Source organism: Thermanaeromonas sp. DSM 22490, from assembly GCF_056378755.1.
In genome coordinates, this window is record NZ_JBJHHE010000004.1 from 1 (window position 1) to 57061 (window position 57061).

At 51.5% G+C, this 57061-nt stretch carries 57 protein-coding genes (1 of these 57 cut by a window edge); 44 read left to right on the plus strand and 13 right to left on the minus strand.

Annotation, left to right across the window (positions count from 1 at the left end):
- The first annotated feature begins 198 nt into the window (after positions 1 to 198).
- From AC1BI1_RS04070 to hisG, 22 genes are all read left to right on the plus strand, one after another.
- Positions 199 to 1041 carry a fumarate hydratase gene (locus AC1BI1_RS04070; protein WP_476716161.1) on the plus strand — a complete coding sequence of 281 codons (843 nt, stop codon included), beginning with the start codon at positions 199 to 201 and terminating at the stop codon, positions 1039 to 1041.
- 18 nt (positions 1042 to 1059) lie between these two features.
- On the plus strand, positions 1060 to 1611 hold the full coding sequence (locus AC1BI1_RS04075) for a Fe-S-containing hydro-lyase (RefSeq protein ID WP_476715999.1): 552 nt from the start codon (positions 1060 to 1062) through the stop codon (positions 1609 to 1611).
- Between the two features lie 16 nt (positions 1612 to 1627).
- A complete protein-coding gene (locus AC1BI1_RS04080) occupies positions 1628 to 2860 on the plus strand; it encodes an NAD(P)-dependent malic enzyme (RefSeq protein ID WP_476716000.1) in 1233 nt (410 codons plus the stop codon).
- A gap of 170 nt (positions 2861 to 3030) precedes the next feature.
- Positions 3031 to 3216: a histidine kinase gene (locus AC1BI1_RS04085; protein WP_476716001.1), complete on the plus strand. Its 186-nt coding sequence runs from the start codon at positions 3031 to 3033 to the stop codon at positions 3214 to 3216.
- Positions 3206 to 4240: an arsenic resistance protein gene (locus AC1BI1_RS04090; RefSeq protein ID WP_476716002.1), complete on the plus strand. Its 1035-nt coding sequence runs from the start codon at positions 3206 to 3208 to the stop codon at positions 4238 to 4240. Before AC1BI1_RS04085 ends, AC1BI1_RS04090 begins: the two co-directional genes overlap by 11 nt.
- Positions 4241 to 4565: 325 nt before the next feature.
- Complete coding sequence (purE, locus tag AC1BI1_RS04095) at positions 4566 to 5096, plus strand: 5-(carboxyamino)imidazole ribonucleotide mutase (protein ID WP_476716003.1); 531 nt, start codon at positions 4566 to 4568, stop codon at positions 5094 to 5096.
- Positions 5089 to 6384, plus strand: a complete 1296-nt coding sequence (gene purB, locus AC1BI1_RS04100) for an adenylosuccinate lyase (protein WP_476716004.1) — start codon at positions 5089 to 5091, stop codon at positions 6382 to 6384. The genes purE and purB overlap by 8 nt, the downstream gene beginning before the upstream one ends.
- Positions 6385 to 6422: 38 nt before the next feature.
- Positions 6423 to 7136, plus strand: a complete 714-nt coding sequence (purC, locus tag AC1BI1_RS04105; RefSeq protein WP_476716162.1) for a phosphoribosylaminoimidazolesuccinocarboxamide synthase — start codon at positions 6423 to 6425, stop codon at positions 7134 to 7136.
- A gap of 2 nt (positions 7137 to 7138) precedes the next feature.
- Complete coding sequence (purS, locus tag AC1BI1_RS04110) at positions 7139 to 7396, plus strand: phosphoribosylformylglycinamidine synthase subunit PurS (RefSeq protein ID WP_476716005.1); 258 nt, start codon at positions 7139 to 7141, stop codon at positions 7394 to 7396.
- A complete protein-coding gene (gene purQ, locus AC1BI1_RS04115) occupies positions 7393 to 8097 on the plus strand; it encodes a phosphoribosylformylglycinamidine synthase subunit PurQ (RefSeq protein WP_476716006.1) in 705 nt (234 codons plus the stop codon). The genes purS and purQ overlap by 4 nt, the downstream gene beginning before the upstream one ends.
- Positions 8094 to 10295, plus strand: a complete 2202-nt coding sequence (gene purL, locus AC1BI1_RS04120; protein WP_476716007.1) for a phosphoribosylformylglycinamidine synthase subunit PurL — start codon at positions 8094 to 8096, stop codon at positions 10293 to 10295. Before purQ ends, purL begins: the two co-directional genes overlap by 4 nt.
- Positions 10259 to 11650: an amidophosphoribosyltransferase gene (gene purF / locus AC1BI1_RS04125; protein ID WP_476716008.1), complete on the plus strand. Its 1392-nt coding sequence runs from the start codon at positions 10259 to 10261 to the stop codon at positions 11648 to 11650. The genes purL and purF overlap by 37 nt, the downstream gene beginning before the upstream one ends.
- 22 nt (positions 11651 to 11672) lie before the next feature.
- The gene (purM, locus tag AC1BI1_RS04130) at positions 11673 to 12719 is read left to right on the plus strand and encodes a phosphoribosylformylglycinamidine cyclo-ligase (RefSeq protein ID WP_476716009.1); all 1047 of its coding nucleotides are present in this window, start codon (positions 11673 to 11675) and stop codon (positions 12717 to 12719) included.
- Between the two features lie 15 nt (positions 12720 to 12734).
- Entirely contained in the window at positions 12735 to 13349 is a 615-nt protein-coding gene (gene purN / locus AC1BI1_RS04135; protein WP_476716010.1) for a phosphoribosylglycinamide formyltransferase, read from the plus strand.
- Positions 13350 to 13385: 36 nt separating this feature from the next.
- Entirely contained in the window at positions 13386 to 14933 is a 1548-nt protein-coding gene (gene purH, locus AC1BI1_RS04140; protein ID WP_476716011.1) for a bifunctional phosphoribosylaminoimidazolecarboxamide formyltransferase/IMP cyclohydrolase, read from the plus strand.
- A 44-nt stretch (positions 14934 to 14977) separates the two neighbouring features.
- Positions 14978 to 16261 carry a phosphoribosylamine--glycine ligase gene (purD, locus tag AC1BI1_RS04145; protein WP_476716012.1) on the plus strand — a complete coding sequence of 428 codons (1284 nt, stop codon included), beginning with the start codon at positions 14978 to 14980 and terminating at the stop codon, positions 16259 to 16261.
- Positions 16262 to 16422: 161 nt separating this feature from the next.
- Positions 16423 to 17943, plus strand: a complete 1521-nt coding sequence (locus AC1BI1_RS04150) for a spore germination protein (protein ID WP_476716163.1) — start codon at positions 16423 to 16425, stop codon at positions 17941 to 17943.
- A gap of 2 nt (positions 17944 to 17945) precedes the next feature.
- Complete coding sequence (locus AC1BI1_RS04155) at positions 17946 to 19052, plus strand: GerAB/ArcD/ProY family transporter (RefSeq protein ID WP_476716013.1); 1107 nt, start codon at positions 17946 to 17948, stop codon at positions 19050 to 19052.
- Entirely contained in the window at positions 19049 to 20359 is a 1311-nt protein-coding gene (locus AC1BI1_RS04160) for a Ger(x)C family spore germination protein (RefSeq protein WP_476716014.1), read from the plus strand. Before AC1BI1_RS04155 ends, AC1BI1_RS04160 begins: the two co-directional genes overlap by 4 nt.
- A complete protein-coding gene (locus AC1BI1_RS04165; RefSeq protein ID WP_476716015.1) occupies positions 20360 to 20593 on the plus strand; it encodes a hypothetical protein in 234 nt (77 codons plus the stop codon). It begins immediately after the preceding gene.
- 91 nt (positions 20594 to 20684) lie between these two features.
- Positions 20685 to 21872, plus strand: coding sequence for an ATP phosphoribosyltransferase regulatory subunit (gene hisZ, locus AC1BI1_RS04170; protein ID WP_476716016.1), 1188 nt, complete (start codon positions 20685 to 20687; stop codon positions 21870 to 21872).
- The gene (hisG, locus tag AC1BI1_RS04175) at positions 21869 to 22540 is read left to right on the plus strand and encodes an ATP phosphoribosyltransferase (RefSeq protein ID WP_476716017.1); all 672 of its coding nucleotides are present in this window, start codon (positions 21869 to 21871) and stop codon (positions 22538 to 22540) included. Before hisZ ends, hisG begins: the two co-directional genes overlap by 4 nt.
- A gap of 224 nt (positions 22541 to 22764) precedes the next feature.
- Here the strand turns inward: hisG and AC1BI1_RS04180 are convergent, their stop codons facing one another.
- From AC1BI1_RS04180 to AC1BI1_RS04225, 10 genes are all read right to left on the minus strand, one after another.
- On the minus strand, positions 22765 to 22908 hold the full coding sequence (locus tag AC1BI1_RS04180) for a hypothetical protein (protein ID WP_476716018.1): 144 nt from the start codon (positions 22906 to 22908) through the stop codon (positions 22765 to 22767).
- Positions 22909 to 23124: 216 nt separating this feature from the next.
- The gene (locus tag AC1BI1_RS04185; protein WP_476716019.1) at positions 23125 to 24642 is read right to left on the minus strand and encodes a tripartite tricarboxylate transporter permease; all 1518 of its coding nucleotides are present in this window, start codon (positions 24640 to 24642) and stop codon (positions 23125 to 23127) included.
- Between the two features lie 12 nt (positions 24643 to 24654).
- The gene (locus tag AC1BI1_RS04190) at positions 24655 to 25104 is read right to left on the minus strand and encodes a tripartite tricarboxylate transporter TctB family protein (protein ID WP_476716020.1); all 450 of its coding nucleotides are present in this window, start codon (positions 25102 to 25104) and stop codon (positions 24655 to 24657) included.
- Positions 25105 to 25168: 64 nt separating this feature from the next.
- The gene (locus AC1BI1_RS04195; RefSeq protein WP_476716021.1) at positions 25169 to 26215 is read right to left on the minus strand and encodes a Bug family tripartite tricarboxylate transporter substrate binding protein; all 1047 of its coding nucleotides are present in this window, start codon (positions 26213 to 26215) and stop codon (positions 25169 to 25171) included.
- Between the two features lie 37 nt (positions 26216 to 26252).
- Positions 26253 to 27149, minus strand: a complete 897-nt coding sequence (dapA, locus tag AC1BI1_RS04200; RefSeq protein ID WP_476716022.1) for a 4-hydroxy-tetrahydrodipicolinate synthase — start codon at positions 27147 to 27149, stop codon at positions 26253 to 26255.
- Between the two features lie 76 nt (positions 27150 to 27225).
- Positions 27226 to 28389, minus strand: coding sequence for a UxaA family hydrolase (locus AC1BI1_RS04205; RefSeq protein WP_476716023.1), 1164 nt, complete (start codon positions 28387 to 28389; stop codon positions 27226 to 27228).
- Positions 28389 to 28697, minus strand: a complete 309-nt coding sequence (locus AC1BI1_RS04210; RefSeq protein WP_476716024.1) for a UxaA family hydrolase — start codon at positions 28695 to 28697, stop codon at positions 28389 to 28391. The genes AC1BI1_RS04205 and AC1BI1_RS04210 overlap by 1 nt, the downstream gene beginning before the upstream one ends.
- On the minus strand, positions 28697 to 29959 hold the full coding sequence (locus tag AC1BI1_RS04215; protein ID WP_476716025.1) for a nickel pincer cofactor-dependent isomerase, group 22: 1263 nt from the start codon (positions 29957 to 29959) through the stop codon (positions 28697 to 28699). The genes AC1BI1_RS04210 and AC1BI1_RS04215 overlap by 1 nt, the downstream gene beginning before the upstream one ends.
- A 32-nt stretch (positions 29960 to 29991) precedes the next feature.
- Complete coding sequence (ilvD, locus tag AC1BI1_RS04220) at positions 29992 to 31635, minus strand: dihydroxy-acid dehydratase (protein WP_476716164.1); 1644 nt, start codon at positions 31633 to 31635, stop codon at positions 29992 to 29994.
- 4 nt (positions 31636 to 31639) lie between these two features.
- Complete coding sequence (locus AC1BI1_RS04225; RefSeq protein ID WP_476716026.1) at positions 31640 to 32401, minus strand: FadR/GntR family transcriptional regulator; 762 nt, start codon at positions 32399 to 32401, stop codon at positions 31640 to 31642.
- Positions 32402 to 32635: 234 nt separating this feature from the next.
- On the opposite strand from AC1BI1_RS04225, the gene AC1BI1_RS04230 reads away from it, so the two are divergent.
- The 12 genes from AC1BI1_RS04230 to AC1BI1_RS04285 all read left to right on the plus strand — a co-directional run bounded on the left by AC1BI1_RS04230 (position 32636) and on the right by AC1BI1_RS04285 (position 42364).
- Entirely contained in the window at positions 32636 to 33019 is a 384-nt protein-coding gene (locus tag AC1BI1_RS04230) for a hypothetical protein (RefSeq protein ID WP_476716027.1), read from the plus strand.
- Positions 33009 to 33515 carry a type II toxin-antitoxin system VapC family toxin gene (locus AC1BI1_RS04235; RefSeq protein ID WP_476716028.1) on the plus strand — a complete coding sequence of 169 codons (507 nt, stop codon included), beginning with the start codon at positions 33009 to 33011 and terminating at the stop codon, positions 33513 to 33515. Before AC1BI1_RS04230 ends, AC1BI1_RS04235 begins: the two co-directional genes overlap by 11 nt.
- A 394-nt stretch (positions 33516 to 33909) precedes the next feature.
- On the plus strand, positions 33910 to 35223 hold the full coding sequence (hisD, locus tag AC1BI1_RS04240; protein WP_476716029.1) for a histidinol dehydrogenase: 1314 nt from the start codon (positions 33910 to 33912) through the stop codon (positions 35221 to 35223).
- On the plus strand, positions 35213 to 35818 hold the full coding sequence (gene hisB, locus AC1BI1_RS04245) for an imidazoleglycerol-phosphate dehydratase HisB (RefSeq protein WP_476716030.1): 606 nt from the start codon (positions 35213 to 35215) through the stop codon (positions 35816 to 35818). The genes hisD and hisB overlap by 11 nt, the downstream gene beginning before the upstream one ends.
- A gap of 41 nt (positions 35819 to 35859) precedes the next feature.
- On the plus strand, positions 35860 to 36492 hold the full coding sequence (hisH, locus tag AC1BI1_RS04250) for an imidazole glycerol phosphate synthase subunit HisH (RefSeq protein WP_476716031.1): 633 nt from the start codon (positions 35860 to 35862) through the stop codon (positions 36490 to 36492).
- A complete protein-coding gene (hisA, locus tag AC1BI1_RS04255) occupies positions 36470 to 37249 on the plus strand; it encodes a 1-(5-phosphoribosyl)-5-[(5-phosphoribosylamino)methylideneamino]imidazole-4-carboxamide isomerase (RefSeq protein WP_476716032.1) in 780 nt (259 codons plus the stop codon). Before hisH ends, hisA begins: the two co-directional genes overlap by 23 nt.
- Entirely contained in the window at positions 37239 to 38015 is a 777-nt protein-coding gene (gene hisF, locus AC1BI1_RS04260) for an imidazole glycerol phosphate synthase subunit HisF (RefSeq protein WP_476716033.1), read from the plus strand. Before hisA ends, hisF begins: the two co-directional genes overlap by 11 nt.
- A 14-nt stretch (positions 38016 to 38029) precedes the next feature.
- Positions 38030 to 38737 (plus strand): bifunctional phosphoribosyl-AMP cyclohydrolase/phosphoribosyl-ATP diphosphatase HisIE, encoded by a 708-nt coding sequence (gene hisIE, locus AC1BI1_RS04265; protein ID WP_476716034.1) that lies wholly within the window; start codon positions 38030 to 38032, stop codon positions 38735 to 38737.
- A 171-nt stretch (positions 38738 to 38908) separates the two neighbouring features.
- Positions 38909 to 39928: an ABC transporter substrate-binding protein gene (locus tag AC1BI1_RS04270; RefSeq protein ID WP_476716035.1), complete on the plus strand. Its 1020-nt coding sequence runs from the start codon at positions 38909 to 38911 to the stop codon at positions 39926 to 39928.
- A gap of 10 nt (positions 39929 to 39938) precedes the next feature.
- Positions 39939 to 40883, plus strand: coding sequence for an ABC transporter permease (locus AC1BI1_RS04275; protein WP_476716036.1), 945 nt, complete (start codon positions 39939 to 39941; stop codon positions 40881 to 40883).
- Positions 40834 to 41634: an ABC transporter ATP-binding protein gene (locus AC1BI1_RS04280; RefSeq protein WP_476716037.1), complete on the plus strand. Its 801-nt coding sequence runs from the start codon at positions 40834 to 40836 to the stop codon at positions 41632 to 41634. The genes AC1BI1_RS04275 and AC1BI1_RS04280 overlap by 50 nt, the downstream gene beginning before the upstream one ends.
- Positions 41635 to 42022: 388 nt before the next feature.
- Complete coding sequence (locus AC1BI1_RS04285) at positions 42023 to 42364, plus strand: nucleotidyltransferase domain-containing protein (RefSeq protein ID WP_476716038.1); 342 nt, start codon at positions 42023 to 42025, stop codon at positions 42362 to 42364.
- Between the two features lie 954 nt (positions 42365 to 43318).
- Here the strand turns inward: AC1BI1_RS04285 and AC1BI1_RS04290 are convergent.
- Both AC1BI1_RS04290 and AC1BI1_RS04295 read right to left on the minus strand, forming a co-directional pair.
- Complete coding sequence (locus AC1BI1_RS04290) at positions 43319 to 43732, minus strand: type II toxin-antitoxin system VapC family toxin (RefSeq protein WP_476716039.1); 414 nt, start codon at positions 43730 to 43732, stop codon at positions 43319 to 43321.
- Positions 43733 to 44008: a YlcI/YnfO family protein gene (locus tag AC1BI1_RS04295; RefSeq protein WP_476716040.1), complete on the minus strand. Its 276-nt coding sequence runs from the start codon at positions 44006 to 44008 to the stop codon at positions 43733 to 43735.
- A gap of 234 nt (positions 44009 to 44242) precedes the next feature.
- On the opposite strand from AC1BI1_RS04295, the gene AC1BI1_RS04300 reads away from it, so the two are divergent.
- The 3 genes from AC1BI1_RS04300 (at position 44243) to AC1BI1_RS04310 (ending at position 47925) form a co-directional block, all read left to right on the plus strand.
- Positions 44243 to 45913 carry a methyl-accepting chemotaxis protein gene (locus AC1BI1_RS04300; protein WP_476716041.1) on the plus strand — a complete coding sequence of 557 codons (1671 nt, stop codon included), beginning with the start codon at positions 44243 to 44245 and terminating at the stop codon, positions 45911 to 45913.
- Positions 45914 to 46048: 135 nt separating this feature from the next.
- Entirely contained in the window at positions 46049 to 46375 is a 327-nt protein-coding gene (locus AC1BI1_RS04305; RefSeq protein ID WP_476716042.1) for a hypothetical protein, read from the plus strand.
- 401 nt (positions 46376 to 46776) lie between these two features.
- Complete coding sequence (locus AC1BI1_RS04310) at positions 46777 to 47925, plus strand: S8 family peptidase (protein WP_476716043.1); 1149 nt, start codon at positions 46777 to 46779, stop codon at positions 47923 to 47925.
- Positions 47926 to 47943: 18 nt separating this feature from the next.
- Here AC1BI1_RS04310 and AC1BI1_RS04315 read toward each other — a convergent pair whose 3' ends face one another.
- Entirely contained in the window at positions 47944 to 48465 is a 522-nt protein-coding gene (locus AC1BI1_RS04315) for a hypothetical protein (protein WP_476716044.1), read from the minus strand.
- 170 nt (positions 48466 to 48635) lie between these two features.
- Between AC1BI1_RS04315 and pcrA the strand changes: the two genes are divergently transcribed.
- The 7 genes from pcrA to arcC form a co-directional block, all read left to right on the plus strand.
- The gene (gene pcrA, locus AC1BI1_RS04320; protein ID WP_476716165.1) at positions 48636 to 50831 is read left to right on the plus strand and encodes a DNA helicase PcrA; all 2196 of its coding nucleotides are present in this window, start codon (positions 48636 to 48638) and stop codon (positions 50829 to 50831) included.
- A gap of 10 nt (positions 50832 to 50841) precedes the next feature.
- The gene (gene ligA / locus AC1BI1_RS04325) at positions 50842 to 52863 is read left to right on the plus strand and encodes an NAD-dependent DNA ligase LigA (protein ID WP_476716045.1); all 2022 of its coding nucleotides are present in this window, start codon (positions 50842 to 50844) and stop codon (positions 52861 to 52863) included.
- A gap of 97 nt (positions 52864 to 52960) precedes the next feature.
- Positions 52961 to 53740: a DUF169 domain-containing protein gene (locus AC1BI1_RS04330; RefSeq protein ID WP_476716046.1), complete on the plus strand. Its 780-nt coding sequence runs from the start codon at positions 52961 to 52963 to the stop codon at positions 53738 to 53740.
- Positions 53741 to 53743: 3 nt separating this feature from the next.
- Positions 53744 to 54202, plus strand: a complete 459-nt coding sequence (locus tag AC1BI1_RS04335) for a DUF134 domain-containing protein (RefSeq protein ID WP_476716047.1) — start codon at positions 53744 to 53746, stop codon at positions 54200 to 54202.
- Positions 54189 to 54656: an HAD family hydrolase gene (locus AC1BI1_RS04340; protein WP_476716048.1), complete on the plus strand. Its 468-nt coding sequence runs from the start codon at positions 54189 to 54191 to the stop codon at positions 54654 to 54656. Before AC1BI1_RS04335 ends, AC1BI1_RS04340 begins: the two co-directional genes overlap by 14 nt.
- A gap of 35 nt (positions 54657 to 54691) precedes the next feature.
- Positions 54692 to 56386: a PucR family transcriptional regulator gene (locus AC1BI1_RS04345; protein ID WP_476716049.1), complete on the plus strand. Its 1695-nt coding sequence runs from the start codon at positions 54692 to 54694 to the stop codon at positions 56384 to 56386.
- A gap of 216 nt (positions 56387 to 56602) precedes the next feature.
- Positions 56603 to 57061, plus strand: the 5' portion of a protein-coding gene (arcC, locus tag AC1BI1_RS04350) for a carbamate kinase (protein WP_476716050.1). It continues 492 nt past the right edge of the window; the window shows 459 of its 951 coding nt (coding positions 1–459); its start codon is at positions 56603 to 56605; the stop codon falls past the right edge of the window.

A 57061-nucleotide genomic window follows, 5' to 3' on the forward strand; every position in this document is an offset into this window, starting at 1 on the left:
GCAAAGTAGATGTCATTACTATTTTCGATGTCGATATGCTAATACCTGCTAATTAAAATGAGTTTTTCACAACGCTTCTAATAGTGTAACAAACAAGATTAAATAGATCCCAGTTTTATCTAAATATTGTATAATGGCTTCAATGAAAGCTAACACGTATTTAGATACGGCATGCGGTGAGGGAGGTATGGATTGATCTTGCGTGATATTCACGTAGACCTAATAACCCGGGCTGTAGAGGAACTCTGCCTTAAAGCCTGCACCGTACTGGGTGACGACTGGTGGCGGGCCATGGACCAGGCCATAGCCCGAGAAGAATCGCCCTGGGGCAAAGATATCCTAAAACTGTTAAAAGAAAACGCTAGCTTGGCTTCTTCCACCGGTGAAGCTATATGCCAGGATACCGGCCTGGCCGTAGTTTTTCTGGAAATAGGGCAAGACGTGCATATCACCGGAGGCAATCTTTACGACGCCATAAATGAAGGAGTGCGCAGAGGCTACACTAACGGTTACCTTAGAAAATCGGTGGTAAACGATCCTCTCATCCGCAAGAACACTGGAGACAATACGCCGGCCATTGTCCATACAGAAATCGTGCCCGGTAACAACCTAAAGATAACCGTAGCACCTAAAGGTATAGGATCGGAAAACGCCTCCGGCCTTAAAATGTTAAAACCCGCCGATGGTAAAGAAGGTATTATTCAGTATGTATTAGAAGTAGTGGAAGCTGCTGGACCCAATCCCTGCCCACCTATAGTAGTGGGAGTAGGGCTGGGTGGTAACTTTGAAAAAGTAGCTTTTCTCGCTAAAAAAGCCCTCCTGCGTCCCTTAGGCCAGAGACACCCCCGGCCTTATATAGCAGAACTGGAAGAAGAACTCCTGGAGCGCATAAATGCTACCGGCATAGGGCCTCAGGGTCTGGGTGGTCGCACAACCGCTTTAGATGTCCACATAGAAACCTATCCTACACATATAGGGGGTTTACCTGTTGCCGTAAACATACAGTGTCACGCAGCTCGCCATGCTGAAGCAGTGCTTTGAGGAGAGGAGGGTTCCCCCATGATTAAAATCACTACACCCCTAACTCCAGAGACTATACAAAACCTCAAAGCCGGTGACCAGGTAAGCTTAAGCGGCATAATCTTCACCGCCCGAGACGCCGCCCATAAAAGGATGGTAGAAACCTACCTGGCAGGAGAAAAACTCCCGGTAGACCTGAAGGACCAAATTATTTACTACGTGGGACCCTGTCCGGCGAAACCGGGGAAAGTAATAGGTTCGGCCGGTCCCACCACTAGCGGCCGCATGGATCCTTATACCCCTTTGCTCATTCGAGAGTTTGGTCTTAAAGGTATGATCGGCAAAGGTAGCCGCAGCCAGGAAGTCATCGAAGCCATAAAAGAATGCGGAGCAGTATACTTCCTGGCCATAGGAGGCGCCGGAGCGCTACTTGCCCAGCGAATAAAGAAAGCGCAAGTAGTGGCCTACGAAGACCTGGGACCGGAAGCTATCTACCAACTGGAAGTTGAAGATTTTCCTTTGATAGTAGGTATTGACTGTCTTGGCCGCAACCTCTATCTGGAAGGGAGAGACAAATATAGAAAAATTTAAAGGGGGTAAAAACTTAATGGATCTTAAGGAGAAAGCCCTGGCCCTGCACCGGGAAAACAAAGGAAAAATAGCTATCAAGAGCAAAGTCCGGGTTAATAACCGGGAAGAGTTAAGCCTGGCCTACACACCAGGAGTAGCCGAGCCTTGCAAAGAAATCCATCGCGATACAGAATTGGTATGGGAATACACAGCTCGGGGGAATCTGGTGGCCGTGGTTACCGACGGCAGCGCAGTACTGGGCCTAGGCGACATCGGGCCTGAGGCCGCCTTGCCGGTAATGGAAGGCAAATGCGTACTCTTCAAAACCTTTGCCGGAGTAGACGCTTTTCCCTTATGCCTGGCCACCAAAGAAGTAGACCAAATTGTGGAGACCGCAAAACTCATCTCCCCCACCATAGGCGGAGTAAACTTAGAAGACATAGCTGCGCCGCGCTGCTTTGCCATAGAAGAGCGGCTCAAAAAAGAGACCGACATACCCATCTTCCACGATGACCAGCACGGGACGGCCATAGTGGTAGCAGCCGCCCTTATTAACGCCCTGAAAGTAGTAAACAAAGCAATGAAGGATATTAAAATTGTCATCAACGGAGCCGGAGCAGCTGGTATAGCTGTGACCAAGCTGCTTTTAAATATGGGAGCAGGAGAAGTAATTCTCTGTGACAGCAGGGGAGCCATCTATGCAGGTCGGGACAATGGTATGAATCCTTATAAGGAAGAGGTAGCGGCTAAGACCAACAAAGAAAAAGCCAAGACCTTGGCGGAAGCTATGAGAGGCGCAGATGTTTTTATAGGACTTTCCATTGGCGGAGCAGTGAGCCAGGATATGGTGAAAAGCATGGGCCAAGACGCCGTGGTACTGGCCATGGCCAACCCCGTGCCGGAGATATATCCGGAGGAAGCCAAGGCAGCCGGGGCCAAAGTGGTGGGCACTGGCCGGTCGGACTTTCCCAACCAGATCAACAATGTGCTGGCCTTTCCGGGGGTTTTGCGGGGGGCGCTGGATGTGAGAGCGCGGGACATAAACGAAGAGATGAAAATAGCTGCGGCCTATGCCATAGCTGGGCTGGTAGAGGAAAAAAGCTTAAGTCCCGACTTTATCATTACCGATGCATTTGACGAGCGGGTAGCTCCTGCCGTAGCTGCTGCTGTGGCTCGGGCTGCCATGGAAAGTGGGGTAGCTCGGCTACGGAGGGACCCGGCCGAAGTGGCCGAGAATACTAAAAGGCTGGTGAAAGGTGGTTTGGGTTAAGAAAACATCAATCCTCGGTTAAACCGAGGATTTTTTCTTATTCGGAGAACTTTTAACCTGTAATATGCAGGGGTTCAGAACAGGCCTATCTTCCGGTTTTTCCTGTTTATATTGACAGCGAAATTGGAGCAAAGTATAATAATAAAAAACAATATCTTGGGGGTAGCCCTATGGATGAGGATGTGTTAAGAAGTGAAATCAAACGCCTGGAGGAAGAGATTGCTGATTTAAAAAAGCGATGGCCGGCCCATTCTGTTAAAGTATCTATGGTTCAGGAATTAGAAGAATTAGAAGAAAAGTTGGCTCAGTTGTATAAAATGGAAAAAGAAAAGGAGGGTAATCCTGGTGCAGGATAGCAAGGGGGTAACAACGCAAGAAAAAGAAAAGAAGAATTTGCTAAAAAGAATCTTTTTGTATCCTTCACAAAATATTTCCCTGATTGTTCCCCTGATTTTAGTGTTGGGATTTGTTACCGGTTTGCTGGTGGATACTTCTGTTCTCAAAAAATATATCCTTGCGGTAACAGTACTCATGATTTACCCCACCATGATCGGGTTTAGACTGCGTGAGGTCTTTAATCTGTCCCAGGGCCGGCTTGTATTAACGGCTTTGCTCCTCAATTTCCTGCTGGTTCCTTTTGTGGCTTATTTCCTGGGTGTAGGATTTTTGTTGCGGGACCCGGAGCTTTTTGCCGGCCTGGCTATTACTTCCTTACTTCCTACCAGCAATATGACTATTGCTTTTACCATGCTGGCTAAAGGAAATGTCCCCGGAGCTATTAAACTGACTACCACAGGATTGCTGCTGGGGTCCATGCTGGCCCCTTGGTATCTCTTATTAATGGTAGGAAAGTATGTACCGGTCGATGTCTGGCTAACCTTAAAAACCATTGCGCTGGTTATTTTGTTGCCCTTGTTCTTGGGGGTGCTGACCTATTCGGCTCTGCTAAAGAAGTATTCACCAGAGGATTTTCATAAAAAAATCAAGCCCTATCTACCGGCGGCCAGTGCTTGGGGTATGTTGTTTATAATTTTTACCAGTATCAGCATGAATGCTCCGCGTATAGCTTCTCGTTTGGACATCTTTGGAATAGCTCTGTTAGTTCAGGTGGTTTTTTATAGCATTAATTATGCACTCGCAATATTTATCGGTAGAAGTCTTTTTGAAGAAAAAGATGCTCTGGCCCTGGTGTTTGCCACTGTTTTGCGCAACCTTTCCATCTCAATCGGCCTGGCTGCTACGGCTTTTGGCCCTAATGCTGCGCTCATGGTTTCCTTAGCTTTTCTTATCCAGCAACAAGCAGCAGCCTGGTTTATTAGGCTAAATGAAAAATATAGTTTATTGAACCGCAATAAAAAAGAGGTTTGGACACACGTTTAATTAAACCTTTGACCCACCTCCTCACTTAATTTTCTTGACACTTACTGCTCTATTTTGTATGATCAAAATGTCAAAAAAGAATATAGGGTCTGTTAAGCAAAGGAATAGGCCCGTTATCGGGCGGGCTAGGGAAATGGCCTTGGCTGACAGGCTGAAAGTGTACCTGAGGGTTCCGCGCAAAGGGAAAAACACTTTGCGGGCTGGTCCGAGTGGTACAGGCACCCTTTGGTGCCACACCGGAGGGACTAAAAACCCAGGCGGGTAGGTTTCAGCATTGGTTAGAACCTATCCGGCCTGGGTTAATTAATTTTAAAGAGGTGGTAGGATGAAAGAAGCTTTAGTTGGTATCATCATGGGTAGTGATTCCGACCTGCCGATAATGCAGGCGGCTGCCGAGGTACTGGAGGAGTTTGAAGTACCCTACGAGATGCGCATCCTTTCAGCCCACCGCACACCAGAGGCCACCCTGGCCTATGCTCGCGAGGCAGCGGCGCGGGGGCTGGAAGTGCTTATTGCCGGTGCGGGAGGCGCTGCCCACTTGCCAGGGGTGCTGGCTGCGGTGACCCCTTTGCCGGTAATAGGCGTGCCCATCCGGACCAAGGCACTGGGAGGGCAGGATTCCCTGTATTCCATCGTCCAGATGCCGCGCGGCGTCCCGGTAGCCACGGTGGCCATAGACGGGGCGGCCAACGCGGCTTTTCTGGCCGTACAGATTCTAGGCATAAAAGATCGTTCTTTGCGGGCGAAATTTATAGCTTATAAAGACAAGCTGGCCCGGGAGGTAGAGGCCAAAGATCAAAGGCTACAAGCTTCTGGGGAAAATAACCCTAGAGGAGGGTCACCGGAAAATGATTGAGCGCTATACCTTGCCGGAGATGGGCCGCATTTGGGACGAAGAGAATAAATTGCGCAAATGGCTGGAGATTGAGATTTATGCCTGTGAAGCCTGGGCCGAGCTGGGGAAAATACCGCCCGAGGCCCTGGCGGAAATTAAGGAAAAGGCCGCTTTCGATATTAACCGGGTTAAAGAGATCGAAGCGACTGTACGGCATGATGTTATTGCTTTTCTCACGGCTGTAGCCGAGCGGGTGGGAGAAGCTTCCAAATATATTCATCTGGGCATGACTTCTTCTGACATCCTGGACACTGCTCTGGCCCTGCAGATGCGGGAGGCAGCCGATCAGCTCCTGCGACGCCTGCAAGATTTGCGCGAGGTCTTGGTAGCTAAAGCTCGGGAACATAAATTCACCCTAATGATGGGCCGCACCCATGGCATCCACGCCGAACCTACTACCTTTGGTTTAAAGATGGCCCTTTGGGTCATGGAAGTAGATCGCAACCGGGAAAGATTGCTGCAGGCGCGGGAAATGATCAGCGTAGGGAAGATTTCCGGTGCGGTGGGCACTTTTGCCAACGTGGATCCCTTCGTGGAAGAATATGTATGCCAGAAGCTGGGTCTCAAACCGGCTCCGGTTTCTACCCAGATAATCCAGCGGGACCGGCATGCCCAGTATTTAACCACTTTAGCGGTCATAGCCAGCTCCCTGGAAAAAATGGCTACGGAGATCCGCAACCTGCAGCGGACGGATATCCTGGAAGTAGAAGAACCCTTTGCCCAGGGGCAAAAGGGTTCCTCGGCCATGCCCCACAAGCGCAACCCCATTATGTGCGAACGGGTGGCCGGTCTGGCCCGAGTCGTTCGCGGCCATGCCCTGGCTGCCTTAGAAAATATAGCCCTCTGGCACGAGCGAGATCTCACCCATTCTTCAGTAGAACGGGTAATTATTCCCGACAGTACCATCCTCCTGGATTACATGCTGACCAAATTTACGGAGATAATGGCCGGCCTTAACGTCTACCCGGAAAACATGAGGCGAAATTTAGAGAAGACCCATGGACTGATCTTTTCCCAGCGGGTGCTCCTGGCCCTGGTGGACAAAGGGCTTTTAAGGGAAAAAGCCTATGTTCTGGTTCAGCGCCATGCCATGGAAGCCTGGCGGGAAGGAGTGTCTTTTAAAGAATTGCTCCTCCAGGATCCCGAGATTAGGGCCTGTTTAAGCCCCCCGGAAATCGAAAAACTTTTCGACTATAAATATCACCTCAAACATGTGGATTACATTTTCCGGCGCGCTGGACTGGAATAAAGTCAAGTTTATTTAACGAAAGGAGAGTTACTTAAATGGTGCAAAAAAAGGAATTGCTTTACGAGGGAAAAGCCAAGCGGGTCTACCTTACCGGGGACCCCAACTTATATCTCATAGAATTTAAAGACGAGGCCACCGCCTTTGACGGGCTCAAGAAAGGTACTATAGCCGGCAAAGGTGAAATTAACGCGCGGCTTTCGGCCCTCCTCTTCCGGGCTTTAGAGCGGGAGGAGATTGCCACCCATTTTGTAGAGCTGGTCAGCCCCAGGGAAATGCTGGTAAAGGCCCTTAAGATCCTTCCCGTAGAAGTGGTGGTGCGCAATGTGGCTGCCGGCAGCCTGGCCCAACGTTTAGGGTTGGCCGAGGGCACTGATTTAAAGAGGCCGGTACTGGAATTTTATTTTAAATCCGATGAGCTCCATGATCCTATGATCAACGAATATCACATTGCAGCCCTGGAACTGGCTACTCCAGAACAGGTGGAGACTCTCAAGGAACGGGCATTAAAGATTAACGAGATCCTCTGCCGCCTTTTGCAGCCCGCAGATCTTATCCTGGTAGATTTTAAGCTGGAGTTCGGCCTTTATCAGGGAGAAATACTGCTGGGAGATGAAATTTCTCCGGACACCTGCCGCTTCTGGGATAAGGAAACCAGGGAAAAGCTGGACAAGGACCGCTTCCGCCGGGATCTGGGGGGTGTCGAGGAGGCCTATGCTTTAGTTTACGAACGGATCAGCAAGGTGGTGGGTTGAACATGGGTAACTTGTACTTGGCCAAGGTTCATGTTACCCTGAAGGCAGGTGTATTGGATCCCCAGGGAGAAGCTGTCAAACAGGGCCTGGTGGCCTTAGGATATAAAGGAGTAAAAGAGGTACGGATGGGCAAATACCTGGAGGTGCGCCTGGAGGCTCCTGATGAGGTACAGGCCGGGCAGCAGGTAGAAGAGATGTGCCGCCGGCTTCTGGCCAACCCGGTCATCGAAGATTACACCTTCGAGGTGACGGGGATATGAAGTTTGGCGTAATTATCTTTCCTGGCTCCAATTGCGACCAGGACGTCCATTACGCCTTGGGTACTGTCTTAAAACAGCCGGTGGATTATATCTGGCATGCTGAGACAAAATTGACAGGCTATGACTGTGTAGTATTGCCCGGCGGCTTTTCCTATGGGGATTACCTGCGAGCAGGGGCTATAGCCCGCTTTGCCCCTATAATGTCGGCGGTTATAGATTTTGCCCGCCAGGGTGGGCTGGTGCTGGGTATCTGCAACGGCTTTCAGATTCTTTTGGAAGCGGGGCTGTTGCCGGGCGCCATGCTGCGCAATAATTGCCTACAGTTTCGCTGCCAGGACACCTATCTCCGGGTAGAAAACGAGGCCACTCCCTTCACCAACCGCTTTAAAAAGGGACAGGTAGTGAGCATGCCCATCGCCCATAATGAAGGCAATTATTATGCCGATCCCGAAACCTTGCGCCGCCTAAATGAAAATAATCAGATCGTCTTCCGGTACTGTACTTCCCGAGGAGAGATAACGCCAGAGGCCAATCCCAACGGTTCCGTGGAAAACATTGCGGGCCTTATTAATGAGGGGGGCAATGTCTTGGGACTCATGCCCCACCCGGAGCGCTGTGCGGAGGAGATCTTGGGCGGGACGGACGGGCGGGAATTCTTCGCTTCTATAGTAGACTGGTGGACGAAGGAGAGAAGGTCATGAGGGAGAAGATTTGGCGGGAGATGGGCCTCACCGATGAAGAATACGAGCGCATCAAAAATCTCCTCGGGCGCGAGCCCAACTATGTGGAGCTGGGAATGTTTGCCGTCATGTGGTCCGAACACTGCGGCTATAAACATTCGCGGCCAGTTTTGAAAATGTTTCCTACCCGTGCTCCCTGGGTCTTACAGGGGCCGGGGGAAAACGCTGGGATTATAGATATCGGCGACGGCCAGGCTGTAGTGTTTAAAATTGAAAGCCATAATCATCCTTCGGCCATCGAACCCTTTCAGGGCGCTGCCACCGGTGTAGGAGGTATTGTGCGGGACATTTTTGCCATGGGCGCCCGGCCCGTTGCGCTGCTGGACTCTTTGCGCTTCGGGCCTCTGAACAACCCCCGCAACCGGTACCTCTTGGGCGGGGTGGTAAGCGGGATTTCTTTTTACGGAAATTGCCTTGGGCTTCCTACTGTGGGAGGCGAGGTGGCCTTTGCTCCCTGCTACACGGGCAACCCCCTGGTTAATGTGATGTGCGTAGGTATTATCGAGCGCGACAAGATTCAGCGTGGCAGGGCCAGCGGCGTGGGACATGCGGTTATGGTAGTAGGAGCGCGTACCGGCCGCGATGGCATACATGGGGCTACCTTTGCTTCCGAAGAGCTGAGCGAGGCTTCCGAGGAGCGCCGCCCTTCCGTGCAGGTGGGCGACCCCTTCCGGGAAAAGCTTTTGATTGAGGCCTGCCAGGAGGTGGTAAAGGAGGACCTCCTGGTGGGAATGCAGGACATGGGAGCGGCCGGGCTGACCAGCTCCTCCGCCGAGATGGCTTCGCGGGCCGGCACCGGCATGGAGATTGATGTTGACCTGGTGCCCAGGCGGGAAGAGGGCATGACTCCTTACGAAGTAATGCTTTCGGAATCCCAGGAGCGGATGCTGCTGGTTCCTAAAAAGGGTTGTGAAGATCGTGTTAAATCCATTTTTGCCCGCTGGGGCCTGGAAGCAGTAGTAATAGGCCGGGTAACGGGTGACGGCGTCTTACGAGTTAAAGAAAGGGATCAGGTGGTAGCCGAGGTACCGGTGCGTTATCTAACCGAAGAGTGCCCGGTTTATGTGCGGGAGAAAAGACGGCCCGCCTATCTGGACGAGCTACAAGCATATGATTGGTCGGCCCTTCCTGAGCCTGAAGACTATGCTCAGACTTTGCTTAAGCTCCTTTCTTCGCCGAACATCGCCAGCAAGGAATGGGTTTTTCGCCAGTATGACTATATGGTGCGTACGGATACGGTTATAAGGCCGGGAGCTGATGCGGCTGTCCTGCGTATCAAAGGGACGAAAAAGGGCCTGGCCCTAACCACCGACGGCAACGGCCGTTATTGTTACCTGGACCCGGAAATTGGGGGAGCCATTGCCGTGGCCGAGGCTGCTCGCAACCTATCCTGCGTAGGTGCTAGGCCCTTGGGGGTAACTGATTGCTTAAATTTTGGAAACCCCGAAAAGCCGGAAATAGCCTGGCAGTTTTACCATTGCGTTTTGGGCATGAGCCGTGCCTGTGCCAGGCTTAATACTCCGGTAGTAGGGGGGAACGTCAGCTTTTATAACGAAACGAACGGTGAGGCCATTTACCCTACCCCGGTGGTGGGCATGGTGGGCCTGTTGGAAGATATTCAACAGCGCTGTACCTCCGGTTTTAAGGAAGAAGGCGATGTAGTGTTCCTCCTAGGAGAAACGCGGGACGAGCTGGGCGGCAGCGAATATTTGGCCTTCATCCATGGCCTGGTGGCCGGCCGGCCGCCGGTGCTTGACCTGGAGCTGGAGGCAGCTGTCCAGGAAATGGTGCGGCAGGGGATTGGCCGGGGACTTGTCCGGGCAGCGCACGACTGCTCTGAGGGAGGTCTGGCTGTAGCCCTGGCGGAGATGGCTATCTTAGGGCGCATGGGTGCCGAAATTAAACTGGAAGAAAGTTTGCGCGCTGATAGCCTCCTTTTCTCCGAAAGCCAGTCGCGGGTAATTGTCAGCGCGCGGCCGGAAAAGGTAGCCGAGATAAAAAAACTGGCTCGCGAGCTTAAGGTACCGGTAAAAATCTTAGGTACTTGCGGCGGCGAAACCTTAGAGATTAGTGTGGGTGAAAAGCGGCTTGTAAATCTTGACTTAGAGGAGATGGAGGCGGTATGGCGGGGAAGCCTGGAGGCCCGGCTGAGGGCCTAGATAAATTCCGGGAGGAATGCGGGATCTTCGGCCTTTACGGGCCCGGGCTGGACGTAGCTCGTTTAACCTATTATGGCCTGTTTGCCTTACAACACCGCGGCCAGGAGAGCGCCGGTATTGCTGTAGGGAATGGGACCGGGATTGAAATTCATAAAGGTATGGGCCTGGTGGCCGAGGTTTTTGACCAAAACAGTCTTAAAAATTTAAAAGGTGAGGTGGCCATCGGACATGTCCGCTACTCCACCACCGGGGCCAGCTCCCTAGTTAACGCCCAGCCTCTAGTAGCTAGAATCCGCCAGGGCATGGTGGCCGTAGCCCACAACGGCAACCTGGTCAATGCAGCCTTCTTGCGCCAGAAGCTGGGAGCCGAAGGTTCGGTGTTCCAAACTACTACCGATAGCGAAGTTATTGTAAATCTACTGGCCCGTTATCAGAAAAGCCCCCTGCCCGAAGCCATTATACAGTGCATGGAGGAGTTAAAAGGAGCTTATAGCCTGGTTATCATGACAGAACAGCAGCTTTTCGGGGTGCGCGACCCCTATGGAGTGCGGCCTCTATGCCTAGGAAAGCTGGGACAGGCCTTTGTTCTGGCTTCTGAGTCCTGCGCCCTGGATGCTATCGGCGCTGAATTTGTGCGGGATGTGAGGCCAGGAGAAATACTAATAATTGATGGCCGTGGAATTTCTTCGCTCCAGGGACCGCGGGCACCCCGGCCGGCCCACTGCATCTTTGAATTTATTTACTTTGCTAGGCCTGACAGCACCCTCGACGGAGAGAATGTATACCTGGTCAGGCGAGAGCTGGGGCGCCGCCTGGCCGGGGAATGCAGGATAGAGGCCGATCTGGTGATACCGGTGCCCGATTCTGGCATCGCGGCGGCCAGCGGCTATGCCGAGGCTACTGGTTTACCCCTGGTGGAAGGTTTGATAAAAAATCGCTATGCGGGCCGGACCTTTATCCAGCCCACCCAGGAACTGCGGGACCTGGGGGTGAGGCTGAAATTAAACCCTATCCGGCCTATTCTCCAGGGCAAGCGGGTAATTATTATTGATGATTCTCTAGTCAGGGGTACTACCAGCCGCCGCATTATACACATGCTCCGGGAGGCAGGGGTAAAAGAAGTGCACCTTCTGATAGCTTCTCCCCCGGTTTTTCACCCCTGCTATTACGGCATAGATACCAGCGCCTATGGAGAGCTTATTGCCGCCCGCTGTCCCGTGGAAAAGATAAGGCGCCTGGTAGGAGCCGACACCCTCTATTATTTGAGTCTGGAGGGGCTCTTTAGCTCCGTCAGGCAGGGTTCCGAAAAATACTGCGCAGCTTGTTTTACCGGTTATTATCCTATTCCTCTTTAGTTTTGGTGAGGAGGTGAAAGCAGTGGGCGGGCGGATCTGGACTTACGCAGACGCAGGGGTAGATATTGGCGCCGGTAACCGGGCCGTACAATTAATGCGGGAACATGTGAGGAGTACCTGGCGGCCGGGGGTTTTAAGCGACATCGGGGGCTTCGGCGGTTTTTTTGCCCTTAGTGGGCAGTACCAGGAGCCCGTGCTGGTAGCCGGCGCCGATGGGGTAGGTACCAAGTTAAAAATAGCTTTTCTTATAGACCGCCACGATACAGTGGGCCAGGACGTAGTAGCCATGTGTGTAAACGATATCCTGGTCCATGGAGCCGAACCCCTCTTTTTCCTGGATTACCTGGCGGTAGGCAAGCTTTACCCCGAAAAGGTAGCTGCCATTGTGGCAGGTGTGGCAGCGGGTTGCCGCCTGGCCGGCTGCGCTCTCCTGGGCGGGGAGACGGCGGAAATGCCCGGCTTTTATCCACCTGGAGAATATGATCTGGCTGGCTTTGCCGTGGGTATAGTAGAGAGAAGGGGGCTTTTAGACGGCAGTAAGGTCCGGCCGGGGCAAGCTATCATCGGGCTGGCTTCCAGCGGCCTCCATTCCAACGGCTTTTCCCTGATCCGCCGGGTGCTCCTGGAGGAGGCCGGCCTGGACCTCACGGAGAAAATATCTTCTCTGGGGTGTACCCTGGCAGAAGAGTTGTTAAAACCCACCCGCATTTATGTAAAATCTCTTTTACCGCTGATTAGAGAGGGCCTGATTCAGGGTCTGGCCCACATCACCGGCGGGGGCCTTATAGAAAACCCGCCCCGCATGTTGCCCCAGGGGACGGGTTTACGCCTGTACCGGGACAGGTGGCCGGTACCACCCATCTTCCATTTAATTCGGGAAGCAGGCCGCGTACCCTGGCCGGAGATGTATCGCACCTTCAACATGGGCCTGGGGATGCTGGCCGCGGTAGAAAAAGCCGACGTAGCGACGGTTTTAAACCGCCTGCAGACAGCCGGGGAACAGGCTTACCTGGTAGGCGAAGTGGTAGAGGGAGAGGGAGAAATAGAGTTTGAACCGCCACTAGCTTAAAGGGGGAGTAAGGATATGTCCTTGCCCATAGGCGTACTGGTCTCGGGCCGGGGAAGCAACCTGGAGGCCATCATCCAGGCCATAGAAACAGGGAAGCTTCCGGCCCAGGTCAAGGTGGTGATCAGCAACAAAAAGGAGGCTCGAGCCTTAAAGATAGCTAGTGAGCACGGTATTCCAGCAGAATTTATGGATCCCGGGGCTTATCCGGACCGGGTGGCCTATGACCTGGCCCTGGCCAATAGGCTTAAAAAAGCAGGGGTGGAGCTGGTGGTGCTGGCCGGTTTTATGCGCATTTTAAGTCAGGCCTTTTTGGACCAGTTCCCCCTGCGGGTGATCAATATTCATCCCGCCCTCCTCCCGGCCTTTCCAGGAGTAGATGCCCAGCGGCAAGCCTGGGAATACGGCGTGAAGATTGCGGGCTGCACTGTACACTTTGTCGATGCCGGAGTGGATACCGGGCCCATTATTGCCCAGGCCGCCGTTAAGGTAGAGGATGACGACACGCCGGAAACCCTGGCCCAGCGCATATTGGTGGAAGAGCACCGCCTTTTGCCGGAGGTCATCCGTTGGATAGCGGAAGGTCGGGTGGTGGTACAGGGCCGCCGGGTATATGTCCGCAAGGAAGTATAACAAATAGGTCGCGAACAAACTTTATTCCCGGAAAGGATGATTAGAGTGGCACGACGAGCTTTGCTGAGCGTTTGGGACAAGACAGGCTTGATCGAGTTCGCTCGGGGGCTGGTGGAGCTGGGGTGGGAGATACTCTCCACCGGGGGTACGGCGCGGGCACTGGCAGAAGCCGGTTTACCGGTAACGCCTGCACAGGAGGTAACCGGGTTTCCGGCCATTTTAGACGGTAGAGTAAAAACCCTTCATCCCCGTATACATGGGGGCATCTTAGCCCGCAGGACACCCGAGCATTTAGCCCAGCTGGCCGAGTGGGGCATTAAACCCATTGACCTGGTAGCGGTCAACCTCTACCCCTTTCAAGAAACCATTGCCCGGCCGGGGGTTACCGTGGAGGAGGCTATTGAAAATATCGATATAGGAGGGCCGACCATGGTCCGGGCGGCTGCCAAGAATCATGAATATGTAATTGTAGTAGTTAATCCGGCGCGCTATGAAGAAGTGCTAAACCTTTTACGCCAGCACGGGGAAGTGGACTTGCCCACCCGCCGGAAACTGGCGGCCGAAGCCTTTGCCCACACGGCAGCTTATGACGCGGCTATAGCCTGGTACTGGCAGAGGGAAGTTTATGGCGAGGCCAGTTACGCGCCGACTTTTTTCCTGGTAGGAGAAAAGCTACAGGACTTGCGCTATGGCGAGAATCCTCACCAGCGAGCTGCCTTTTACCGCCTGCCCCGGGTACCTGCCGGCAGCCTGGCCGGAAGCCGCCAGCTCCAGGGGAAAGAGCTTTCCTATAATAATATTATGGACCTGGATGCCGCCTGGAATCTAGTGCGGGAATTTCAGGAACCCGCTGTTACCATAATCAAACATACCAATCCTTGTGGGACTGCTAAAGGGAAAACCGCAGCCGAAGCCTACCGCCGGGCTTACGAAGCTGATCCCGTTTCGGCCTTCGGCGGCATTGTAGGCTGCAATCGTCCTGTAGATAAGGAGATGGCCGAGGAACTGGTAAAAATCTTTCTTGAAGCCATTATAGCTCCTCTTTTTACCCCAGAAGCGCTGGAGATACTAAAAAGTAAGCCTAATTTGCGCCTGCTCGTTGCCGGAGAAGGGCGGGATGCGGGACTGGGCCGGCAAGTCCGGCCGGTGAGCGGAGGCTTTTTGGTGCAGGACCCGGATAATTATGAAGTTAAAGTCCAAGATCTTAAAGTAGTAACTAAACGCCAGCCTACCCAGGAAGAACTAGAAGATTTGCTTTTTGCCTGGAAGGTAGTAAAGCATGTTAAATCCAATGCCATTGTGGTGGCCAGGAGCGGTGTAACCCTGGGAGTGGGTGCCGGCCAGATGAACCGGGTGGGTGCGGCCCGCATAGCCCTGGAACAGGCAGGGGAAAGAGCCCGCGGAGCCGTACTGGCCTCTGACGCCTTCTTCCCCTTTGCCGATACCGTGGAAGCAGCAGCCCGAGCGGGGGTGACAGCCATTATTCAGCCCGGGGGTTCCTTGAGGGATGCTGAATCCATAGAGTGTGCCGATAAACACGGCCTGGCCATGGTCTTTACGGGTATACGGCATTTCCGGCACTGAACCTAGGTAGCTAACGTACACTATCAAGAAAGGACGGTGAAGCCGTGAAAGTCCTGGTGGTCGGCAGCGGTGGGCGGGAACATGCCCTGGTGTGGAAAATAGCCCAGAGCCCTATGGTAACCGAGGTCTTCTGTGCCCCCGGCAATGCCGGCATTGCCACCCAGGCTTCTTGTATTCCCATAGCTGCCGATGATATCCAAGGCCTGGTGGATTTTGTCCGGAAGGCGGATATCGACCTCACTGTAGTAGGTCCGGAAGTTCCCCTGGTGGCCGGTATCGTAGATGCCTTTGAGGCGGCAGGTTTGAGGATTTTTGGCCCCAGGCGGCAAGCGGCCGCTATCGAGGGCAGCAAAGCCTGGGCTAAAGATTTTATGTTTAAAAACAATATCCCTACTGCCCGGTACACCGTGGTGGATAACCTGGGAGATGCCCGGCGCTACATAGAAAAGCATGGGGCCCCCGTGGTGGTTAAAGCGGACGGCCTGGCTGCCGGCAAGGGTGTGGTGATAGCTGAAGAAGAAACTACGGCTTTGAAGGCAGTGGAGGAAATGCTGGGTGGCCGCTTTGGCCCGGCCGGGCAGCGGGTGGTGCTGGAAGAGAGGTTAACAGGGGAAGAAGTAAGCGTTCTGGCCTTTTGCGACGGAGAACATGTACTTCCCCTGCTAGCTTCCCAGGATCACAAGCGCGTCTTTGACGGCGACCGGGGACCCAATACCGGCGGTATGGGGGCCTATGCTCCGGTACCATTTTATGATGACCAGATGGCAGATCAAGTGATGGAGACCATCCTTAAGCCAACTGTCCAGGCCATGGCCAAAGCCGGCCGGCCCTATTGCGGTGTCCTATATGCAGGATTAATGATTACACCCCAAGGTCCTAAGGTGCTGGAGTTTAACTGCCGCTTTGGCGATCCCGAAGCCCAGCCTTTGCTCATGCTCTTAAGAAGCGATCTGGTCAGTATTATGTTGGCTGCTCTGGAAGGAAAGTTGGACCAGATACAACTGGAGTGGTATCCGGGAGCAGCAGTTTGCGTAGTCCTGGCTGCACCTGGGTACCCTGGAGATTATCCTAAGGGAGAAGTTATTACAGGATTAGAAAAGGTTCAGCCAGGAGTAGAAGTTTTCCACGCGGGTACAGCCTGGAAAGATGGTCAGGTAGTTACCGCCGGCGGCCGGGTCCTGGGGGTGACGGCGCGCGGTGCCACCCTGGCGGAGGCTTTAAACTTGGCTTATGCGGCAGCAGAAGTAATTGACTTTCCTGGTAAGCACTACCGCCGAGATATTGGCCGGCGAACGCATAAACTTTCCCCCACAGGCCAATCTAAATAAAAAGAATTCCGTTGTGAGAAGGGGGAAAGCCGGTGCTTGGCCCCTTTCGTAAACCCTTGCGGGCGGCTCTTTGGCGCCGTTTAAAGGCCAACTCTGCCAGAGGAAATTCTCCTGGGGGGCAGGGGAAAAAATTCCCTTACCCCCCTCTTGATCAATATTCTTTGACCTCTGAGATAAGCCTTAACTTGCAACAGTTGGAAGAAATATTTGAAAACAGTAGTGATGTTGTGAAGAGGGATTTCTTTATCGGCGGCCAGGTCAAAGCTGCCATTGTCTACATCGACGGGCTGGCCGACAAAAACCTCATAGAAGATACCCTGCTAAGAACTCTGCAACATGTGCCCCCGGATTTGAGCCGGGCGCTGGCAGACAAAACGGCGCCTTGGGAACGCCTTTTGGAGATTATTGTACCTATGGCTGACGTGGCTCCCGTAGACAGTATTTCAGACATAGTTAACCATATTCTTACCGGTGATGCTGTTCTTTTATTTGAAGGTTATAATAAGGCCCTGGCTACCAGTACCCGTTCCTGGGAACACCGTTCTATCTCCGAACCCTTGGCCGAAGGGTCTGTCCGTGGTTCCCGGGAAGGTTTTGTAGAGAATTTAAGGATCAATACCGCTCTTGTACGTCGACGCTTAAAGACACCGGCCCTCAAGGTAGAAAACGTTTTACTGGGTAGGTATAGCCAGACTAACGTAGCTTTAGTGTATCTTAATACTTTAGCGGATCCAGCCCTCCTTAAGGAGGTGCGCCGGCGCCTAGAACGCATTAATGTGGATGGCATTTTAGAAAGCGCCTATATTGAAGAACTTATTGAGGATAATCCCCTTTCACCCTTCCCTCAGATTGACCATACGGAACGGCCGGACAAGGTAGCCGCTGCGCTACTGGAAGGAAGAGTAGCTCTGCTTGTTGATAATACTCCCTTTGCCCTAATAGTCCCTACTGTATTTGTCCAGTTCTTGCAGGCCAGCGAGGACTACTATGAGCGTTATTGGCTGGCCAGTTTCTTAAGATTAGCCAGATTTGTGATCTTAAACATTGCCCTTCTCCTGCCCAGCGCTTATGTAGCTGTGAGCACCTTTCACCAAGAGATGTTGCCGACCAACCTGCTGGTACGCCTGGCTGCCCAGAGGGAAGGGATACCCTTTCCAGCTCTGGCGGAAGCTTTGCTGATAGAGCTGACCTTTGAAGTTTTGCGGGAGGCAGGGCTACGCCTGCCGCGGCTGGTGGGGCAGGCTGTAAGCATTGTCGGCGCCCTGGTTATAGGAGAAGCAGCTGTGAGCGCTGGCCTTTTTTCCCCGGCCATGGTTATTGTGGTAGCTTTGACCGGTATCAGTTCTTTTGCCCTTCCTAAATATTCCATGGCCATTACGATCAGGTTGCTCCGTTTTGTTATGTTAATCCTGGCGGGTGTATTGGGCTTTTACGGCATTATGTTGGGTCTGCTGGCTATCTTAATCCATCTTACTGCCCTCCGCTCCTTTGGTGTACCTTATCTGGCGCCGATTGCGCCCTACCATACCCACGACTTTAAAGATGTTTTTGTACGGGCACCGCGTTGGGCCCAGGATACCAGGCCCGAACAGATTGGGTATCGAGATCCCTTGCGGCAGAAGAAAGGGCTGAAACCGGCTCCTCCCGATAGCTCCAACCGTGAACCGCGGGGAGGCCAGTAGCCATGCACGGGGTACGGGAAGAAGGTTTTATTAACGCCCGGCAGGGGGCCATCTTGCTCTGGTTTAGCGTTTTACCGACAGCCATTATCTTCTTACCGGCTCTTCTGGCCCGAAGGGCCCAGCAGGATGCCTGGCTGGCGGTAATCGTAGCCGCTTTGTTAACATTACCGTTGGCCATGATTATTTACTGTTTAACTCTCCGTTTTCCCCATCAGACTATCTTCCAGTATAGCGAAACCATTTTGGGGAAAGTATTGGGCAAATCTTTGAGTCTGTTCTACGTTCTGGCCCTTATTCAGTTGAACGCTGTTATTTTGCGGGAGTTCAGCGAATTTCTAGTGACAGCTGTGATGCCGGAGACCCCTATTATTGTTTTTACGGTGACCATTGTGGCCGTAGCCGTTTATGCGGCGCGCAACGGAGTGGAAGTTATCGCTAGGGCTGCCGAATTTATCATGCCTCTTCTGGTAGTTTTCTTCGGCATTGTCCTGGCCCTAGTGACACCGCAGATGTCTTTGCGCAATCTTTTTCCCCTTTTGGAAGGGGGAATCAAGCCCATTTTGGCTGGAGTCATGATCACCTGGGGGTTTACGGGTGAAATTGTGGTTATGACAGCTATCAGTGGCTTTATCAATCCACCTCAAGGGGTTAAGGTGAGCCTGGCGGTCGGCCTGGCCGGAATACTTTTCTTTTTAACCTTAACGGTTTTAAGCGGTGTCATGGTTTTCGGTGCTGCTGAGGCGGGTCGCCTCACCTTTATGGCCTTCTCCCTGGCTCGCTTGATCAGCATTGCCAACTTTTTGGAACGGATTGAAGTACTCTTTATGGCTATTTGGGTGGCAGGCGTCTTTATCAAGGTTACAGTTAACATTTATATTGCTGCCCTAGGCCTGGCCACTGCGACCGATCTAACCGAATATCGTCCCCTTTGTGCTCCGCTGGCTGCTTTGATGGTGGTTTTATCTGTTTTACTCTTTAATAATATCAGCCAGGTGCTTTTCTTCCTGGAGCGGGTTGCCCCCGTCTGGGCCCTGGTGTGGGAATTCCTGGTCCCGGCCGGCTTAAGTCTGGTAGCGGCCGTCAGAAAAGTTAAGGGGGAAGAAGTATGAGACTATACTTTCGTCCCTTGCTTCTTTTCCTTTCCCTGGCGTTCATAGGCTTAGTGTTGGCCGGGTGCTGGAGCCGGCGGGAAATAGAAGAGCTGGCCCTGATTATGGCTGCTGCCTTAGATGCAGAGGGAGAGAAAGATGTCCGTTTAACTGTTTTTATAATTAATCCCCGGGAAATTGGTGGCGGTCAGCCCACAGGGGGTGGTGGGGGTGGTGCCAACAGGGTCCCCGGAGAAATTATCACGGCAGTGGGAAACGATTTTGCCGAAGCGACACGCCGTATTGAAGAACAGATTCCTCGCCGCGTCTTCTGGGCTCATAATAGGGTCATCATTATAGGGGAGAAGCTCGCCCGTAAGGGCCTTAACTGGCTGGATTGGTTTAGCCGTGACCGGCAGATGCGCCTGGATACCGTAGTTATTATAACTTCGGGCGAAGCGCGTCAAATTTTGGACCTGCCGCCAGGGATAGAACTGAACCCCGGGAAAATTATCACCGGGATTTTAAACAGCCATGTCACTTTGAAAGTAGAATTAAAGGATATGCTCGCCATGTGGCAGGCCAAAGGAGATAACGTTGTTCTTCCCCGGGTAGTCCTGGTTTCCCACCAGGAACATAGCGGCAGTAAGACCCAGCGTAGAGGTGGTCGGGAGGACCAGGCTGGTGGAGATAAGGAAGCAGGCGGGGAAGGAAAAGGCCGGACCCAGCAGGAGGACGGACCGGCAGGAATAAAGTTTGACGGTGCAGGGGTTTTTAAAGGCGGGAAGCTCGCGGGGTATTTAAATCATTTGGAGACTCTGGGCACCATGTGGCTGCGCGGAGAAGTAAAAGAGGGGGTTATTACCTTTAATTGTCCTAACCATCCTCAACAACAAATATCGGTTCGCTTCCACCGCTCCCAAACCAAGGTTAAGTCCCAGGTGGTGGATAATAAGATTACCTTTCTGGTCAAGATCCGCGGCGAGGGCGATCTCACCGAGCATACCTGCCAGGAATCCTTTCTGAAGCCGGACGAAATAAAAATTTTGGAAGATGCTTTGCGCCAGGAATTAGATAAGAGGGTACAGGCTGCCCTTAAGAAGGCGCAAAAGGAGTTGAAAGTGGATATTTTCGGTTTCGGGGAGGTTCTCCACCGCGACGAGCCTAAAGTTTGGCGGCAGGTACAGGATAACTGGAACGAAGTTTTCGCCGGAGTGGAAGTGAAGGTGGAAAGCCAGATACAGATCAGGCGGACAGGTATGACCTATGGCCCTGTAGGCGGTGAAGGAAATACGGGAGGCAAAATGGTTTCGCCAGGAGGCAGGTAAATGTTTATCCTGTTAATTGTGCTGGCTTTTGCTTTTATGGCTTTGGGGGAGGCTGTCCCTTTATACCGGCAGAAGCGCTATAGAGAACTGGTGGTTATGGGTATTGTGTGGTCTTTAGGATTGGCCTTAAGCCTGGCCATGGTTTTAAATCTGCCGCTGCCCAATCCTACCAACTGGATGGAGCGTTTATTTGTACCTCTAACTCGTTTATTGGAGAAGCCTTTGAGTTTCTAAAAGGAAAATGGATCTTGCCCGTTTTTAAAGCGAGGTGATATTATTACGGTAGCACTGGACTAGAATTTAGTTATTTAGAGGTGAGGCCGCTTTGAATAATAACCGGCAATGGCAGCTGCCGGAGGGAGTGGAGGATTTTCTTCCGGAGGCAGCGGCGGCCAAACGGGATCTGGAGAACAAGCTGCTGGCGCTTTTTCAAAGCTGGGGTTACCAGGAGGTGGTAACCCCAACCTTTGAATTTGTAGAAATCTTCCAGGCAGGTCAGACTGCCGGTAATGGGGATGTGCTGTATAAATTTATCGATCGGCAAGGCCGCGTCCTGGCCCTGCGGCCAGAGATGACTGCTCCCATAGCCCGCCTGGTAGCTACTCGTCTCAAGAAGGAAAGGCTGCCCTTACGCCTATGCTATAGCGCTGCTGTCTTTCGCTACGAGGACCCGGCCCCGGGCCGGCGCCGGGAATTTCACCAAGCTGGGGTGGAGCTCCTGGGAGCTAAAGGGGTAGGAGCCGATGCGGAAGTGGTGGCCCTGGCGGTGGAGGCTTTGCTCACAGCGGGTCTGAAAGATTTCCGGGTAGGGCTGGGCCAGGTGGCGGTTACTAAGGGAGTGCTGGCAGATCTGGGCTTAGTCCCGGAGGCCTTGGCCAGAGTTAAAGAAGCTCTGGTAGGCAAGGATTGGGTTCGGTTGAGCTATCTTTGCGACGAGTATGGACTTAAAGGTGAAGCTCGGCACTGTTTGGAGCTGCTCTTTACTCTACACGGGGGCCGGGAGGCCCTCAGAGCAGCAGGGCCCATTTTAAAGATGGAGGCAGCCCGGGAGCCCCTGGCCGAGATGGAAGAAGTACTAGCGGTAATGGAGCGTTACGGCCTGGGATCCTATCTTTTCATCGACCTCGGAATTTTAAGGGATTTTGATTATTATACCGGTCTTGTTTTTGAAGGTTATGCTCCTGGGCTGGGGTTTCCGGTGCTGGGCGGAGGGCGCTATGACGGGTTGTTACAGGAGTTTGGGTATCCCTGCCCGGCTACTGGTTTTGCTCTAGGACTGGAAAGAGTGCTGGCGGCCAGGGGAGGAAAGGGAACTTGCTTAATTACCAACCCCCTCGGATATCTGGTGGCCGGGGAGGACCTGGCTGCTGTACTTATGAGGGCGAGAAAGCTGCGGCAGACGGGAGCGCAGGTGGAGCTGGGCTGGAATCTCTCCAGCCAGGAGGAGGCTGCCAGGGAGGCTGCCGACCGGAAGCTAACCCTGGTCTGGGTTACCAGGGGTGAAGAAGAATGAAGGATGTCCTGGTAACTATGGCTTTGCCCAAAGGGAAATTGGGCCAGGATGCCCTAAAACTTTTAGCGGCAGCCGGCTTACCTGTGGAAGGGGTGTCCACCGAAGCCAGACAGCTTGTTTTTACTTTCCTCGAAGCTTCTTTGCGCTATATTATCTGCCGGCCCACTGATGTGCCCACCTATGTAGAGTATGGAGCTGCGGACCTGGGTATTGTGGGCAAAGATACCTTGGTAGAGAGCGGTGCCGATGTATTTGAGCTGGCAGACCTCGGGTTTGGCTACTGTCGCTTTGTAGTAGCAGCCCCACGGCACCGGTGGGAGGAGGTCGGCCGGTCGCTAGAAAATTTGCTGGCCAGCAGCCGGCGAGTGGCCACCAAATTTCCCCGGGTGGCAGCCAATTTTTTTGCCGAGCTGGGGCAGCAAGTGGAAATAATTAAGCTGCATGGCAATATTGAACTGGCTCCCCAGGTAGGCCTGGCCGATCTCATTGTAGACATTGTTTCTACAGGCAGAACTTTAAAGGAAAATGACCTGGTGGAAGTGGCCCCTATTTTTCCGGCCACGGCCAGGCTCATCGCCAACCGCGTAAGCTACCGCATTCACCACCAGCGGTTGCAGCCCTTGGTAGAAAAATTGCGGGAGGCCAGTAACAGCAACGTTCTAAGGTGAGCCGGGAAAGGCAGTTAAATTCTATTTAATTGTGAAATCTGGCACAAAAGCGGAGTGGAAGCGGCGTTGATGTGGAGAGGGTGCGGAAGAATTCGATTAAATACTACTAAACCCTGCCGAGTAAAAAGACCGTCGCGAGCAGGCGGCGGCCAATTGAGGTCGGTCTTACCACCAGGAGGAAGCTGTAGTAAAAGTACGGGACTTTTTTAACTGCTACGAGCCCTTTAAATTGTGTGCCGGGGCAACCTTTTTTCACTGTTCTCTTGAAGTAACTTCTTAAGGGCCACAGGATTTTTTCTAGCCTCTGAAGCCAGTTCCAAAATCGAGTCAATTTCTTTTAGGAAGCTAATTAGTTTTTGCAGAGACATTTATCATACCTCCCACTGTTTTTTGGTTACATTGTAGCCCTTTAAGGTTAAGAATAAATAATGCTAGCATTATATTTCGTTTAAGATTTGATTTATTTTTGTTTATCACATATCGAGGGTACGTGGGAGGGGGAGAATAAGGCTCAGGAGTTGAGCAGGCCAGGTCCTCGGTATTTTTACTGGGGACCTGGCCCTGTTTTGCGAATTAGTTGTTTATTACCTGCTCGACCTGGGAGCCGGCTGTTCGATAGTTTTGGGGCGCAGCTTGCGGACCAGAGGTGGTATAATGAAGGCCAGGGCAGCGGCCAGGTAGAGGGTACCGGCTATGGGTCGGAATATCATTTCGGCCACATTGCCCTGGAAAGTCATGAGGGACTGGCGCAGAGCTGTCTCCATCATGGGACCTATGACCAGAGCCAGGACCATGGGGGCCGGCTCATAACCTTTGCCCCGCAGGAAAAAGCCTACTAATCCGAAAAACCCCAGCACCAGCAAGTCGAGATAGCTAGAATTAACACTGTAAACCCCAACTAAACATAAAATTACGATTAAAGGCAAAAGCAGTTGTTTAGGCACTTTCAGGATGTTGACAAAAAGCTGCACCAGAGGCAGGTTTAAGACCAGAAGCATAAAGTTGCCAATATACATGCTGGCAATAACGCCCCAGAAGAGTTCAGGCCGCTCCTGCATCAGGGTGGGACCCGGCGCGATGCCGTGGAGCATCAAGGCCCCCACTACCACGGCCATGGCCGGGGTAAAGGGTACGCCCAAAGCCATAAGTGGCACGTAGGCTCCCCCGACGGCGGCATTATTGGCGGCTTCCGGTCCAGCCACACCTTCAATAGCTCCCTGCCCGAATTCTTCCGGGTGTTTGGAAAACTTTTTCTCTGTAAGGTAGGAGACGAAAGTAGATATAACCGGTGAAGGCCCCGGGAGAAGGCCGATTAGAAAGCCGAGGACAGAACCCCTGAACATGGGGGCGATGGACCTTTTCCACTCTTCTAGGCGGGGTAATAGGTCACGCAATCTTACTCTAATTACCTCTTGTACCGTTCCTTCTTCTAAGGCTGTAAGCATTACCTCGGCTATCCCAAAGAGCCCCATGGCCACCGGTAGGAACTCTATTCCTTGACCAAGCTCATAATTCCCGAAGGTAAAACGCTCCGCCCCGGTCAGGCGATCAGTGCCTACCGTGCTTAGGGCTAAACCCAGGAGGACCATTATAATGTTTTTGAGTACGGAACCTCCGGTTAGGCGGACCAGCAGTACCAGCCCCACCAGCCCGATGGCAAAAAACTCAGGGGGGCCGAATTTTAGAGCAGCATCGGCCAGGGATTTGGCCGCGAACATGAGGCCGAAGATACTTAAGGTGCCTGCCACGAAGGAGCCAACAGCTGCAATAGTCAAGGCTGCGCCGGCTCGCCCTTTTTGGGCCAGCTTGTACCCGTCGATACAGGTAACTACCGAAGCTGCTTCCCCAGGGATGTTGAGCAGGATGGAAGTGGTGGAACCTCCATACATAGAACCGTAATAAATGCCGGCGAAAAAGATCATGGCCGTGGTGGCATCCAGGTTCAAAGTAAAGGAGAGGAGAATAGCCATGGAACCCAAAGGACCTATTCCCGGCAGCACTCCTACCACGGTACCTATAAAAGCCCCGGCTAGGGCGTACAGCAGGTTAACCGGTGTTAGGGCCGTAGCGAAACCGTACATTAGATTTTGCAGTACATCCATGAGCTATATCACCTACAGCCGTAGAATCATATCTTCCAGGGTACCCGCGGGCAACACTACACCCAGCAGCTTACTAAAGATTACGAAGGAAGCCACGGTTATGACAGCGGATAGTAAGAAAGAAACCGCGGGCGATTTATACCGGAACAACCGGAACAGGATGAAGAGCACGATAAAAGTAGCCAGCAGGTAGTGCAAGGGGCGTAAGAGAAAAGGATAAGCCAGGGTTACCAGCGCGACCCCCATAGGCTTTAACAGAGGTCCGGTGCCTTTATCTTCTGCTGCCTGGCGGAAGCAGCGGTAAGCGTTGAGGGCTGCCGCTACAAGCAGCAGGGCAGCTATAGCGGCGGGCATAAAGCCGGGATCGGGCTGGGTGAGGGTGCCAACCGAGAGGGAAATAGAACCAGCCAGGTAAATCAAAGCAAACACTAAAATGCCCAAGGCTATAATCTTTTCCTGCATTATTTCACCTGCCTGCCTGATTGTAGGGGCAGCGGGACCAATAATCCCCGCTGCCCTGAGCACCTTACTTCTTGCCGCTCTCAGCTTTAAGGTTCATCTCCTCAACAACCTTTTTTAAGCTTTCAACTTCTTTATCTAAGAAGGCCTTATAGGCATCGGTCTTCTTGAAATCGATAACCAGGTTGACCTCCTCACTGGCCTTCTTAAACTGCGGGTCATTAACTACTTGCTCCATGGCCTCGGCCAGAATGTTGATGATCTCTTTAGGTGTACCTTTCGGGGCCATGTAACCGCGATAAGAACCTTCCACCAGGTTGATACCCAGTTCCTTTAAAGTAGGCACATCTGGGAACATGGGTACCCTCTTTTCGGTATACACAGCCAGGGCCCGCAATTTACCGCCTTTGATAAGAGGGGTAACGGTACTCAGGTTGTTAGTATTGGCATCCACGTGACCTCCAGCGGCCGCCTGCCAGGCCGGGCCATCGCCCTCAAAGGGAATATTGTTGAATTTGACTCCGGCCAGCTTTTCTATCATTATAGCGTTATACCAGTCATCCCCACCTGTGCCCGAATTGGCCATTTTGAGCTGGCCAGGATTCTTCTTAGCATAATCGAGCAGGTCTTGCATGGTTTTAAATTTGCTGTCGGCCGGCACCACCATGATACCGGGATCAAAGATGATATTGGCGATGGGCTCGAAATCAGCCATGGTATATCCTGCATTGGGGTTTACCAGGTAATTGAGCTGGGTCTTGGGGGTGAGACAGGTAGTAAGGGTGTAGCCATCCGGCTTGCTGTTAGCCACTTCCTTCCAAGCTATGGCTCCATCAGCGCCCGGCTTATAAACGTTTACAAATTGCTGTTTCAAAATCTTCTCCAGGAAGGGCTGAACCAACTGCGCTAGCTGGTCGCTCCCTCCGCCGGGCTTAAAACCGTGAATTACTGTAACTGCCTTGGTGGGATATTCAATTTTTTTAGCTTCCTTTGTTTCTTTACCGGCTTCGGGCTGGGAACCTTTGCCCTGACTTCCACCTCCACAGCCGGCCGCTAGCAATAGCACCAAGAGAATAGTTAAAACCCCTAGTCCCCGTTTAATATAGTGCTTCATCTCTGAACCTCCTTAATTTAGTTTATTTTAATTTAATCTAAATTACCTCAGGTACAAAACCGGTGCGGGCAATGATGGCTTTAAGCTCTTGCTTCTCAGCCTCACCTAGAGGCAACAAGGGTAATCTGGGCTCGCCACCATACAGCCCCACCATGTCCATGGCCGCTTTTAGGCCAGCCACTCCCCAGCGGGTAGTAACGGCTGCGTTGATTTCCAAAAGTCTAAGCTGCATCTCCCGGGCCGCTTCCAGGTTGCCCGCCTCAAAATATTCCTGTACTTCAGCACACTGGTTGGGGAAAACGTTAGCTAAGGCTAAGGTCCCTCCTTTTGCTCCCAGAACAAGGCTGGGGAGCAGGAAACTGGCGGACCCGGCAAAAACGACAAAGTCCGGCGGTGTATTTTTAATAATCTCAGCTATTTGGACGATATTGCCGGAGCTGTCCTTGATGCCGATGATATTGGGATGGGTAGCCAGCTCCGCCACCAGTTTGGAGGACATATTAATGCCTGTATTCCGCGGCATGTTATAAAGAATTACAGGAATGGGGCAGGCATCAGCCACATCAAAGAAATACTTCTTGAGGGCTGCATCGTTATAGCTACCTTTGTAATAGCTGGGGGTTACGACCAAGACGGCATCGGCGCCGGCTGCGGCCGCATTCTTGGACAGGCGGATGGTCTCCCGGGTGGATTCGGCCGCTGTGCCAGCAATAACCGGTTTTTGTCCCGCAAATTTTTCACAGCAAAAACTAATGAGCCTTTCTTTCTCCTCTGGGTCCAGCAGCACGAATTCACCGTTGGACCCCATTACTACAATACCTGCCATTTTCGACTCCAGCCAGAATTTTAAATTGGCTTCCAGCTTATCGTAGGCAATTTTATCATCTGCGAAGGGTGTAGCAATGGGAGCATAAATACCATGTAGTTTAAACATACTTAGGACCTCCTCATGCGCAGTTGATAATTTTCTGGATAAAATATTTAAACAGTTTTGCCTTCCTTCACCTCCTCTAAACTCGCGTTATACAAAACAGCTCATCATGCTGCATTATTTCCGCTCTGGTGGGTTCTCCCGAAGCCACCCGGAGGATAAGCTCTAAAAGCTCCTGGCCTACCTGGGCTATGGTGGACTTGCCTTCCATGATGGGCCCGGCGTTGAAATCAAGGTTAGACTTCATTTTCTCATAAGTAGCACTATTGCCTGTTATTTTTATTACCGGTACCCCAGGGAAACCGGTGGGCGTACCGCGGCCGGTAGTGAAAACTACCACCTGGCAGCCGGAGACCACCAGACCGGTTACTGCTTCCCCGTCATGGCCGGGACAATCCAGGAGATATAACCCCGGTCCTTTAACTTCCTCGCCATATGATAGTACCCCACTAATTGGAGCACTCCCGGCCTTATATATGCCGCCCAGGGCTTTCTCCACTACCGTGGTAACCCCTCCGTCTTCGTTGCCGGGCGAAATCAAAGCCGAGCGGTGATGTACCCGGATATCAGATGTTGCCGCTTCCAGTCTTTTCTCCATCCGGCTAATGGTCTCCAATATGGCTCGGGCTACTTCTTCGTTAATCGCCCTGCGGGCCAGAATTTGTTCGGCTCCCAGGAGTTCGGTGACTTCGGTAAAAATGGCACTGCCCCCGCTGCCCACTATCTGGTCGGCTGCCCATCCCAAAGCGGGATTAGCTGCCAGCCCGGAGGTGGCATCTGTTCCTCCACATTTAAGTCCCAGGCATAACTGGCTTAGAGGAAATTCCTCCCGGGTCTGGAGGCTGGACGCCTGCACCAGGCTGGCAGCCAGTTGCACCCCCTTGTCCATGGCTTTTAAGGTGTCCCCTTCTTCCTGAATGATGACCACTTCTACCGGTTTGCCGGAGGCCGCGATACTTTCGGCCAGTTCCCGGGCCCGGAAACGCTCGCACCCCAGGCCGACTACCACCGCCCCGTAGAAGTTAGGATGTCTTCCGATTCCCTTTAAAGCCTTGGCCGTAAGCTCCAGGTCCAGACCTACCTGGCTACAACCCACAGGGTGGCAGAAGACTTTAGTACCTGCCACCTGTTCGGCAATACGCCTGGCTACGGTGTTGGCACAAAAGACGGACGGGATAACAGCGACCCAATTCCGCACACCCGGTAATCCACGCTTTCTCCTATACCCCCAAAATGAAGCCACTAAGCTCCTGACCTCCCTTGGCCCTGTGGCACCCCTTTGCCTCGCGTACAATAAACGTTATGGAGGTGAACCCAACTCCCCCGCTGTATATCCTGCCTGGCCCGGCCGATTTCCTCTCCGTATTTAATAATGGGTTGGTTGGGACTTAAATCAGTTAGGGCAACTTTATGCCCGAAAGGGATAGCTTCCCGGGCTATAAGCCTATACTCTTCCTCCTCGCCCTGCACCACAATTTCTTCCCCGGGCTTAACATTGCCCAGCATTACTGCCACATTATCGCGGGAATTAATCAAAAGAGCCCTGGCCATTAATATCCACCCTCTTCCCAGGGGAGCAGATTGCCCTCCCCATCGAAATTCCAGGGCGCCGGCCCCAGACGCTCAACCTCTATGGGACCCGTACATATTTCCAGGGCTGCCTGGGATAGGGCCAGTTTTTCTAGGTGCAGGGTGTTCTTGATCCAGGCTGCCTTGAGGTGTTTTTCGTCTACCTGGGGCAGGGAATAGAGGGCATTTAAAATAGCCTCCCGGTCATTGGCACAAATGATGGGTATCATGCCCCGCTGGACAAAGGTGCTGGTAAGGGTGTTTTTGTAAGTGGCTTTAAAATCAATACTGCGGTAAAGCTTTTCGGTTATAAAATCGGCCAGCCCCATACCCTGGGCATTGCCGCGGGAAGAAGCAGCCAACCTTAAGACCACTACCCTTTTTATTCGTGGTGTCTCCAGCTCTGGTTCTCCCCATATACGCCACCTTCCGATGACATGGGGATCCAGACCGGCACCGCTGTAACATTTGCCCATTTCTTCGACAACTAAAAGGTCAAGGTCCTCTAGCGGCAGCTGGGGCTTAAGGCGTTTAGCTTCCTCTAGTAGCCGGGAGTCTGTCTCCACAAAATCCTCCGGCCTTACCAGCTCGAGATGGGCCACCTCGCCATAAGCGTTCTCCACTATGGCTATACCAGCCAGCACGGGGGCTTTATGTAAGACCACCCTGGCCACTTCAGGAATAATGCGTCCCATGTCCAGGGGACCGTAGCGGTGCAACCTGGCAGCCTGGTACTCCTTGCCCAGCCCTACCGCGATCATCTTACAGAGCCCGCTTTGGACGGGTCCCCTTAAAGCGGTATGGAGCTTAACGCGGTTGATTACGATTATATTGTCGGCTTCCCAGGCATTTTTATCAATTAAGACCGGAAAACCATCGGCTAACTCTCCGATCTGCTCTACTTCCATACTGACAACCAAAGGACAGCCAAGGTTTTCTTCTGTCAGTCCCAGGGCCGTTAATACCTCTTTCTGGCCTTCTGCCGTACTGCCGCCGTGGCTGCCCATAGCATTAACCAGGAAGGGGCTGGCGCCCAGACCTTTTAGGAATTTAACCAGTTCCTTTAGCAGAGGTACTATAGAAGCGATGCCGCGGCTTCCCCCTGTTATAGCTACTTTGTCTCCTGCTCTTATCCGGTCCTTTATCCAGCTCGAGGCCAGCAGAGTTTCCAGCTTTTTAGCGGGTTCGTCTATAGTAACTCGCGGGAAGTGTTGCCGGCAAAGGTACATTAGCGGCAGGTTCATGCTTAACCCCCTAATTAAGGTGATTATAAAAATTATAAAATAGCGCCCTTGTCTGCCTGGCCTACATGAGAGCAGTAAAGGCTTAAGTATCCTCTTTTAACGGGAGATCCTCTAGAAGGAAGGTTCTTAAGCCTTTCAGCAATTTCTTCTTCGCTCAGCAACAAGTTAAGCTTCTTTTCTGCTATATCAATTTCTATAAGGTCACCGTCCCGAACTGCTGCTATAGGGCCTCCTACCCAAGCCTCAGGGGTTACATGGCCGATGCAAAAGCCTCTGGTGGCTCCGGAAAACCGGCCGTCGGTTATCATGGCCACTTTATCTCCTAGACCCATACCCGTGAGGAGGGCTGCTGGTATGGAGAGTTCCCGCATACCGGGTCCTCCCCGGGGCCCCTCATAACGGATGACTAACACATCCCCGGCCTTGACTTCTTTGTTCACGATATGGTGCATTAAGTCTTCTTCTGAGTCAAAGGTCTTAGCCGGACCCACATGCCGGGTAAGCCCTTCCTGCATGCCGCTCACCTTAACCAGAGCTCCACCAGGCGCCAGGCTCCCCTTAAGAACCACAATGCCTCCTGTGGGCTGGAGAGGATTGTCCAGGGAGCGGATAACCTCCGGGCGTTTCACGCTGGTGAAGTAACTCTCGATGGCCTCTCCTACGGTGGTCACCTTGGTATTGATAAGAGGAGCCAAGTTATTAAGGACCGCTCCTACTCCGCCGGCTGTATAAAAATCCCACAAGGTGTACTTGCTGGAAGGTTTGAACTTGGCCAAGCAGGGGGTACTGCTGGAAAGTTCGTCAACCTCCTCCAGGGTAAGTTCAATCTCGGCCTCCACCGCCACTGCCATGAGGTGCAAAATAGCATTAGTAGAGCCCCCGACAGCCAGTACAAAGCGCAGGGCATTGAGGAGGCTGTCCTTGGTTATAATCTGGCGGGGGGTAAGGCCTTCCCGCACCATGGCCACTATTCGCCTTCCTGTCAACTTGGCTATACGCCTTTTAGCAGCAAATGCTGCCGGGGTACTACTGGCTCCAGGCAAGCACATCCCCAGGGCTTCCACCACACAACCCATGGTATTGCCAGTGCCCATCATGGCGCAGACACCTGTACTGACACAGGTGTTTTCTTCAATATCCTCAAAATCCTGAGGGGATATTTTATTGTCTTGTAAAGCGCCCATGGCTTCTTTGATGTCACACATTACTAACTGTTCGCTCTCCCGGAAGTAAGGGAGCATGGGCCCCGGTGGCAATACTATAGCCGGAATATTCAGCCTGGCTGCGGCCATCAGCATGCCAGCAGGAGATTTATCGCAGGAAGGCAGGAGAACCAGGCCATCCAGGCTGGTGGCTCCTACCATTATTTCTATTTCAGCTGCCACCAACTCCCGGCTGGGCAGAGAATAATGCATACCGGTCCCCTGGGCTAGGGCATCACACACAGCTATAGTGTGAAACTCGACCGGTGTACCCCCGGCCTCCCAAATCCCTGCCTTGACAAACTGAGCCAGCTCTTTATTTACAAAACTCCCCGGGTGCATTTCGGCCCAGGAACTAACTACTCCAATCAGGGGTTTTCTTAAATCCTCTTTGGTATACCCCACAGCCTTAAACATAGCCCGCGGGTAAGCGCCCTTGAGGCCATAAAACATTTCTTCTGAACTGCGCAGCATCCTCTTAGGGTTCACCTGGTTCCTTCTCCTCTTTCGCTGCTTTAATGCCCTCTTTATTGAGCAGCAATACCTTGCGCTCAACGTTGGTTATGTGCTCTAGCATGGTCCGGCGCGCCTCCCGCGGCCGGCGGTTTTTTATCTGTTCCCAAATCTGGCGGTGTTCCTTGGCCATCAATTCCTTACGCCAGGGTATGGCCATGGACTGGCGTGAAGTGGGTTCAAAATACGCTTGCAGGGTTTGGGCTATAGTGCCGGCCGCCTGGATGAAAATGGGATTATGGGTAGCCAGGACGATGCGGTAGTGGAACTGGTAGTCCCAATCGGCAATAGTTTGACTGTTACCGTCCTGCAATGCTGTTTCTAATTGGAGCTGGGCTTCCTCTATGGAATGGAGGTCGGCTTCCTCTCGCCGTTCCGCCGCCAGAGCCGCGGCCTCTACTTCTATGGCCCGTCTTAATTCCAGCCAGTAAAGGAGTTGTTCATTATCAATATCTTCCAGGGGCACCAGTATCTGATCGTAAGGTCTTAAAGGCAAGCGCCTGATGAATACCCCATTCCCGTGGACGATTTCCAGGGAACCTGTAGAAGCCAAAACGCACAGGGCCTCGCGTACAGTTGGTTTCCCCACGCGAAACATTGCGCTTAGCTCCTGGAGGGAGGGCAAGCGGTCGCCGACCTGGTAATTTTGAGTTTCCACTAACCGGATAATCTGGTCTATGACATCTTCATACAATTTCTTTTTGCGGATGATAAATCTGCGGTTCATGATAACCCCCGGAAGATTCATATAACATACACATATATAGAGAGTTGAACTGTTAGACAATTTAATTATAATATTCGTCATCCCCTCGCGAATTCCTTCCTGCGTTAGCTTTATTTTCAATAAAAAATCGCTGGGCACAGCAGGTTTCTTCAAACCCTTTAAGTCAACTGGCCCTGTACGGGCTGATATCTTTACCTTTTCGGGGATATCCTTTACCGGGTGCGCTGTTGACCGATGAGGCTGGGATTTGGCTCAAGGGTTGTTTCTGTAAAATTATACCAAGGCCTCCTTGAAACCGGCTACAATGCAGATGCTTCGTCTAGAAATAATCTTGACGCCCTAATTAGTAGATTTTATAATAAACTTGAGGTGAATGATATGCGGCAAAAAATAGGTACGTCCATCAGCCCCCGGCTTCTATACAAGGCTAAACTCGTAGCTAAAAGTAAAAAGAAGCCTGTTAATGCTATAATTGAAGAAGCCTTAGAACAATACCTTTTTAAGAACAAGACGACTGAAGAGGAAGCTTCTGTGGTTCGGAGCACAAGAGGCATTATACCAGCCCAGGCTGAAGTAGTGAGAAAGATCCTCGAGGAGGAAGACTTTATTGAGGTTTGAAGAATTACCAGATGGTAGCCAGGTTTTTATCGATGCTAACATTTTTATTTACCACTTTAGCGGCATATCAAGCGAGTGTACCTCTTTCCTAGAAAGATGCGAGAGGGAGGAAATTTTCGGCTTTACGACCACTAACATCCTCCTGGAAGTGATGCACCGTTTAATGATGTTAGAAGCAGTAACCGGGGGCTTTGTTACCCCGGGAAACGTAGCCAAGAAATTGAGAAGCAGACCGGAGATTGTTAGGCAACTTCACATTTACGCTGAACAGATAGAAAAAATTCCAGCAATGAATATCAATATTGTGCCGGTTACTGAGGAGATATGTTTAAAGGCGTTACCATGGCAGCAAAAGTACGGTCTTATGACTAACGATTCCATTTTGTTAGTAGCTTGTCAGGAATATAACTGTTGGAACCTAGCTTCAAATGATCAGGTATTTGAAAGGATAGAAGCATTAACTCTATGGAAACCTTCCGATATAAGATTTATATGAGTTGATACGGAAAAGGCGATCATGATCAAAAAAAGCTATTCTGCTACCACTACCTCTATTAAGGCTCTGACCCCGGTGGGGTCACCTCCTCTTTTGCATTGCTCGCTCGCCTTCTGGTATCTCAGGTTTTGCTGTTCAATTTCTTTCTACCAGGAGGCTTTTTTATTGGCAACCGCTATTCTAAATCATTACAGGAAGGTTTTTTACACACTATACCGGACACTACTCTGCTTAACTTCGGTTCGCGAAAGTTTCAAAAGTGGTAATGCGCCACGCAAGGCACACTTGGCAGCTTCAGTTTTGGGGATATCCTTTACCGGTCGTGCTGTTTTCTGATATAATGGTCCCGTAATAAATTGGCCTTTTCACCAAAACAAGAGAGAGGGTAAAATAGGTGTTGCGCCTTATAGAAGGAAAGGATCCAGCCTGGCAAAACCTGTGGGCGGGCCGGCTGGCCGCCCAGGAAGAAGCGGCTAGCCGGGTGAGGGCCATTATTGGTGACGTGTTGCGCCGGGGCCAAGCTGCTGTCTTTGCTTATACCCGGGAGCTGGATGGCGTTTCCCTTACAGAGGAAACCTTCTGTGTCAAGCAGGAGGAAATAGAAGCTTCTTATAAATTCATAGAAGCCAGCCTGCTGGCAGCCATCAGGCGAGCAAGGGAAAACATTGAAGAGTACCACCGGCGACAGCTAACTAATTCGTGGATGATGACCGATGAGGCTGGCAATGTCGTGGGACAACTCTGTCGCCCTTTAAGGAGGGTGGGAATTTACATACCCGGGGGTACAGCAGCCTACCCCTCTTCTGTATTGATGGCGGCTCTGCCGGCTAAAGTGGCCGGGGTAGGGGAGATTGTTTTGGCTACTCCTCCACGGGCTGATGGGAGTATCCATCCTTTGGTACTGGTAGCCGCCCGGGAAGCGGGAGTAACGGAGATTTATAAAATGGGAGGCGCCCAGGCGGTAGCTGCTCTGGCCTACGGTACCGAACTGGTAAAGCCCGTAGATAAAATTGTCGGGCCGGGAAATCTTTATGTTACTCTGGCCAAAAAGGAAGTCTACGGCCAGGTAGATATTGATATGCTGGCCGGGCCCAGTGAAATTGTGGTGGTAGCCGACGCTTCGGCCCGGGCCGATTGGGTAGCGGCAGATCTTCTTTCCCAGGCCGAACATGATCCCCTGGCCGGAGCAGTGCTCATTACGCCGGAAAGGGATTTGGCTCAAAAGGTAATAGTTGAGGTAGAAAAGCAGCTGGCCGGTCTTCCCCGGCGAACCATAGCTGCTCAAGCCCTAGAAAATTATGGCGCAGCAATAGTAGTGGAGGATATGGCCCAGGCCATAGAGGCAGCCAATAACTTGGCACCGGAACATCTCGAGCTTTATGTGGCTGATCCCTGGCGGTGGCTGGGCCTGGTGACCAATGCCGGGGCTGTATTCCTGGGGCCTTTTTCGCCCGAACCGGTAGGCGATTATTTGGCCGGGCCCAGCCATGTTCTGCCCACAGGAAGTACGGCCCGCTTTTATTCTCCCTTAAGCGTGGATACTTTCCTTAAAAAGAGCAGTCTTATTGCTTATAGCGCCGAAGGTTTGCTTAAGGTAGCCCGGGAAGTGGAAGTGATAGCCCAGGCCGAAGGGCTGGAAGCCCACGCTCGTGCAGTGGCTCTACGCCGAGAGCGGTTGGAGAGGAGTACAGGCGGCCATGGAAGATAGACGCGGGAACCTCCGACGGGGAACTGTGACGCGGCAGACCGCTGAAACGGATATCAAAGTAGAGCTAAACTTGGATGGCCAGGGCAATTTCCAAGGTACCAGCGGCATTGCCTTTCTTGACCACCTCTTGGCCCAGTTCGCCAGGCATGGTCTTTTTGACCTCCGGGTGGAGGCCAAAGGTGATCTGGAGGTGGATAGCCACCATACAGTAGAGGATTTGGGGATCTGCCTGGGACAGGCCCTGGCCCAGGGACTGGGAACGAAAGAAGGGGTAACCCGCTATGGTAGCGCTCTTATTCCTATGGACGAAGCCCTGGTGCAAGTAGCCATAGACTTGAGCGGCCGGCCCTACCTAGCCTGTGAACTGGAGATAACGGTGGAGCGCCTGGGGCATTTAGAGACAGAGCTACTGGAGGAGTTTTTGCGAGCTTTTGTCAACCACGGTGGGTTGACCCTACATGTAAGAAAACTGGCGGGCCGCAATGGCCATCACATTGCGGAGGCTCTCTTTAAAGCCCTGGGCCGTGCCCTGCGCCAGGCCGCAAGCTTCGATCCGGAGGCTAGAGGAGTGCCTTCTACCAAGGGTGTACTGTAAAGAGAGTAAGAGGGAAAAATTTTTTGAGGGCGTGATCCAGCTTGCAACCCATTAGAATTATAGATTACGGCATGGGGAACCTCTTAAGCGTGCAAAAAGCCCTGGAAGCCCTCGGCTTCCCCGCCGTTATCACCGATAAACCGGAAGAAGTGCTGGCTGCTCCGGGGGTTATCCTGCCGGGAGTGGGGGCCTTTGGCGACGCTATGGCAGCTTTACAAAGGTGCGGCATGCAGGAAGCCATAGGGGAAGTTTGCCGCCGCGGTACCCCTTTTCTGGGCATTTGTTTAGGAATGCAGCTCCTTTTTGAACTCAGCGAGGAAGGGGGCTTAAGCCCAGGTTTGAGCCTGCTCAAAGGGCAGGTTAAACGCTTACCGTCGGGGGTCAAAGTACCCCATATGGGCTGGAACCAGGTGAGCTTTTGCCGGCCCAGCCCCTTGTTCAAGGGGATACCTGAAGCATCATTTTTTTATTTTGTACACTCTTACCATGTAGAACCTCAAGATCCGGAAATTGTAGTGGGAGAGACGGAATATGGTGGCCGGTTGGTGGCGGCCGTCCAGGCTGATAATATTTTCGCCGTTCAATTTCATCCGGAAAAGAGCAGTACCTTAGGCCTTAAAGTGTTGGGCAACTTCGGGGAGTTGGTATATAATGATCGTTTTTCCCGCCATTGACCTGCGCCAGGGCCGGTGTGTGCGCCTGTACCAAGGGCGGCCGGAGGCGGAAACAGTTTACTCCGACGAACCGGTGGAAATAGCCAAGAAATGGGTAAAGGAAGGCGCTGCCTGGCTGCATGTGGTGGACCTGGATGGCGCCTTTCAGGGACAACTGCAAAATTTACATATTATCCGGGAAATTATCGCGGCGGCCGGTGTCCCCGTGCAGGTGGGGGGAGGAGTGCGCAGCCTTAAAGATATAGAAGCTTTAATACAGGCCGGAGCTGCCCGGGTAATTTTAGGGACAGCAGCGGTGGCAGAGCCCGAACTGGTAGCCAAGGCCTGTAAGGCTTATGGTGAAGCCATTGCCGTAGGCATTGATAGCCGGGATGGCCTGGTGGCCATTAAAGGCTGGGGATCCACTACCGAGCGCCAGGCAGTGGACCTGGGCCGGGAGATGGCAGCTCTAGGGGTAAAAAGGATTATTTACACCGATATCAGCCGGGACGGCACCTTACAAGGGCCTAATCTGGCGGCTATACGGCAGATGGCTTTAGCCTGTGGCCTTCCCCTTGTAGCTTCCGGAGGAGTGGCCGCTTTAAAGGATATAATGGCCTTACGTGAACTGGAACCTCTGGGAGTGGAAGGTGTAATTATTGGTCGCGCCCTCTATAACGGGCAGTTTACCCTGGAGGAAGCGCTGGCCGCGGCAGGACAAGATTTTAGTGCCCGGCCGGCCGGGAAGGGTCTGGAGGCGAAAACAGGTGCTGACTAAGCGCATTATTCCCTGTCTGGATGTTCATAACGGCCGGGTGGTAAAGGGGATTAATTTCTTAAATTTGCGCGATGCCGGCGATCCGGTGGAATTGGCAGCGGCCTACGATCGCGCAGGTGCGGATGAACTGGTTTTCTTGGATATTACCGCTTCGGCAGAAGGCAGGGATATCATGCTGGATGTGGCCCGGCGGACGGCCGAGCAGGTGTTTATTCCTTTTACGGTAGGAGGAGGCTTAAGGAACCTGGAAGATATCCGCCGGATGCTGGCTGCGGGAGCAGACAAAGTATCCCTAAACACGGCGGCGGTGGAGAATCCCCAACTGGTAGAGGCTGCTGCCAGGCGTTTCGGCAGCCAGTGTGTTGTGGTAGCCATTGACGCCAAGCGCTGCGGCCCTGGCCGGTGGGAAGTGGTGACCCAGGGCGGGCGACGGCCCACGGGCAAAGATGCTGTGGCCTGGGCCAGGGAAGTAGCCGCCTTAGGGGCAGGGGAAATTTTGCTTACCAGTATGGATTGCGATGGTACCCAGGACGGTTATGACCTGGAATTGACTGCTGCTGTGAGCAGCAGCGTCAATATTCCGGTGATAGCCTCTGGTGGGGTAGGCACTCTCAAACACCTGTTAGAGGGGCTGACTGTTGGCGGCGCGGATGCTGTGCTGGCGGCTTCCATTTTCCACTTTGGGACTTATACCATTGCGGAAGTAAAGAAATACCTGGCCGAAAACGGTGTGCCGGTACGACCAGTATATGATGCAGAGCCATAGGGGTGAGCTTCTGGATGGAGATTTCCCTTCCTGCTGAACTAAAATTTAATCAAGAAGGGCTTATCCCGGCCATAGTGCAGGATGTGGAGACGGGACAAGTATTAATGCTGGCCTATATGAACCGGGAAGCTCTGGCCCGTTCTCTGGCCACGGGCCAGACCTGGTTTTATAGCCGCAGCCGGCGAAAGCTGTGGCATAAAGGAGCTACTTCTGGCCATTACCAGCATATAGTCAGCGTAGCCTATGATTGCGACGGCGATGCTTTGCTATTTAAGGTACGGCAGGAAGGTGTAGCCTGTCATGAGGGTGAATTTTCTTGTTTTCATAACCACTTGCCCCTAAAAATAAGAGCCTCCCAGGTGTCTGAAGGACAAAATGAAGAAGAACAAGTTTCCCAGATGAAACTTGGCGAGGAGCAACTGAAGGGAACGGCTTCTGACCTGGGGCGGGTCTTGAACGATGTTTTTCGCATTATTCAAGAACGCCAGGCCATACGGCCGGAAGGTTCCTATACAGCCTACCTTTTTAATCAAGGCCAGGATAAAATCCTAAAGAAAATTGGCGAAGAGGCGGCGGAGGTGATTATTGCTTCTAAGAATAAAAGTGAGGCTGAAGTTCTTTATGAACTGGCCGATCTTTATTATCACACCCTAGTGCTTATGGCTTACCATGGACTGGACCCTGGCAGGCTGGCTCTGGAGCTGGCCGGCCGGCGCCGCTAGGTTGTTGTTGACACCCTGTACGAAACTACATTAAGATAAATTTTAAGATAATAAGTAGGATGGCAGGAAGGCAGTTAGACATGCTCCCGCCGGGAGTATTTTTGTTTATGCTCCTTAATCAGGGAGCTACTGCCTCGCCAGCTGGTATATTAATTGGAGGAGGCAAAAGCAATGAGGAAAGGATTTTTGACAGTGGCGTTTTTGGTGTTGACGTTGGCGTTGGTGGGATGTGGAGCCGGGGGGAGTCAGACTAGTACCAGTAAGGAGGGCAGGCCGATTGAGGTAGGCAGTACGGCCAAGGTAGTTAAACTGGGTATCATTCAAATAGTGGAGCACCCGGCCCTGGATGCGGCCCGCAGGGGTTTTTTGGACACCCTGAAGGCCAACGGCTATGAAGAGGGGAAAAACCTACAGGTAGATTTCCAGAATGCTCAGGGGGACCAGTCCACTCTGCAGGCCATTGCCCGTAAGTTCGTTCAGGATAAAAAGGACCTCATCCTAGCCATAGCTACCCCTTCTGCTATGGCTATGGCCAACGAAACTAAAGATATTCCCATTTTGATTACAGCAGTAACTGATCCGGTAGCGGCAAAATTGGTTAACAGTATGGAGAAACCTGGTACCAATGTTACCGGCACTACTGACATGAATCCCATTAAAGAACAGCTAGAACTGTTGAAGCAACTGGTTCCCGCTGCTAAAAAAGTGGGAGTGATCTATAACTCCAGCGAAGTTAATTCCCAGGTACAAGTAAATATTGTTAAGCAGGCAGCGCCGGGACTGGGTTTGACTGTAGTGGAGGCCCCGGTTACAGCCAGCAATGAAGTAGTACAGGCTACCCAGTCGCTGGTAGGGCGGGTGGATGCCATTTACGTTCCCACCGATAATACTGTAGTATCGTCCATTTCAGGAGTACTCCAGGTGGCTGAAAAACATAAGATACCAGTAATTGCAGGGGAGAGCAATACGGTGGAGGCCGGTGCCCTGGCTACCATTGGTATTGATTATTACAAGTTGGGCAAGCAGACGGGGGAAATGGCTCTTAGAGTTTTGAAAGGCGAGAAGCCCCAGGATATGCCTATTGAGAAACAAAAGGACTTGAATATAGTGTTGAATGCCAAAGCGGCGGCTGTCTTTGGAATAACTTTTCCGGAGGAACTGAAAAGGAAGGCGAGTAAAATTATAGAGTAGGTGAAGGTTCATGTCCTTGAGCATCTGGTTGGGGGCCCTGGAGCAGGGTTTATTGTGGGGGATCATGGTACTGGGGGTATATATGACCTTCAGGGTCCTTGATTACCCCGATCTAACCATCGATGGCGCTTTCACTCTGGGGGCAGCAGTAGCAGCCAAATTGATTTTAGCAGGCTACAGTCCCTGGGTGGCCTTGGTGGTGGCTGTGATTTGCGGCGCACTGGCCGGTTTAGCCACCGGGCTTTTGCATACCGAATTGAAGGTGGCTCCACTACTTTCGGGTATTCTGACCATGATTGCCCTCTATTCTATTAACCTGCGGATTATGGGACAGGCTAACCTGTCCCTTCTTCGTGTAGAAACCATTTTTACCTGGGTTAAACAATTTTCTGCGGTGGGTTCCTTGGGACCTTTTTTATTGGGGTTATTAATGGTAGCAGGGGTAACAATCTTGCTTTATATTTTTTTGCAGACGGAATTGGGCATGTCCATACGGGCTACAGGAGATAACGGGCAAATGATCCGTAGCCTGGGAGTTAATACCAGTACCATGAAACTGGTGGGCCTGGCCATAAGTAATGCCCTGATAGCCCTTTCTGGCGCCTTAGTGGCGCAGTATCAGGGTTTTGCCGACATTGGGATGGGCATCGGGATGATTGTTGCTGGACTGGCTTCAGTTATTATCGGTGAGGCGCTGGTTGGCAGTATGCCTCTTTTCCGGGCTCTGCTGGCAGTCACTGTAGGTTCCATAATTTACCGGGCTGTGATCAGCCTGGTATTGCAACTGGGGATGCCACCCACGGATCTCAAGTTGCTAACTTCGTTGATTGTGGTGGTAGCCCTCTCCTTTCCCCTTGTGCGGCAGCGCCTGGGATTGCGGTCATTACGGTTGAGGAGTGAGCAGGTTGCTGAAACTGGTCAACGTATCCAAGATCTTTCATCCCGGCGGGGTTAACGAAAAGGTGGCTTTAAAGGAGGTCAACCTGCACGTCCGCCCGGGAGAGGTAGTGACCATCATTGGCAGCAATGGTGCCGGTAAATCTACCCTTTTAAACGTGGTGGCCGGAGTTTACGACATCGAGGAAGGGAAAGTTATCTTGGACGGGCAGGATATTACCCGGTGGCCTGAACACCTCCGGGCGGCCCACATTGGACGGGTTTTCCAGGATCCCATGCAGGGAACAGCCGCCTCTATGACCGTGGAAGAAAACCTGGCCCTGGCCTTGAGAAGGGGTTGCCCCCGCCGCTTGCGATGGGGAATTACTGTGGCAGAGCGAGAACTGTTTAAAGAACGCCTGGCTCTTTTAGGGTTGGGCCTGGAAGATCGCTTAACGACCAGGGTGGGTCTTTTATCCGGCGGCCAGCGGCAGGCGCTGACCGTGCTTATGGCTACCATCGCTACGCCCAAGTTGTTATTGCTGGACGAACATACTGCTGCCCTGGACCCGCGCACCGCTCGTAAAGTGCTGGAGTTAACGGAAAAGATTATTGCCCGCCATAAGCTTACCACCCTTATGGTAACCCATAATTTGGAACAGGCATTGCGCCTCGGTGACCGGACTATTATGATGCACGAGGGGCGTATTATCCTGGATATATCCGGCCCGGAGAGAGAAAGGGCCACTGTGTCTGATCTTTTAAGAATGTTTGAGCAGGCCAGTGATAGTATTTTTGCTGATGACCGGGTTCTTTTCACTGGAAATTAGTTTTGATCAAATTGCCCGTATTTGTTAAGGCCGTGTAAAATTTCAGTAGGTAGCGGCAGGAGAATGGGGATGTGATAAAGAAAAAAGAGACCTCACCGGAAAAAACACCAAAAGCAAAGCAAAAGGAGCGTGAGGTCTCATGTTAGATATTCGCCAAATAGTAGGCGTTTGTGCACAAAACAGGGGAAACCTCACTAAAAACGCATAAGCTAGTCTACTTGGCGGAAATTGCCCAGGTTAACCTAGGTGAGGAGCAATTAAAATTCCTGGGACTACTGGATGCTATAGGGCCAAGTGCTAGGTATCCCAAAGACCTAAAGGCAGCACTTAAAGGGTATTCACGAAAAGTCACTAAAGATTACCTTGCCCGGACGAGGGAGGTGCTGGAATGTCTAAGAAACGAGCTGACGTTGAAGCCGTAATTCGGGACTTTGCCGAGGCCCTTAAGGAACAAGGTCTTAAAGTGGATAAAATAATCCTCTTTGGCTCCCAGGTTAGGGGCGATACCGCGGAGGATAGCGATATAGATTTGCTGGTCGTCTCGCCAGACTTTGCAAAAATGCCTTTTCACCGGCGTCTTGAGGTCTTAGGTACAGCTATTGCTAAAGTACGGAAACCTATCGAACCGTTAGCCTGCACGCCGGAGGAGGTGCAGGTGGAAAAGCTAAGCAAAGCCAGTTTTCTGTACGACGTTCTGGCCCGCCAGGAAACGGTAGAGTACAGGGTTTAGGGTTCTGTTTCGCTTAGATTGTCACTTGCAAGGGGTAATTATTAATGGAGACCATTAGAACATAAGAAAAAATTGACAGCCATAGAAATGTCAGTTTCAAGTTTTTTGAGGTATTCGTCTGCTGTGACAGCAGCGGGTAGTACGGATCTGTCTGCGCCCAGGACAAAGAGCGCCCAGCCAGTTTAGAATTTCTAGTCGCACGTACTCTCGTAGGGAGCTCTTACCGTGAAGGCAAGCTTTTACCTGCGCCGAGTGCAGAGCTGTATCCCTTTTTCTCGCATTCGTTGGAGCGTCCTCTGTACTAAGCATTCGTTCCCGGTATTCAGGTGGCAGAAACGTGCTTCCGCATACGCAAGACACTTGATAAAGTCAGATCTATATACCTACGGCTAGGGGCGGGGGATGGCGGCGTCAATCCAAGCCATAACCCGATCGCGTTCATGCTCTGCTCGCATGTGAGAGTATGCTATTATTACCTCGGGGCCAGGGGCAACTGCGATGCCAGCACCGTACTGGCGGGCTTAGGCTTGCCCTGCCCACTTTACCCTTTCCGGCTTAAAGTTCATGCTGCCTAATTTGGGGACCGGGTGACTCACTGGCCTTGGGTTCAGAGTAGCTTGCCAGACTTCTCCCTTATACATGGGACGCATCTGGTGCAAAACTGACGCAGACGTGCGATAATATTTTGACATTAGTACAGCGTTACCTATGCCCCACGCCGCATTAGTACAGTTGTTAGTTATTCTTAAGCCAACCTGATCCTCCAACTAGTATTTGCAGCCTACCTATGAGGAATTGACGGTTTTGCAACAGTAAAATCAGCGAAAAGTTGATTTCCCGGATCAAATTCCCTGTATGCTGAAGGTGGACAATCCGTCGGCAACAAGGGGAAAGAGGATGATCGACGTGGTCGGCAAAAAGATGATTCGCAGTTCTTCAATCTAGTGTGCTAGCTCACCAGCTCAGAATTATTAGTTGGTCAAAAGGATAGTGAGCAACATTGCGCGTAACAAGGATCAGGTTCCGGGACATAGCGATGGCAGCATTGATTACATCTGCCAAAGACAAGACGTAGCCCCTGGCCAGCCAGTCTCGACGAAGTCTACCAGCTAAAGCAGCCTCTTCATAAGTTGGCGTGACATAATAATAGAGTTCTTGAAGCATGGTTTGGGCCTCTGTTTGCTCATTTTCTGGAATCCCGGTTAAGAATTCAATTACTGTGACGCTAGAAATAAACAGTTCTTCCGAATTAATATCACGTAATAGTTTCTCCGCCCTTTGCCGCCATTGGTTGCGCTTGCTGCGGTTTAAATCGATTAAGAAGTCAGTATCAAGCAAAGCTCCATAAATTGCTTTCTTAAACGCCATTTAATCTACCCTCACATCCTTTTCGCGCAAACGGTTGACAAAGGCTAAAGTATCATCCCCCTCTTCCGGTCTTCTATCAGGTACTAGCTCATCAGTAATGAAGCCCTCTCCTTTTTGGATGTAAGCCAGACGTCTTTGCCGCCTTAATTCTTTCTCAATAGCGGAGAGGATAAATTTTGAACGGTTTCCCTTGCCCGCTATAGCATCAATATCTTTGAGAATCTTGAAAGGTAATCTTACTGCTGTTATTTTTGAGTCTTTACCCACATTAACCATAAAAACACTCACCTCGCTTTGTATTACAATAAGTATAACACAGGCTAAAAAATATTCAATACGCAACTGTACATCACTAAGCAGTTCTTGACACCGACATTTGTCAAAATCTGTTTGACCATAGAGAAATCAGGCGATATAATGCTATTGGAGTGACAGCGAGCGGAGGGCTTATATGCTTGTGCAGAGGGAATTGCTCCATGGAAGATTCAGGTTTTTAAAAGGGGGAAAGCTATGACTACTTCTGGGCGCGACCATTATAAACAATTAATAGGATATTTTTGCTATCTGTTAATTTTAACCTTACTACCTACCATTGCTGGGGCACTGCTTACAGCCTGGCAGGGTGTTCGCCTGGAGCATTTTTTATCAGCAGCCATGGTAGCTGTAGTCCTGGCAATTATCCTTAGCCTGCTGACGCTGTTAATTCTCTGGCAAAAATGGATACGGCCTCTGGCCGGTCTGGAGAATTTTCTCAAGATTTTGGGAGAAGGGGACCCGGTCAAGGCTGATAAGCTTTTTTCCGGATTAGGTTTAAGTGTTGCTTTTAGACAGTCGGTTATCGCAGTCCTGGACAGTTTTTTCCGAATTATAGGCCACATGCAGCGCAGTTCCGATGAGTTAAATTACTTTGTTAACCTCCTTCTGAAAGGAACCTTAGCCATCCAGACCAGCTTCCGGGAGATCACCAGCGCTATGCAGGAAATTGCTGGTGGAGCTGATGAGCAAGCCGGTGCTGCCCAACGGATCGCAGAAAACATGGGGATTTTGACCGGTCTGGCAGAGGAAATTGCAGAACAGGCCCAGGCAGGTTCGCATTTAGCCGTCCAGGTCCAGAAAAGGGAACAGGAAGGGAGAACCCTTTTAGAACAACTTCTCCAGGAAATTGAAGAAGCAGCCGGTTCTAATGAGCTGGCGGCCCGGCAGATGCACCGGCTGGAAGAGAAAATGGCCCAGATCAGCGAATTTGTCCGGGTGGTGACAGCCATTGCTGAACAAACCAATTTGCTTTCCCTCAATGCAGCCATTGAAGCAGCACGAGCCGGAGAACAAGGGCGTGGCTTTGCTGTAGTGGCTGATGAAGTGCGCAAGCTGGCAGACCAGTCAGCTCAGGCGGCTCAAAACATTACCAAGCTGGCCGGTGAGATCCAGGCGGAGGCGCGGGAAACGGCCTTACAGGTGGAGAGGAATGTCGAACTGGTCAAAGGCAATATTGAAAGAGGGCAAAATGCCCAGGTAGCCTTCCTGGCCATAGGCCAGGCCATAGCGCAAGCAGTCAAAGCTATGGAGGAGATAAATAATCGTGCCCAGCAGCAGGTAGAGCGAGTGCGGTCGGTCAACGAGGACGCCGCCCGGATGGCGGCGGTGGCCCAGGAAACAGCAGCCAGCATCCAGGAAGTTTCGGCAGCGACCAGTGAACAACAGGCCGTCATGAGTAAAGTGGAACGAAGTATGCAGCAACTGGCAGACATGGCTCAGAATTTCTTTAATTTAGCAGCCGATTATACTAAGGGCGGCTGGGACGAAGCCACTTGCCGGGAATTAATTGCGCAAGGGCATAAAATCTTAGAAGAAGTGGCGGCCAGACCAGAAGTACAGAGAATGGACCTTGGGGTGTTAAAGCCTATATTAGATCAGGCCTTTGAGAGCTCTCCCGTAATTCAAACCCTTATTGCGACTTTACCCGATGGTACGGCCATATATAATAGACCGCCCGCTAAAGTTACTAACTGGGCTTTCCGGCCATGGTTCCAGGTGGCTATGGAAGGCAAGAATTTTTCCACCGAACCGTACATAACCCAATCTACTAACCGTCTAGCCATTACAGTTTCCGTACCGGTGAGAAAAGAAAATGGCGAAATTGTAGGAGTTTTAGCAGCTAACCTGGCACCGGACAAAGGCTAATATAAAAAATGGACCGTGGGTAATCCCGCGGTCTTTGTTTTTGGGTAGTACTTTTTGCGAGACTGTTGAATAGAAATGGAGAGAGGGTTTGATTAACCTGCTAAAATAATTGTTTAAGAGAAGGTGATGATGGCCATGGGAGCTAATTTAGAAGAATTACGCCAGCGCCTTCTGGCAGCTGGAGCAGCGGGGAAGACTAACCTGGTGGAAGTGTTGCAGGAAATGGGCATATCCCCGGATAACCCAGCTGTAGTCCAGGAATTGCTGGCCCAGGCAGGCTTAAAGCCGGAGGAGTTGGGTGACAAGGAGAAGTTGGCCCAATATATTAATCAGATGACCCAAAGCCTTTCACCCGAAATAAAGAAGAACATCGCGAACTTCTACACCCAGTTGGCCAAGGACATGGGTGGTGAGATCCCCGAGGATTTGCAGCGGTTTCTCGCCGACTGGCAAAAACGGTAGGAAAGGAAAAATGGCCCCGAGAATCGGGGCTTTTTTAACCTGTATAGAACCCTGATACAGAGCAAACGAAGGAGGGGTGGTCGGTTCCCCTCCTCCGGAGTAAATAGAATCTGGCCTGCTTACTTAGCAGCCGAGGCTAAGGGCCAGATGAAGAAGATTAAAACTACAGGGATAATGATGATAATGATGGGGAAAAACCACCAGAAGAACTCAGGACTCAGGGTCATTTAGGCATTCCTCCCTAGATTCGTTTTATGGGACTTCTCCCATTATCTAGTTTCAGATTATGCAGCAGGTGGAGGAGTGGTTACACCTGGAAAGCTCTGTATAGTGCCGGCAAGGATTTTAACTTAAGCCAGACCTCCTGAATAGCATATATAAAGAATAAACAATAGGGAGGGATGGTTACGCTTCCTTTTCTTCTTTTTCTTCCTTCTTTGTTAGTTTTGCTAGCTGGGAGCATTAGCCTGACAGCTACCCCTTCCAGGGAAGTTCGTAAAATAATTATTTTCCAGAAGGGCACATCTTTAACCCAGGGGCGCAGAACAGTAAATTCTTTTGGTGGCCGGGTTTTAAAGGAGCTACCGTTAATAAATGCCCTGGTAGCTGCCTTTCCCCTTGAGGAGGAGAAGCTGAAGGCTTTGGCCCAGGAACCCCAGGTGGAAGTAGTGGAAGAGGATGTGACGGTGGAAACCTGCGCTCTTCCCTGTCCAGCCCATTGGAGTAAACAAACAGTTCCCTGGGGAGTGGAACGTATAGGGGCTCCGGTAGCCTGGCGTCGGACCACCGGGGCAGGTGTAAAGGTGGCTGTACTGGATACAGGTGTCGAGGCCAGTCACCCAGACTTGAGGGGTAACTTAGTAGAAAGGGTTAATATTAAATTCCCTGGCTGGCCGGCCGGGGATAGCAATGGTCATGGTACTCATGTGGCCGGAATCATAGCAGCAGCCAACAACACCTTTGGAGTAGTGGGGGTAGCGCCGCAAGCACAAATTTATGCGGTCAAGATCTTTGACTACCGGGGTAGAGGCTTTATTTCGGATATTGTGAGCGGGCTAGAATGGGCCTTGAAAAACAAAATGCAGATTGTGAACATGAGTTTTGGCACTAAACAACCCAGCACCGCTTTAAAAAAAGCTGTAGATGCCTGTTTGGAAGCTGGAATGCTTTTGGTAGCTGCTGCCGGTAATGAAGGTCAAAAAGAGGGTGAGATTCTCTATCCGGCTCGTTATCCCGGTGTCATAGCCGTGTCGGCTACAACTCAGGAAGATGACCTGGCCGATTTCAGCAGCCGGGGACCGGAAGTTACTGTGGCTGCTCCCGGGGCCGATGTCCTGTCTACTTATCCTGGCGGTCAATACCGGACCATGAGCGGAACTTCCATGGCCGCTCCCCATACTAGCGGCGTTTTGGCGTTAATTTTAGGCGCCCGCAACGATCTGGGGGCTGAAGAGGCCCGGAAAATATTGAGGCAAACCGCCCGCAAGCTTCCAGGGTTAAGTTCTGTGGAACAAGGCGCCGGTTTAGTGAATGCCGGTTGGCTGGGGTAATGGCAAAGGGCTCTGGATTTAACCAGAGCCCTTTACTTTTGGCGGTTGTAAGAGCTGGGCTAACATGCGGCCGAAAAACTGTTGAAATTCGGGTGTGCGAATGAGGTCCCAAAAAAGTTTAAAGGAAGAGGCAGGCAGAGCTAAGGAGGCTGCATTGACCTCTGGAGTCCATTGTAGATCTGCTGCTTGGGCTAGATTCTCCCTGGCCACGTTAACAATATTGTTTAATGTTTCTACGCCGGCATCGGCATAATTAAGAAAAACACGTATTTTTTCGATCCAAAGGTGTAAATTATTACACAGGTTATTGGCCGAACCGCTTAAAATAGCTTCCCTTACAAGGCCCTGGGTTAAAATCGCGAGGGTAACAGGTGTGCCGCGGTTATCTGGGTTATCTCTGGTAGATTTATCTCCCGGAATCTGCTCTTCCGAGATCTTTTCTTCCGGAAGGTTATCTTCCTTTGTCCGGTTTTCTTCTGTAATTTTCCCTCCAGGTGCCTCTGAGGGGTTATCCGTAGCTGGCAAAGTGAAGAAAAACATCAGTACCTCCCCTTCCGTAAATCAATTGTCTGTTGCATTATATGTGTTCGGCGTCATAAAGGCTATTTTTGTTTAGGGATAGCTCAATGTTAAAATAATAAGGTAGCGGCAGGAAATTAATGTGGGTACGGCGAAAACACTTATAGCTTTTGCAAGGAGTGAAGCCTTTGTTGGACTTCCTGGATACCCTGAATCCCCAACAACGAGCAGCAGTGTGTCACCGGGGGGCCCCTTTGTTAGTCTTAGCCGGTGCGGGTAGCGGTAAGACGCGGGTGCTTACCTACCGGGTCGCTCACTTATTACTAGAAGGGGTGCCGCCGGAGGCCATCTTAGCGGTTACTTTTACCAATAAAGCTGCGCAGGAGATGCAGGAAAGGCTGGAGAAAATAGTAGGGAGCGCTTCCCGTTATCTTTGGGTCAGCACTTTCCATGCGGCCTGTGTGCGTATTTTAAGGCGGGATATACACCTGTTAGGTTATAAACCCAGCTTTGTGATATATGATACTGACGACCAGCTAGCTGTCTTGCGGGAGATATTAAGGGAACTTAACCTGGATGAGAAGAAGTTCCCGCCGCGCTCGGTAGCGGCGGCCATCAGCAGCGCCAAGAATGCTCTGTACACACCGGCGGACTACGAAGGGGTGGCCAGCACCTATGCTGAGCAAAAGCTAGCCGCCATTTACCGCCTTTACCAGGATAAACTAAAGGACCTAAATGCCCTTGATTTTGATGATCTCATCATGCTTACTGTGGCTCTTTTCCAGAGGAATCCTCTGGTCTTGCGCCATTACCAGCAGCGCTGGCAGCATATCTTAATAGATGAATACCAGGATACCAATCACGCCCAGTATGTGCTGGTGAGGCTGCTGGCAGGTGACGGGAAAAACTTATGTGTAGTGGGAGATCCGGACCAGTCCATTTACGGTTGGCGGGGGGCAGATATCGGCAATATTTTAGCCTTTGAAGAAGATTATCCCGATGCCCGGGTGATATTGCTGGAGGAGAACTATCGCTCCACCTGGCCTATCTTGCAGGCAGCTAACGAGGTTATCAAGAATAATACTGGCCGCAAGGAGAAGCGCCTATGGACCAGGCGGCAGGAAGGGGAACTCCTCTACCTTTACGAGGCTGAGAGCGAACAGGATGAGGCCTTTTTTATCGCCAGGGAAATTTACCGGCGTCACCGGGAGGAGAACAGGCCCTTTGGGGCTTTTGCCGTACTATATCGCACCCATGCCCAATCCCGGGCGCTGGAGGAAGCTTTCATAAAGCTGGGTTTGCCCTACGAAATTGTAGGTGGCTTAAAATTCTATCAGCGTAAGGAAATTAAAGATATCCTGGCTTATTTGCGGGTTATCGTTAATCCGGCTGATAGTTTGAGTTTGAAGAGGATTATTAATGTGCCCCGCCGGGGTATTGGCGAAGGCACCTGGCTAAAGCTGGAATTTTTCAGCCAGGAAAGGGGCCTCACTATTCTTGAAGTCCTAAAGACGCCCGAAGAAGTTCCCGGCCTTCTGTCCAGGCAGCTCGCGCCTTTAAAAGAATTGGGGATGTTGCTGGATAAATTAAGGCAGGAAAAGGATAGATTATCAGTAACCGCTATAGTCGAAACAATTCTAAAGGAAACCGGCTATCAGGCAGAGTTAGAAGCCGAAAGAACTCCCGAAGCCCAGGCTCGTGTGGAGAACTTAAAGGAGCTATTAACCGTTACCCGGGCTTATGATGCCCAAACAGAAGAGAAAAGTCTGGAGGGCTTTTTGGCCCAGGTGGCTCTGGTGGCCGAGGCCGACACTTACAGTGGCGGAGATGCTGTGGCTTTAATGACCTTGCATACGGCCAAAGGCCTGGAATTTCCAGTAGTATTCCTGGCCGGCTTGGAAGAAGGCGTGTTTCCCCATTTTCGTTCCACCACCGATCTGGAAGAATTGGAAGAAGAGCGCCGCCTCTGTTATGTAGGTATGACCCGGGCCCAAGAAGTTTTGTACCTGACCTATGCTACCAGTCGTAATCTATACGGCACCACCTTAAACAATCCTCCTTCCCGCTTCCTTAAGGAAATACCGCCGGAGCTGTTACACCCTTGGGGCCAGCCGGAGGTTAAAAGGGAAGTCAACTCTTCTTTACAGCGGCCGGAATTAAAGGTTCTGCCAGGTGGTAAAGGGAAAGGCTCTCCAAGGCAAGCTTCCGGAGAGAACGTGCCTGTTACTTCTCTGGCCGTAGGAGATAAAGTGCGGCATGCCAAATTCGGTATCGGCATAATTGTGCGTATTAAAGGACAAGGTGAAGATGCCCAGGTAACGGTGGCTTTTCCTGAACTGGGCTTAAAGGAATTGCTACTGCGCTACGCACCTTTGCAAAAAGTATGAGGTGAGGATTATGGCTCTTTCCCGGGAAGAAGCTAAAAAACGCCTGGCTGAACTGCGCAGAATAATAGAGGAGCATAATTACCGCTACTTCGTTTTAGATGCCCCTATTATTACCGACCAGGAATACGATGCCCTCATGCGGGAACTCCTGGAGCTGGAAAAACAGTTCCCGGAGCTAGTTACTCCCGATTCGCCCAGCCAGCGGGTGGGCGGTGCGCCGCGACCGGAGTTTGCGACTGTACGCCACCGCCAGCCTTTGCTGAGCCTTTCTAATGCTTTCTCTCCTGAAGAGGTTCGCGACTTTGACCGGCGGGTGCGGGAACTCGCCGGAGGGGCGGAGGAAGTAGATTATGTGGTTGAACTTAAAATAGACGGTTTATCCGTAGCCCTTACCTATGTGGAGGGGGAATTTGCCGTGGGGGCTACCCGGGGGGACGGAGAGGTAGGGGAAGATGTTACAGCCAATTTGCGTACGGTAAGGGCTTTGCCGTTGCGCTTGCACCGGCCCGTAACCCGGCTAGAGGTGCGAGGGGAAGTCTATATGCCTAAGGCTGCTTTTGCCCGCCTCAATCGAGAGCGGGAAGAGGCCGGGGAACCTACCTTTGCCAACCCCCGCAATGCTGCGGCCGGGTCCTTGCGCCAGCTGGACCCCCGGATTACAGCCTCCCGGACGCTGGGGCTTTTTGTCTATGAAGTGTTATATACTACCGATGATCCCCAGCCCGCTACCCATATGGAAGCCCTGGACTACCTGGTGAAACTGGGACTACCGGTCAACCCTTACCGGCGCTATTGCCGCAATATCGATGAAGTACTGGCAGCGCTGGGTGAATGGACTTTAGAAAAACGAACAGCCCTCCCTTACCAAATTGACGGGCTGGTAATAAAAGTTAATAATCTGACCCTGCAACGGATATTAGGTGCTACAGCCAAAAGCCCGCGCTGGGCCCTGGCCTATAAATTTCCGGCGGAACAGGCCATAACCCGGGTGCGGGAGATTATTGTGCGGGTTGGTCGTACAGGGGTACTGACGCCGACGGCGGTGCTGGAACCCGTGCACCTGGCCGGTAGCACCGTGAGCCGCGCGACCCTGCACAATGAAGATATTATTCGGGAAAAAGACGTGCGCCTGGGCGACACCGTGGTGATTCAAAAAGCCGGGGATGTGATTCCTGAAGTAGTAAAAGTTTTGCCGGAGCGGAGAACAGGCGAAGAAAAGGAGTTTTATATGCCCGAGAAATGTCCGGCCTGTGGGGCTAAAGTTATCCGCGAACCGGGAGAAGCAGCGCACCGCTGTACTGGGGGCCTGGCCTGTCCTGCCCAGGTAAAAGAACGCATCATCCACTTCGCTTCCCGGGCGGCTATGGATATCCAGGGTTTAGGGCCGGCTATAGTTTCGCAGCTTCTGGAAGCGGGGCTCATCCGGGATGCGGGCGACCTCTATTACCTTAAAGTTGAGGACTTATTGCCCCTGGAGCGTTTTGGCAAGCAATCGGCTCAAAACTTAATTTCTGCTATTGAGGCGAGCAAGGATCGTGGCTTGGAAAGGCTGCTTTTTGCCCTGGGCATCCACCACGCGGGAGAAAGGGCCGCCCGCGTGCTGGCCCGCCACTTTCGGTCCCTGGACCGCCTTAAACAGGCAAGCTTTGAAGAACTGACCTCCCTTCCCGATATCGGTCCTAAAATTGCCGATAGCATAAAGGCCTTTTTTGCCGAACCCCTTAACCTTAAAGTGTTGGAGAAATTAAAGCGGGCAGGGGTCAAGATGGAGGTTGAACCTGAACCGGAAACTACAGGTCCTCTGGCCGGTAAGACCTTTGTTTTAACCGGTACCCTGCCCAACCTTACCCGCCAGCAGGCTACGGAGCTCATTTTGCGCGCAGGCGGCAAAGTAGCCAGCAGCGTTAGCCGCCGGACGGATTACGTAGTGGTGGGAGAAAATCCCGGTTCCAAGTACGACAAAGCGCGTGAACTAGGGATACCTATGCTGGATGAGGAAGGCCTTTTGCAACTCTTGAGGGGTAAAGAGTGAAGGCGAAAATTTTCTTTAGTGGAAGGGAAGGCCGGGCGTAATGGCGAAGTATTATATTTAACACTATCTCATAAATTTGCAGAAGGGAGAGGACAGAATGACAGAAATGGATAAGAAGCTTTTAGCCCAGCGTCTGGTAGATCTATTACGGTTAGATACCAACCCGGTAGGGGTAAAATTGTATCGCCGGAGAGAGGAATTGCCCAGGCGACCCTTTAACTGGAAGATCAATATTTGCCAGCTCGTCTGCCAGGCACGCTATCAGGGTAAATTCGGGTCCGGAACGCCGGATCTTATGGTTTGCGCCATCGGCGCTGCCTGCACCGGACTAATCAAGACCCCAGAAAGATTTACCAGCGGTAGAGCTGCTGTAGGCCGCTATGTAAGCGATGAAGAAGCTGGCCGGAAATTTATGGCTAACACTTATAAGCTAGGGGATAAGGGCAAACAATACGACGGTATTTATGTAGGCCCGGTAGCTGGTTTTAAAGACTTCGATCCGGATGTGGTGGTAATTTATGTCAACCCAGCTCAAGTGATGCGCCTTATTCATGCCTCTTTGTTTGAGACGGGCGATTGTGTAAAGGCCGATACAGTAGCTGAAGCAGCTCTCTGTTCTTCCATCGGTTTTGCCCTGGGCGAACAGAAGCCCGTTATCGGCTTCCCCTGCGCCGGTGACCGCACCTTTGGCGGTACCCAGAAGGATGAGCTCCTCTTTGCCCTGCCCTTTAGCTTCTTTCAAACCCTGGTAGAAAATCTAGAGAGCTTACAGATGGCCGCAGGCCAGGTTTACCCGGTAGGCCCCTTCATGGCCTGGACGCCCACCATGGTACCGGCTTATACTATGCAGCCAGAAGATCTGGAGGAAGGTAATTAAAATATGCCGCGACCGCCCAAATGTCGCCGTGTAGAATTTTTGCCGGAAACTACCTACTTTAAACCGGCTGGTGTACCCTTGAATGAGCTGGAAGAAGTTACCCTAGCTGTGGAAGAGCTAGAGGCCATTCGCCTTAAAGATCTGGAAGGTCTGGAGCAGGAAGATTGCGCTACTCGTATGGAGGTATCCAGGCCTACTTTTTTCCGCATCCTCAATTCAGCCCGGTCTAAGATTGCCGATGCCCTAATTAACGGGAAAGCCATTAAAGTGGAAGGGGGTTGTTTCCGCTTAAGCCCTGACAGGGTGCGCTGCCGCCTTTGCGGTCACGAGTGGAACGTGGGCGGGGAAGGGGAAAAAGAAAAACTAGTATGCCCTCACTGTCAGAGGTGGGAGGAAGGAGGGCCTGGCCCCCGGCGGTACCGCCACGGGTGGAGGGAGGAATTTTCGGATGCTGAAGATTGAGCTGCCTGACCGGGAAATCAACATTAACTATGTGGTGCTGGACTTTAACGGCACCCTGGCCCTCGATGGCGCCTTACTTCCGGGGGTAAGGGAAAGGCTGGAAGCCTTAAGCCGGCAGGTCCAGCTTTACGTCTTTACGGCCGACACTTTTGGTAGCGCCGCCCGGGAATGCGCTGCCCTGCCAGTGGAACTCGTGCGCATAGATCCCTGGGAGGGCGGAGCAGACAAGGCGCGGCTGGTGGAAAACCTAGGGCCGCTACACACAGTCGCTATCGGGAACGGCCAGAATGATGCTTTGATGCTGAAGAAGGCAGCTTTGGGTTTACTAGTCTTCGGAGATGAAGGCGTGGCTACCAGCGCTCTGCTGGCCGCTGACGCCGTTTTTCCCCATATTTTAGCGGCTCTAGATTTTCTACTTAAGCCCCAGCGGGCGGTAGCTACGTTACGGCCCTAAGTATATCCTAAACATTTAGGCTAGGTGCTGGTTCTATGTTGTACGAAGTAGGGATAACGGTAGAAGAACTGCTCAATTTATCAGAATTCAAAAATACCAAAGTAATAGGTGGTATACAAGGTTTAGGTCGGGTCATCACTAATGTAAATGTTATGGAGGTGCCCGATATCCTGAACTGGGTCAGGGAGGGCGATTTACTCCTTACGACGGGCTATGCCATTCGAGATGATCTTAAGGCCCAAAAGGAATTGGTGCCCAAGTTGGCGGCTAAAGGTTTAGCAGCTTTAGCTTTTAAACCCAAAAGGTATATTGAAACGGTGCCGTCATATATGGTAGAGGCGGCTAACCTCTATGGTTTGCCGTTGTTGGAATTGCCCTATGAAGTAAGTTTTTCAGATCTGATGTCAGCGGTTTTGGCTCAAATAGTAAACCGGCAAGCCAAATTTGTGCGCCGGAGTATGGGGGTTCACCGCCGGTTTGCCCATTTAATTCTGGAAGGCGGTGGCCTGAAACAGATGGTGGTAGCTCTGGCCGATTTACTTAAAGCTGTGGTCCGGGTGGATGATTCTTTAAACTTGAGGCGAGAGATAGCAGGGTTATCCTGGGGGAAAGTAGAAGAAAAATTAATCTTAGCGCTACTGGAACGCCCTACAGAGGTATCGGCTACAGAAACCTTTGCTGACAAGATAGAGGGCCCTGTCATGTCTTTCCAACGAGAAAGGGTTGAAGGGGAGGGTTACCAGGCCGAAATAATAAGGGTGCCTCTGGTGGTAGGAAACGAGCATTACGGCTGTATAAAGGCGGTTAAATTTGATAATAGTTTTTCCTTTTTAGACCTCTTAAATTTAGAACGGGTATGCCTTCTTATTGCGCTGGATATAATTCGCTGCCATGGTATTGCCCAGGTAGAACAAAAATACCGCACAGAATTTTTGGATCAGTTGTTTACCGCGGAACATCTCGATGAGGAAGGATTCATTGCTCGTGGCAAGACTTTTGGTTGGGACTTGACACTGGACTATATTGCTATTTTATTTAATGTCTTGCCGAGCAAGAAGATAGAAAATATAACTCAACACGAAAGGGTATCCCAGTTAATCAAAACCCAGGCCATTACTATCATTGATGACTTCTGCCGCAGGAATAGACTTAAGCATATTTTAACTAGCCATTCTAGTGGCATTTTACTTTTCTTACATCCCGCAGATCTGTCAAGGGAAGAAATTGTCCCCTGGGTTGGAGAAATTATCAAAAAGATACGCCAGAATCTCTTACGCTGGATAGTTACTACTGGTATTGGCCGGCCAGGGGAAGGGGTGGCGGGGTTAAGAAAAAGTTATCGCGAAGCGAGGATAGCCCTGGAGCTGGGACAATTAATTTTTGGCTTGGGAAATGATATTTATTATGATACCCTAGGTATTTATGGCTTGCTCTTGGGCCAGGCTGGCCTTGAGGAGCAGAAGCGTTTTGTGGCGGAAATAATGGGACCGTTGTGTTCTTACGACAGTTCTAAGGGAGGCGAATTAGTTAAAACTCTGGAAACCTACCTCCACACCAATTGTAATATTAAAAGAACTGCTGATCTGTTATATACCCATTACAATACTATCCTCTACAGATTAAATAAGATTAGACAACTCACAGGATTTAACCCTGATGATCCTGAACAGCGCCTTACCTTACAGACGGCTTTACGGTTATCTAAAATATTTAATGATAACAAGATTTAACATTAGAAGGGGCGGGTAGAAGCCCCTATTATTTTTAGAAATAATAAGCTTAACGGTTTAAATAAATAAAATAACTCTTAAATTTGCCAAGAAAAGATATAAATAAGAAAAAGTAATAGATCTATCAGCCCAAATTTATAACTATTCTACAAAGGTTTGAGCGCAAATATCTGGAACATTAATCACATATGAAAACTAAACACCATATCAGGAGTGTTGGGAGTGCAAACCTTAGTCCTGGCCTTAGGAGGTAATGCCATAACTAAAGCCGGCGAACGGGGAACCTTTCCGGAGCAATTAAGAAATATTGCTCATGCGGTTGATTCCATTGCTGAGCTGGCGATGGCAGGTTACCGTGTGCTTATTACCCATGGGAATGGTCCCCAGGTAGGCAATTTGCTTATTAAAAACGAGCTGGCCAAACATGTAGTACCGCCGATGCCCTTGGATGTTTGTGTCGCCAATACCCAGGGCTCCTTGGGCTATGGCATCCAGCAACAACTGCGCAATGTCTTACTGGAAAAAGGTTGCCAGAAGGAAGTGGTGACCTTTGTAACCCAAGTAGTGGTTGACCCCCACGATCCGGCTTTTATTCACCCCACCAAGCCTGTGGGGCCGTTTTATACCACTGAAGAGGCACGGGAGTTAGAAAAATCTAAGGGCTACCGCATGGTA

Excerpts from the sequence above, each read along its gene's own strand:
- AC1BI1_RS04180 (WP_476716018.1), bottom strand. The coding sequence starts at position 22,908 with ATGTCTCTGCAAAAACTAATTAGCTTCCTAAAAGAAATTGACTCGATT.
- dapA (WP_476716022.1), bottom strand. The coding sequence starts at position 27,149 with ATGTTTAAACTACATGGTATTTATGCTCCCATTGCTACACCCTTCGCA.
- AC1BI1_RS04295 (WP_476716040.1), bottom strand. The coding sequence starts at position 44,008 with ATGGTTAATGTGGGTAAAGACTCAAAAATAACAGCAGTAAGATTACCT.
- AC1BI1_RS04155 (WP_476716013.1), top strand. The coding sequence starts at position 17,946 with ATGCACGGGGTACGGGAAGAAGGTTTTATTAACGCCCGGCAGGGGGCC.
- AC1BI1_RS04080 (WP_476716000.1), top strand. The coding sequence starts at position 1,628 with ATGGATCTTAAGGAGAAAGCCCTGGCCCTGCACCGGGAAAACAAAGGA.
- AC1BI1_RS04160 (WP_476716014.1), top strand. The coding sequence starts at position 19,049 with ATGAGACTATACTTTCGTCCCTTGCTTCTTTTCCTTTCCCTGGCGTTC.
- purB (WP_476716004.1), top strand. The coding sequence starts at position 5,089 with ATGATTGAGCGCTATACCTTGCCGGAGATGGGCCGCATTTGGGACGAA.
- purQ (WP_476716006.1), top strand. The coding sequence starts at position 7,393 with ATGAAGTTTGGCGTAATTATCTTTCCTGGCTCCAATTGCGACCAGGAC.
- AC1BI1_RS04335 (WP_476716047.1), top strand. The coding sequence starts at position 53,744 with ATGCCGCGACCGCCCAAATGTCGCCGTGTAGAATTTTTGCCGGAAACT.
- AC1BI1_RS04230 (WP_476716027.1), top strand. The coding sequence starts at position 32,636 with ATGAGGCTGGGATTTGGCTCAAGGGTTGTTTCTGTAAAATTATACCAA.
- AC1BI1_RS04315 (WP_476716044.1), bottom strand. The coding sequence starts at position 48,465 with ATGTTTTTCTTCACTTTGCCAGCTACGGATAACCCCTCAGAGGCACCT.
- AC1BI1_RS04290 (WP_476716039.1), bottom strand. The coding sequence starts at position 43,732 with ATGGCGTTTAAGAAAGCAATTTATGGAGCTTTGCTTGATACTGACTTC.
- AC1BI1_RS04345 (WP_476716049.1), top strand. The coding sequence starts at position 54,692 with ATGTTGTACGAAGTAGGGATAACGGTAGAAGAACTGCTCAATTTATCA.
- hisIE (WP_476716034.1), top strand. The coding sequence starts at position 38,030 with ATGGAGATTTCCCTTCCTGCTGAACTAAAATTTAATCAAGAAGGGCTT.
- AC1BI1_RS04165 (WP_476716015.1), top strand. The coding sequence starts at position 20,360 with ATGTTTATCCTGTTAATTGTGCTGGCTTTTGCTTTTATGGCTTTGGGG.
- AC1BI1_RS04275 (WP_476716036.1), top strand. The coding sequence starts at position 39,939 with ATGTCCTTGAGCATCTGGTTGGGGGCCCTGGAGCAGGGTTTATTGTGG.
- hisG (WP_476716017.1), top strand. The coding sequence starts at position 21,869 with ATGAAGGATGTCCTGGTAACTATGGCTTTGCCCAAAGGGAAATTGGGC.
- purS (WP_476716005.1), top strand. The coding sequence starts at position 7,139 with ATGGGTAACTTGTACTTGGCCAAGGTTCATGTTACCCTGAAGGCAGGT.
- purN (WP_476716010.1), top strand. The coding sequence starts at position 12,735 with ATGTCCTTGCCCATAGGCGTACTGGTCTCGGGCCGGGGAAGCAACCTG.
- purF (WP_476716008.1), top strand. The coding sequence starts at position 10,259 with ATGGCGGGGAAGCCTGGAGGCCCGGCTGAGGGCCTAGATAAATTCCGG.
- AC1BI1_RS04085 (WP_476716001.1), top strand. The coding sequence starts at position 3,031 with ATGGATGAGGATGTGTTAAGAAGTGAAATCAAACGCCTGGAGGAAGAG.
- AC1BI1_RS04305 (WP_476716042.1), top strand. The coding sequence starts at position 46,049 with ATGGGAGCTAATTTAGAAGAATTACGCCAGCGCCTTCTGGCAGCTGGA.
- hisA (WP_476716032.1), top strand. The coding sequence starts at position 36,470 with ATGATCGTTTTTCCCGCCATTGACCTGCGCCAGGGCCGGTGTGTGCGC.
- purH (WP_476716011.1), top strand. The coding sequence starts at position 13,386 with ATGATTAGAGTGGCACGACGAGCTTTGCTGAGCGTTTGGGACAAGACA.
- purL (WP_476716007.1), top strand. The coding sequence starts at position 8,094 with ATGAGGGAGAAGATTTGGCGGGAGATGGGCCTCACCGATGAAGAATAC.
- AC1BI1_RS04340 (WP_476716048.1), top strand. The coding sequence starts at position 54,189 with ATGCTGAAGATTGAGCTGCCTGACCGGGAAATCAACATTAACTATGTG.
- ilvD (WP_476716164.1), bottom strand. The coding sequence starts at position 31,635 with ATGCTGCGCAGTTCAGAAGAAATGTTTTATGGCCTCAAGGGCGCTTAC.
- AC1BI1_RS04215 (WP_476716025.1), bottom strand. The coding sequence starts at position 29,959 with ATGAACCTGCCGCTAATGTACCTTTGCCGGCAACACTTCCCGCGAGTT.
- AC1BI1_RS04270 (WP_476716035.1), top strand. The coding sequence starts at position 38,909 with ATGAGGAAAGGATTTTTGACAGTGGCGTTTTTGGTGTTGACGTTGGCG.
- AC1BI1_RS04190 (WP_476716020.1), bottom strand. The coding sequence starts at position 25,104 with ATGCAGGAAAAGATTATAGCCTTGGGCATTTTAGTGTTTGCTTTGATT.
- AC1BI1_RS04330 (WP_476716046.1), top strand. The coding sequence starts at position 52,961 with ATGACAGAAATGGATAAGAAGCTTTTAGCCCAGCGTCTGGTAGATCTA.
- AC1BI1_RS04300 (WP_476716041.1), top strand. The coding sequence starts at position 44,243 with ATGACTACTTCTGGGCGCGACCATTATAAACAATTAATAGGATATTTT.
- AC1BI1_RS04225 (WP_476716026.1), bottom strand. The coding sequence starts at position 32,401 with ATGAACCGCAGATTTATCATCCGCAAAAAGAAATTGTATGAAGATGTC.
- purE (WP_476716003.1), top strand. The coding sequence starts at position 4,566 with ATGAAAGAAGCTTTAGTTGGTATCATCATGGGTAGTGATTCCGACCTG.
- AC1BI1_RS04075 (WP_476715999.1), top strand. The coding sequence starts at position 1,060 with ATGATTAAAATCACTACACCCCTAACTCCAGAGACTATACAAAACCTC.
- ligA (WP_476716045.1), top strand. The coding sequence starts at position 50,842 with ATGGCTCTTTCCCGGGAAGAAGCTAAAAAACGCCTGGCTGAACTGCGC.
- AC1BI1_RS04285 (WP_476716038.1), top strand. The coding sequence starts at position 42,023 with ATGTCTAAGAAACGAGCTGACGTTGAAGCCGTAATTCGGGACTTTGCC.
- hisB (WP_476716030.1), top strand. The coding sequence starts at position 35,213 with ATGGAAGATAGACGCGGGAACCTCCGACGGGGAACTGTGACGCGGCAG.
- AC1BI1_RS04195 (WP_476716021.1), bottom strand. The coding sequence starts at position 26,215 with ATGAAGCACTATATTAAACGGGGACTAGGGGTTTTAACTATTCTCTTG.
- AC1BI1_RS04310 (WP_476716043.1), top strand. The coding sequence starts at position 46,777 with ATGGTTACGCTTCCTTTTCTTCTTTTTCTTCCTTCTTTGTTAGTTTTG.
- AC1BI1_RS04185 (WP_476716019.1), bottom strand. The coding sequence starts at position 24,642 with ATGGATGTACTGCAAAATCTAATGTACGGTTTCGCTACGGCCCTAACA.
- AC1BI1_RS04210 (WP_476716024.1), bottom strand. The coding sequence starts at position 28,697 with ATGGCCAGGGCTCTTTTGATTAATTCCCGCGATAATGTGGCAGTAATG.